This window comes from Bartonella sp. CL435QHHD (assembly GCF_042195095.1).
In the GTDB taxonomy this organism is placed as follows: domain Bacteria; phylum Pseudomonadota; class Alphaproteobacteria; order Rhizobiales; family Rhizobiaceae; genus Bartonella.
On sequence record NZ_JBHINS010000081.1, the window covers coordinates 115,343 to 173,013 of the forward strand.

Genomic DNA, 57,671 nt, shown 5'->3' on the forward strand with positions numbered 1-57,671 from the left:
ACTCCAGTCTGTAAAGCGGGAGGATTTATCAAGATGATGCCCCGTGCAGCGTTGTACAATTTGATCATAGGAGATAGAATCACCAAATCCACAAATTGATCCTGCTATTTGCGTATCAAAGAGAGGGGAAGGAATAACACCTCCAAGATGATAAATTGTTTCAATATCTTGGCGCGCAGCATGAAAAACTTTTACAACTTTTTTATCGATCATAAGGTCAAAAAAAGGTTGTAAATCAATATCTGGTGCTATGGGATCAATCAAAACTGTGACATCTGGTGATGCGAGCTGGATTAAACACAGTTGAGGCCAAAAAGTTGTTTCGCGGATAAACTCAGTATCGACTGTTACAAAATCAGAGGTACGTAGAGCGTTAAGTGCAATTTCAAGATCTGTTGTTTGTGTAATAAGATTCATCATTTTATTATAATTCGATAAATTAAATTTGTGCTTTATTGACTTTATTTTTGAGTTTTTATTCTCATATCTTGACAAATGGTTATTAAAAAGCGTTTGTAGCGCATGTGAATATTATAATCAAAGGTAAAAAACATGCACCGTTATCGCAGTCATCATTGTGCGGCTCTTCGTAGATGTGATGTAGGAACACAAGTTCGTCTTTCGGGGTGGGTTCATCGTGTTCGTGATCATGGAGGGATTCTTTTTGTGGATTTACGTGATCATTTTGGAATCACACAAATTGTTGCTGATCCTGCTTCACCAGCTTTTAAAGTTATTGAAAAAGTGCGTTCTGAATGGGTTATTCGTGTGGATGGGGAGGTGTGTGCACGTTCTGATGAGGTTATTAATGCAACGCTTCCAACAGGTGAGATTGAAATTTTTGCACAAGAGGTAGAAATTCTTTCGAAATCTGATGAGCTTCCTTTACCGGTTTTTGGTGAGCCTGATTATCCAGAAGATATTCGATTAAAATATCGTTTTCTTGATTTGCGTCGGGAGACTATGCACAAAAATATCATGCGTCGGACTGAAATTATTGCGGCTATGAGACGGGCTATGCAAAATAATGGTTTTACGGAATTTACGACGCCACTTTTGACAGCTTCATCGCCGGAAGGAGCGCGTGATTTTTTGGTTCCAAGTCGTGTTCATCAGGGAAAATTTTATGCGTTACCGCAAGCGCCACAGCAATATAAACAATTGTTGATGATGTCAGGTTTTGATCGTTATTTTCAGATTGCTCCATGTTTTAGAGATGAAGATCCAAGGGCCGACCGTCTTCCTGGTGAATTTTATCAATTAGATGTTGAAATGAGTTTTGTTGAGCAAGAAGATGTTTTAGCAACTATGGAACCTATTATGCGTTCTATTTTTGAAGAATTTGCAGATGGAAAGACTGTGACACAAAGCTTTCCTCGCATTTCCTATGATGAAGCAATGCAAAAATATGGTTCTGATCAGCCTGATCTCCGGAATCCGATCATTATGGAAGATGTTTCTCAGCATTTTTATAACTCTGGTTTCAAAGTCTTTGCTCAAATTTTAGCGAATGATGAGAATGCTCAAGTGTGGGCTATTCCAGCTAAAACGGGTGGAAGTCGTGCTTTTTGTGATCGTATGAATGTATGGGCACAAGGTGAGGGGCAACCAGGGCTCGGTTATATTTTTTGGCGTGAAGAAGAAGGAAAATTTGAAGGAGCAGGGCCTATTGCCAAAAATATTGGTGAACAGAGGACTGAAGCAATCCGTATACAGCTTGGGCTTGAAAGTGGGGATGCCTGTTTTTTTGTAGCTGGCGATCCAAAAAAGTTTTCATCTTTTGCCGGAGCAGCACGCACAAGGGTAGGGGAAGAATTAGATCTTCTTGATAGAGATAGTTTCTCTTTGGCGTGGATTGTTGATTTTCCATTTTTTGAATGGAATGAAGATGAAAAAAAGATTGATTTTGCACATAATCCTTTTTCCATGCCTCAAGGGGGAGAAAATGCCCTTGCCTGTCAAGATCCTCTTACTATTAAAGCTTTTCAATATGATCTTGTTTGCAATGGTTATGAAATTGCATCAGGTGGAATTCGTAATCACTTACCAGAAATGATGCTTAAAGTTTTTGAACTTGTAGGACTTTCTAAGGAAGTTGTGAAAGATCGTTTCGGTGGTCTTTATCGTGCATTCCATTATGGGGCTCCACCACATGGTGGTATGGCTGCAGGAATTGACCGCATCATTATGCTGTTGCAAGGTGTTAAAAATTTGCGTGAAGTTGCTTTATTTCCTATGAATCAACAGGCGCTTGATCTTTTGATGAGTGCTCCGTCTGATGTTTCTCCTACACAATTACGTGATTTAGGAATCCGCATGGCTCCTACTCACAAAAATAGCTCATAAAGTTGATAATGGATTGTTTTCATCTTTTCTACGTAGAGTGAAGTTTTGATGCCTTTCAAGAGCTATCGGTGTGTGTGGTTGTTTGTGAAATTTAGATAGGTAAAAACGCTAGTGTGTTGATTCTTTACGAGGCATTTTTATTCCTTGTTTCTATAGTGGCTCTTCCACTTGTGATAGGTGAGGAAATGATTATGATTGCTTGATCATGAATAAATTAGAAATGAAAGAACTCTATAATATTCGGGAGTCTCATTTTAGTTGAAAAAAATGAATTATCTTTATGTGTCAATATATTATTTATTTTTTATTGAAGTTTTTACAACGTTGTAGCAGAGAATTGTGTCTCTTCGTTTTTATGAAAATAATGTGATTTTCCATTCTATGGACTTACTCTAAAAAGTTTAAATTTCATAAGTTTTGAATATTTTTTAGTTTTTCATAGAAAAACTGAAGGGGATTGTTATACAATTTATCTTTATAATAAAAGACGATGTTTGAAAGGTGCTTTTGTCATTCCAGAAAGGATGAAATAACTCTTTGTGGGCAGTTAAATTATCGTCGGATTTGACAAAGCTTTCAATAAATTACTTAGGACAAGGGGGACGGACATGTATAAATTTTTCAAATTGATATAATTTTCTGTTCATGTTCTAATTGCAGCGTTTGTTTTTATGTAATTGACTTTTAATAAAAAAGCCGACTCATAGAAGATTTCACTAAATAAATCCTATAAAATAATTTCTTATTATTGTGGGAATTGTTGTTTTAATACTATGTCTGATAAAATGAATTTACCTTTTGATAAAGAACATATTGAACCAATAGAATTACGCTCTGCTTTACAGGAACGTTATTTGGCTTATGCACTTTCTACGATTACACACCGTGCATTGCCTGATGTACGTGATGGATTGAAGCCGGTCCACCGGCGGATTGTTCATGCGATGCGTCTTCTCAAACTAAATCCTGGACAGTCTTATGCGAAATGTGCGCGGATTGTTGGTGATGTCATGGGAAAATTTCATCCTCATGGGGATGCGTCTATTTATGATGCCTTGGTGCGCTTGGCTCAAAGTTTTGCTGTTCGTTATCCGTTGGTTGATGGGCAAGGCAATTTTGGTAATATTGATGGTGATAATGCTGCTGCCATGCGTTATACGGAAGCACGTATGACTGAAGTGGCTGCATTGTTACTTGAAGGAATTAATGAGAATGCTATTGATTTTCGTTTAACCTATAATGAGGAAGATGAAGAGCCGGTTGTTTTACCAGGAGCTTTCCCTAATCTTTTAGCAAATGGTTCTTCTGGTATTGCTGTTGGTATGGCAACATCTATTCCACCCCATAATGTTGCTGAGCTTTGTGATGCAGCACTCCATTTGATTGCGCATCCCGATGTAAATGATGAGGCATTAAATCAATTCGTTCTTGGTCCTGATTTTCCGACGGGGGGAATTTTAGTTGAACCTAAAAAAAGTATTGAGGAATCCTATCGTGTTGGGCGTGGATTCTTTCGCTTGCGTTCACGTTGGCATCAGGAACCTGGTAGCCGTGGTTCTTATGTGATTGTTGTGACTGAAATTCCCTATCAGATTCAAAAGTCACGTCTTATTGAAAAAACAGCAGAGTTATTGCTTGCACGCCGATTGCCAATGCTTGAGGATATCCAAGATGAATCAGCAGAAGATATCAGAATCGTGCTGGTTCCTAAAAATCGGTCGGTTGATCCGGAGCTCCTTATGGAGTCTCTTTTTAAATTGACTGACTTTGAAGTAAGATTTCCCCTCAATCTGAATGTTTTGTCTTTGGGAAAAATACCCAATGTTCTTTCTTTACGAGAAAGTTTGCAGCAATGGCTTGAACATCGTCAAGAAGTGCTTATTCGTCGCTCTCATTATCGGCTTGATCAAATTGATAGCCGATTGGAAATTCTTCATGGATATCTTATTGCCTATTTAAATCTCGATGAGGTCATTCAGATTATTCGTGAAGAGGATGAACCGAAAAAGAAGCTGATTAATCGGTTTGAATTAACAGAAAATCAAGCTGAAGCTATTCTTAATATGCGCTTGCGTTCTTTGCGTAAACTTGAGGAATTTGAAATTCGTAAAGAATTTGAAAGTTTGAAAGCTGAAAAAGAAAAACTACAGAATTTGTTAGCTTCTCCTATAAAACAGTGGAAAATAATTTCAGAAGAAATCAAAAAAGTTCGAAACACTTTTGGTCCTGAAACACTCTTGGGGAAAAGACGTACGACGTTTGAAGAGGCACCAAGACATGATCTTGATGATATTCAACAAGCAATGATCGAAAAAGAACCGATTACTATTGTTATTTCTGAAAAGGGGTGGATGCGCGCTTTGAAGGGACATTTGACCGATTATAAAGCGCTTTCTTTTAAAGAAGGAGACAGTTTAAAGTTAGCATTTCCGGCATTTACAACCGACAAGATTGTGCTGATCAGTACGGGTGGAAAGTTTTTTGCTATTGGTGCAAATAGTTTACCTGGAGGGCGGGGACATGGTGAACCTATTCGTCTTTTAGTTGATATGGATGATGAGCACGATGTTCTCACAGCTTTTGTGCATCGCGCCGAGGAAAAATTGCTCTTGGTTTCATCTCACGGTAATGGTTTTATTGTTTCTTCTGCAGAAGTGATCGCCAATACACGAAAAGGAAAGCAAGTGATGAATGTGAAAGCTCCTGATAAGGTAAAGCTTTGTGTTCCGGTAAATGGTGATCATGTGGCTGTAGTTGGTGAAAACCGTAAAATGCTTATTTTTTCTATTGAACAAATACCAGAAATGAATCGCGGTAAAGGTGTTCGTTTACAGCGTTATAAAGAAGGTGGTGTTGTTGATGCCAAGACTTTTAATTTATCAGAAGGCTTAAGTTGGCAAGATACAGCTGAACGAATCTTTAACCGTCAGGCGGACGATCTCTTTGAATGGATGGGAACGCGTGCGGGAGTTGGGCGTTTGGTTCCAAAAGGATTTCCAAAATCAGGAAAATTTATTAATTAAATGTATTTTATAAATGGGGAAAATTCCCTATAGTTTTATGATTGTTTAAGATATTAATTTATAAGGATAATTTATTATTTTTTATATTGAAAGAAAGACCTAAAGCGTAAGTTTTTCTCTTATTTCGATCTTGTTCAGGTTAAATCAATCAAAACTGTTTGTTTGCCTATCATGAGATGAGAGACCAGCCCGTTTTCATAAAAACTATTGAAGAAAAGAATAAAAATATTTTTTAATAAACCGTTTCACATACAAGAGTTGTTGCAACAATAGGTATGTTTGTTTTTTCACATTATACCATTTATGGGTGCTGTCGTGAAATGATTTGATATTTCGAGAGCTGTACCTTTAAACAAACAATGTGAATGTTAACACAAGAGTGTTCTATTTGGAGATGTTTTATTTTGTCTGATAGGTTTATCTTCTTATTGTTTCTTATTGTTCAAGAGAGATGTTATTAATCTTTCATAGTAATATTTATTCGTTAGGATTACTATGATATTGTCTAAAAAGATGACCACGTTCAGCCCATAAGACGAGAAGTATGGCAGTGAGACTCAGAAAGAAAAATCCTGCTGAGTTTGGGATGGTTGTTTCATCAAATTGTTGGGCAATAAAAAAGCTAAGTCCTGCACCGATAGATGTTTGAAGAAAGCCGGATACAGAAGAAGCTGTTCCAGCTATTTCTCCTACAGGTTCAAGAGCGAGTGTATTGAAATTGGCCATAATACCACCGCAGGTAAACATTAATATACAATATAACGTCATATAAAAAGGAAAAGGGATAACACCACCTGCTAAGATGGACCCAATAAACCAAATGCATGAAGCGGCACAAAAGAGCAAAAGCATAGTATGAGCAATACGCCGCATTCCAAGGCGTCCAACGAGTTGAGAGTTAAAGAATGATGATAGAGCTTGAAATGCAGCACCAACTGCAAAAGCAATAGGGAACCAAAGTCCTAGATTATAGATCCCTTCATATGTTTGTTGTGATGTATTAACGGCGGTAAAGATACAGCCTAAAATAATGGAAGTTGCAAGTGTATAGCAAAGTGTTGTGCGATTGGTTATTACAATCCATAAGTTGTGTTTAACTGAAAAAAAGGAAAGAGAGCGTTGCGTATAAAGAGTTTCAGGCAAGCGCAGTTGAATCCAAATCATCAGTCCTAAACCAATCATTGCCATGAAAATAAAAATATATTGCCAATGTCCGAGCAGTAAAATGATCTGTCCTGTTGCGGGACCAACCATTGGTGCAACAAGAAAAACCATCATAACAATAGACATAACTTCTGCCATTTTTCGACCACTGTAAAGATCACGTACGACGGAAACTGTAAGAACCCGCATAGCAGCCCCTCCAATACCTTGCAAGATACGTAAAATAAGCAAGAGAGAAAAATCAGTTACAAAGGCACAGCCAATCGCCGTAAATGAATAAAAAGCAAGCCCGAGAAGAATAAGTTTACGTCGTCCATACCTATCGCTTATTGGACCGAAAAATATTTGAGCAATGCCATAGCTAATAAGATAACTCGAAATGATATAATGTTGATCATTTTCATTGAGAACATTTAAGCCGTCTAAAATATTGGGCATAGCTGGCAGCATAATATCAACAGCTATAGCGTTAATAGCCATAAGCGAAGCAATAAGAATAACAAATTCTTTATAGCCAATTTTGTTTCTAATCGCATCTCTATGCGTTTGTTCATCGACTGAATATGACATATGGCATCCTTGAAATAAAAATTTCGTCTGAAAACAGCTCTTTTTAAGAGTCTGAATAAAATGAAAGATACCTATGATTGATTACAGGGAATATTTTTTTCTTTCAAAAGTTCCTGTAACTCATTGTTTTGAAACATTTCTTTAACAATATCACAGCCTCCGATAAATTCACCTTTGATATAAAGCTGTGGAATTGTTGGCCAATTTGAGTAATCTTTAATCCCTTGACGCAATTCGTTAGAAGTTAAGATATTAATCCCTTTATAATTCAATCCTAAATAATCAAGGATTTGAACCACTTGTCCTGAAAACCCGCATTGCGGAGCGTCAGGTGTTCCTTTCATGAATAAAATGACGTCGTTTGTTTTAATTTCGTTGTCAATAAAATCATGAACAGTGGTCATTTTTATCCCTCGATATTTCAGATTTTTATCAGTGTGTAATTTATATCCATACTGCTTTTAATCGTATTAAATGTGTGAATGCAAGAAAAAATTTTAGATTATTTTGGGACATTTGTTTGCAACATTAAGGCGTGAAGGTCATTTCCCATATTGCCTTTAAGGGCATCATAGACCATTTTATGTTGTTGAACACGGGTTTTACCACGAAAACTTTCAGAAATAACTTCTGCAGCATAATGTTCCCCATCTCCAGCAAGATCACGAATTGTTACAGTAGCATCAGGAATGCCTTCACGAATAAGCGTTTCAATTGCATGGGCACTCATTGCCATCATTATTCTCCTATGTTGTTCATTTTTTTATAAAGGCTGTTTAAGAGAAAAAACAATTTTTATTCCTCACCCATAAATTGTGGAAACCAGTTTTCATAGGCTTTTGTGAGTTTGTCTACTGAAAGTGTTAATATCCCATCTATATTAAGAGAAGTACCCTCGACTTGACCTAGCTCTGTTAAAGAAACTGTATTGATTTGTGCACGCTCTTTAAGACTATTAAGAGAGTGAGGTTTGACGGCTAAAAGATAACGTCCTTGGTCTTCTCCAAAAAGTTCTGCATGATGGGGTGATTTATTGCTTAATTTTACTTTGATTCCTTTACCTGCTTTAATCACCATTTCAGCAAGTGCTATCGCTAATCCTCCGTCAGAAAGGTCATGGGCGGCGTGAATAAAACCACGATGTATGACATCTCGAACAAATTGACCATGCTTTTTTTCAAGTTGTAAATCTACAGGGGGGGGGGGCGCCTGCATCAATATTTAAAATGTTACGTGCATAGATTGATTGTCCTAAATGGGAGCCGCAATTTCCTACTAAAACAAGAATATCTCCATTTTGCATACCACTTATTGTGACCATTTTAGACCAATCATTAAGAAGGCCTACACCTGCAATTGTGGGGGTTGGAAGAATGGCTTTCCCATTTGTTTCGTTGTAAAGAGAAACATTGCCTGAAACGATAGGAAAATCGAGGATTCTACAAGCTTCTCCTATACCTTTAATAGCAAAAACCAGCTGTCCCATAACTTCAGGTTTTTCAGGGTTACCAAAATTGAGATTATCTGTAGCAGCCAGTGGTGTTGCACCTGTCGTACTAATGTTTCGCCAGCATTCTGCGACAGCTTGTTTCCCCCCTTCATAAGGGTCTGCTTCACAATAGCGAGGTGTTACATCAGAAGAAAAAGCAAGAGCACGTTTGCTGTTGTTTCCTACACGGATAACGCCTGCATCACCTCCTGGACAAACAAGGCTATTTCCTTGGATAAGGGTATCATATTGTTCATAAACCCATCGCCGTGAACTTTGATTAGCAGAATTCAATAAGGTCAGAAGCGCATCACCAAGATTTTCAACTTTTTTGACGTCTTCTGCTTTCAAAGGTGTTTTTTTTGCCGGCTCACTCCAAGGACGATCATAAACAGGCGCTTCATCACCAAGCTCTTTGATGGGAAGATTGACAACTTCTTCCCCTTGATGAAATACACGAAAACGTAAATCATCGGTTGTTTTCCCAATGATAGAAAAATGTAGCCCCCACTTATGAAAAATTGCTTCTGCTTGCTTTTCTAGTTCTGGTTTAAGGACCATGAGCATACGCTCTTGACTTTCAGAAAGCATCATTTCATAGGCTGTCATGTTTTCTTCTCGAACAGGAACTGTATCGAGATTAAGCTGTATCCCTAAATTTCCTTTTGCTCCCATTTCAACGGCAGAAGAGGTGAGTCCTGCGGCTCCCATATCTTGAATAGCAACCACGGCTCTAAGTTCCATGAGCTCTAAACATGCTTCAAGGAGACATTTTTCTGTAAAAGGATCACCTACTTGAACAGTTGGGCGTTTTTCACTGATTGAATCATCAAATTCAGCAGAGGCCATTGTTGCTCCACCGACACCATCACGTCCTGTTTTTGCACCAAGATAAACAACAGGGAGTCCAATACCTTGCGCTTTAGAATAAAAAAGGGCGTTTGTCTTTGCAATACCGGCGACAAAAGCGTTAACAAGGATATTGCCATTATAACGCTCATCAAAATTTACTTCTCCACCAACCGTTGGAACGCCAAAAGAATTGCTGTAACCACCTATTCCAGAAACAACACCAGAAACAAGATGGCGTGTTCGTGGATGATCAGGAGCACCAAATCGCAATGCATTCATAGCAGCAACAGGACGGGCTCCCATTGTAAATACATCACGTAAAATACCACCAACACCTGTCGCTGCACCTTGATAAGGTTCAATATAAGAAGGGTGGTTATGGCTTTCCATTTTGAAAACAACACATTGTCCTTCGCCAATATCGACAACACCAGCATTTTCACCAGGTCCTTGGATGACACATTTTCCTTCTGTTGGAAGAGTTTTTAGCCATTTTTTAGATGATTTATAGGAACAATGTTCGTTCCACATTGCAGAAAAAATTCCTAGTTCAGTAAATGTTGGTTCTCTACCAATTAACGTTAGGATACGTTGATATTCATCTTCTTTTAGCCCGTGTTGTGCAATGAGTTCTGGTGTAATAGTGATGTTATTGCAAGGCTTCATGAGTATTTATCCGTTAAATTAATCGAAATTTAGCATTTTTATTTTTTTAACCTAGCAGCTTATATTATAAACAATAATGTTGTTTAATAATAAAAATATTTATAGACAGTAAGCTGAAGATTTTGTCCGTTTATTTGGTGGGATTTAAGACTAAAAATGGTCTTAAATAATTATGTGTTTAGAAAATAATATCCATTGTTGTTTGTGAAGAGCTTTGTTTATAGATTTACGATGCGAGAAATGGTATAAATCCTTGTTTTTTTAAATTATGGAGCGCGAGTATTTTTGCAGCATTATCCATTTACTAACTCTAAAGCACTTTGAAAAAGTAAACGACCGTCAGTACCTCCATGGGCGGGTTCAATAAAGTTTTCAGGATGGGGCATCATACCAAGAATATTACCAGCTTTATTAACAATACCAGCAATATCTTTCATTGAGCCGTTCGGGTTTGTATTTTCTGCATAGCGAAAAACAATTTGTTCATTGTCTTCCATTTGTTTCAATGTTTCACTATCAATAAAATAATTTCCGTCATGATGGGCAACAGGACAACGAATAATTTGTCCTTTAGAATAATATCGAGAAAATTTTGTCTTGGCGTTGACGACTTCAAGTTTGATTTCACGACAAACAAACTTTAAAGAAGCGTTACGCATTAAAGTACCGGGTAATAATCCTGCTTCCAACAAAATTTGAAATCCATTACAGATACCTATAATTGTCGTACCTTCTTGTGCTTTTTCACGAATGGCTTTTAAGACGGGAGTTCGCGCTCCAATCGCACCACACCTTAAGTAGTCGCCATAGGAAAAGCCACCAGGAATAATAATAACATCTACATCTGGAATTGTTGTTTCTGTTTGCCAAATTTTTAGTGGCTCAACTCCCGTTATATGATGTAATGCTGCAACCATATCTCGATCACGATTTAATCCAGGAAGTTGAATGATGGCAGTTTTCATGAGCGTTTCACTTAAAAAAGTTCGATTGTATAATTTTCAATGACAGTATTTGCGAGTAACTCTTCACACATTTGTTCAAGTTTTTTCTTTGCGGTTTCAGAAGGTAGTTCATCAAGAACAATATCAAAAACCTTTCCTTGACGAATGGATTGAATGCCTTCGAAAGCTAAACTTTTTAAAGCACCGACAATTGCTTCTCCTTGTGGATCAAGAACGCTTTCTCTTAAAGTAACTGTAATGCGTGCTTTCATTTTTTGCTTCCTGTTTTTAAAAGAACCTCTCCTTTGAAGAGGGGTATTTATATAAGGTAATGTTTTTTTACCTTGTTTTTACTTTACGAGAACGGGACCACTTGGTCGTGTTGGTTCATTTTCATTCATAATACCAAGACGTTTGGCAACTTCTTGATAGGCATTAATAAGCCCACCCATATCACGACGAAAACGGTCTTTATCCATTTTTTCTTGTGTGTGCATATCCCATAGTCGTGCAGAATCAGGAGAGATTTCATCAGCAAGAACAATGCGCATCGTTTCATCTTCCCACAGGCGACCAAATTCCATTTTAAAATCAATTAATTGGATGTTAACACCGGCAAAAAGCCCAGAAAGAAAATCATTAATACGAATTGAAAGTTGCATGATATCTTCTATCTCTTGTGGGACAGCCCACCCAAAAGCTGTGATATGTTCTTCCGTTACCATAGGATCATCGAGAGAATCATTTTTATAGTAGAATTCAATGATGGATTGCGGAAGCGGGGTTCCTTCTTCCAGTCCTAAACGCTTAGCAAGAGAGCCAGCAGCAACATTGCGAACAACAACTTCCAACGGAATGATTTCCACCGCTTTAATAAGCTGTTCGCGCATGTTTATACGTTTGATAAAATGTGTTGGGATGCCCAAACGTCCAAGATGGCTAAAAATATGTTCCGAAATTCGGTTGTTTAAAACCCCCTTTCCGTCGATAATTTCATGTTTTTTTGCATTAAAGGCAGTTGCATCATCTTTAAAAAATTGAATATAAGTCCCTGGTTCAGGTCCTTCATATAAAATTTTAGCCTTGCCTTCATAAATACGGTGGCGACGATTCATCATGATTCTCTATTTATCTTGAGAGGTTTTTAATAACATTGATAAATGATACTATCCTAATTGATAGAATTTCTCAATGATATTGCTATGATACTTTTATAATTTTTATCATTACACGTTTACCCAAAGGTGAAGATACATAAGCGATGAGAAAGAAGATCACCTCTTTTGGATCAAATTTTTGCAAGAAAGTGAGAGAGGACCATAAGCCCTTCAGGCCAAGGTCCGTGTCCGGATTCTGCGTTAATATGGCCAGAATACCCAGCATCAACAAAGAGTGATCCCCAATCATTGGCAATTTTTTCTGCTACTGAAAATTGACAAAACTCATCGTTGCGACTGGCTATGACAATAGAAGGAAAAGGAAGCTTTTGGCGATGATAGGGGCCAAATGTCATTAAATGTTTGGGACGTATTTTTTCATTGGCGACATCTGGAGGTGCAACAAAGAATGCGCCACAAATTTTTTCTGTATTTTGTACAGTTGCATGAATAACACTGGGAACTCCTAATGAATGAGCAATAAGCATAACAGGCCTTTGAGCTTTTGCGATGGCGGTTTTAACTTTGTTAACCCACTCTTCACAAACAGGCTTTGACCAATGGAGTTGTTCAATGCGGCGGGCTGTCGACAATTTTTTTTCCCAGCGTGTTTGCCAATGATCTGGACCAGATCCTTTGTAGCCAGGAACAATAAGAATATCGAGTTGATTTGCTCTCATGAATTGTTTTCTTTGTTACAACAGATTTTTGATCATAGGTGGAATGGATTTTGGTTTTCTATGTCGCTTTATTGTTCTTCAAAAACACGTTTAAAAATCGTATTGATATGTTTGGTGTGGTAAGAAAGATCAAATTTTTCGCGAAGTTCTTCTTCACTTAAAGCTTTGGTAACATCTTTGTCATTGAGGAGTTCTTCTAAAAAATCTTTTCCTTGTTCCCAAACTTTCATCGCATTTCGTTGTACAATTCGATAAGAATCTTCACGACTAATCCCTGCTTGTGTGAGGGCTAAAAGAACCCGTTGTGAGTGAACAAGACCGCGGAATTTATTGAGATTTTTTTGCATATTTTCTGGATAGACAATAAGATTTTCAATGACAGATGTGAGGCGAGAAAGAGCAAAATCAAGTGTAATAGTCGCATCTGGAGCAATATAACGCTCAACAGATGAATGGGAAATATCACGTTCATGCCAAAGAGCTACATTTTCCATGGCTGGGAGTGCAAATGCACGTACCATACGGGCTAATCCAGTTAAATTTTCTGTTAAAACTGGATTACGTTTATGAGGCATTGCCGATGAACCTTTTTGCCCAGGTGAGAAATGTTCCTCTGCTTCAAGAACTTCTGTTCGTTGTAAATGGCGTATTTCTATCGCTAGCCTTTCAATAGAGGAAGCAATAACACCAAGTGTTGCAAAAAACATAGCATGACGATCTCTTGGTATTACTTGGGTGGAAACTGGTTCAGCACGCATCCTCAAGGCTTTTGCTACATGTTCTTCAACGCGTGGATCGATATTTGCAAAAGTTCCTACGGCTCCTGAAATCGCGCAAGTAGAAATTTCTTCTCGTGCTGCAAGAAGACGTTTGCGACAACGGGAAAATTCAGCGTATGCAAGAGCAAACTTGATTCCAAATGTTGTCGGTTCAGCATGAATGCCATGACTCCGCCCAATGGTGATTGTCTCTTTATGCTCAAAAGCACGTCTTTTTAATGCTTCAAGAAGTTGATCTATATCCTTTAGCAAAATATCACTCGCACGCATCAATTGAATGTTCAGCGTTGTATCGAGAACATCAGATGATGTCATGCCTTGGTGGATAAAACGTGCTTCTGGTCCAATGAATTCAGCTAGGTGGGTTAGAAATGCGATAACATCATGTTTGGTAATTGCTTCAATTTCATCAATGCGATTGACATCAAATTTAGCTGCTGCCCCTTTTTCCCAAATGACTTTGGCGGCTTCTTTCGGAATAATCCCTAAGTGAGCAAGGGCATCACAGGCATGGGCTTCAATTTCAAACCAAATACGATATTTTGTTTCGGGAGACCAAATTGTTACCATTGCAGGGCGGGAATAACGTGCGATCATCATTTTTTTCCTTGTTGTGAGAGGATTGCGGCTTGGCGCAATGCATTAATACGTGTTCTGTAAAGCTCTTTATTTCCATCTTTATAAATTGCAGAGCCTGCGACAAATACATTTGCACCAGCTTTTGCTGCTATCCCAATTGTATCAACGGTGATACCACCATCAACTTCAAGATCAATAGGGCGGTTTGCAATCATGCTTTTAACGCGCTTAATTTTATCTTTTATTTCTGGAATAAAACTTTGTCCACCAAAACCGGGATTGACTGTCATGATGAGAATGAGATCTAATTGATCAAGCAAATATTCAAGTACATGTTCAGGGGTGCTTGGATTGAGTGCGATTCCTGCTTTTTTTCCCATTTTTTTGATTGTTTGTAATGAACGATGAAGATGTGGACTTGCTTCAGCATGAATGGTTATAATATCTGAACCCGCTTTTGCAAAAGCTTCCAAATAAGGGTCTACTGGTGCGATCATCAGGTGGACATCAAATATTGCTTTTGTTAATGGGCGTAGAGCCTTGACTATTTCAGGACCAAAGGTGATGTTAGGAACAAAGTGCCCATCCATAATATCAAGATGAAGCCAATCTGCACCAGCATCAACAACATCTAACATTTCTTGTCCAAGTTTAGAAAAATCAGAAGCCAAGAGAGAAGGCGAAATGAGATGAGAATGGGGCATTAAAATCTCCTTGATTGGCAGTTTTTATCATATCGCTGTGTATACACAAATATCTTTTGTGTTATGACGGAAAAGAAAAAATATGTATTATAGATCTTTTTATGGAAAGATCGCTTGAAATTTTAAAGCTTTATAAGTGAAAGATATGTCGAATCATAAAACATATTTGATGCCTGAACTTCAACATAAACATACTATTGCGGTTTCTTCCCAAGAATATCGAGATGCCATGAGTCTTTTTGCAGGAGCTGTGCATATTGTGACAACAAATGGTATTAAGGGAAGACGCGGGGTGACTGTTTCGGCGTGTTGTTCTTTATCTGATGATCCTCCAACCCTTCTTGTTTGTCTCATGCGCCATAATTTAAAGAATCAGGTGTTTATGGAGAATGGAAATTTTTGTGTTAATAGCTTGGCAGGAAAGCATCGTTCATTAGCGGATGTTTTTTCGAGGCGTTGCAATTCTACACAAAATGAGCGTTTTGATGTTGCTCAATGGGGAGCTTTGCAAACGGGGGCGCCTAGTCTTTCAGACGCTCTAGCATCGTTTGATTGTCGTTTGATTTGTTGGCATGAGCACGCAACCCATTGTGTTTTGATTGGTGAGGTTGTTGCAATTAACTGTAATCAAGAAAAAGATGCTTTGATGTATTTGAAACGTGAATATCACACTTTGCCTTTATAAAGATTTTATTTTTTTGCATTGATGAAATGATTTATTGTTGCTTCATTTAGACTTTAAACAATGAATGAGAGAGTAGGGGAGGGATGGCTCTGATATCTGATATTAGATTTCCTTCTTTTTAAAGTTTTTCAATAAGCGAGAAAAATGATTCTGGATGAGATTTGATCAAGAATCCAATCTACATAAAAAGCGATTAAACCTAAACAGTGCATTTAGACATATTCGTCAATTGTTATGAAAAGACATTTTACTCTTGTGTTGATGGGTATTGCACAATATATAGACCGCACATAGCATATGTGGAGGTTTTTTATTGCATGAGCGAAGAGATTGATGGTCAATATCGCCCTAGTGAAGATGAGCCTTTTATGAATGAGCGGCAAAAGGCGTATTTTCGTGCTAAACTGGTTTCTTGGAAGAATGATATATTAAAAGAAGCTCGTGAGACTTTGGAAAATTTGCAGGAAGAGAATGTTGGTCAACCCGATTTGACTGATCGGGCTTCTTGTGAAACTGATCGTACAATCGAATTACGTGCTCGTGATCGTCAGAGGAAACTTATTTCAAAAATAGATGCTGCTTTAGAGCGCATTGATAATGGGACATACGGTTTTTGTGAAGAAACCGGCGAGCCCATTAGTATAAAGCGTCTTGAGGCTCGGCCGATAGCCGTTTTGTCATTGGAAGCGCAAGAACGTCACGAACGACGTGAAAGAGTTTATCGCGATGATTAAAGTCATTGAAATGATAAAAAACGAAATTCGTGGTGATAAAATTGTGTATTTTTATTTTTGAGGAGTAGGAATGAATAAAGATGGTTCTTGCCGCCCCTCAATTTCGGCGGTGATTGCTGAATCTTTTACCGCTTGATTCGTAAAAGGAGAGGGATTTTTATCCGATATGTTGTTTCTTTCTGTAGGGGCGGAATTTAGATGTGTGTGTGTTTCTCTCTTTTGTATTTTAGATGTACCTGTAATATCGGATTCTACAACCACATCTGTTAATCCGCCAATAAGGAGCAAATGTTCTTTATTATCGCAACGGACTAAAACAAGGCGGCGTACTCGATCTATAGAAATTACTTCACATAATGCTAATCGTGATAGACTTTTTTTTCTATTAATGCTGAATCTTCTCGTACTTAAACGACGTAAAAACAAGATAATTATGGTAATAGCTGTGATTGTTATTATAAAAAACAAAGAGCTTATCGTTATTTTCGCAGCAGATACACCTATTTGCTCTGATAACCAGATATACATAGATTTTCTCCCATTTTTGTGTGAAAATATCGTTTTTTATCGAGATAAATTTATAAATACACCCTTAAAAGGCTCACTTAAATACAAGAAATAAAATTTTTAACATTAAGTGAGCTTTCTTAGAAAGATAATATCATAGTATATACTTTATAACAATGAATATAAAGGAAGTTTTGTGATATAAGAAACAGCTAAATCTAAGGCAATGAGAGATGGATAAAGGTTTTGATAATAATAAAAGATCAGTGTCTTCTGTTCATCGAAGAGTTGTGATTTTTGGTGTTGTTTTTATATTAGTTTTTCTTTTCATTGTGGGTATTTTAGGTTTTTTTTATCCACAAAGCTATTTGCAAAAGGCGATATCAATATCTTTTTTGATTCTAGCAATTATCGGTGTTGCAACACTCGTTTTGTGTGGAATGGGCATTTTAAGATATCATGTGTGGTCGCATGAAGATTTTGATTTTAGCATCTTTAATAGGAGCGATGATGCAATTGTAATCTCTGATCTTTCTGGTTTTGTTTATTATTCTAATCAAAACTATCAAAAAATTCTGACCTATAAGCCTGAAGTGTCTTGTTATATGGTTATTGCTGATCTTCCAGGAGCAGGTGCACTCTCGTATCGCTTAAAGGTTGCTGCCTGTAATAATCTTGCAGCGCAAGAGGAATTGAGAGTAGAACAACCAATTTTTACCGATTCTACACCAAAAAAATCTGTTTGGTATAATATTTCCGTGCAGCCTATCACAAAACAGAAAAAAAAGCTTTTATTTTGGCGTATTACTGATATTTCGCATTTACAACAAACGCGAGAAGTTTTTTTCTCGAACCTTCAAGAGGCTATCAATCACTTGGATCAAGCCCCTATTGGTTTTGTATCCGTTAATAGACATGGAACTATTCTTTATGCCAATGCGATTTTTGCCGAATGGTTTTCAATTGATTTAGCGAATTTCTCAATTGGTCAATATAATTTTGATTCGTTATTTGATAGCGTTGGCGCTAAGAGCTCATGGAGTGATATCTGTTTGCAAACCAACAGATATCAAAGTTCAGGTTACTCTTTACCTTATAGGTTTTCGTTATGTTTAAATTCACACACGACTTGTGAGAAAATATTCCATTGTCTTATATCTGTTTCTTCTCTCTTAGAAGAGGAGGCCATTTATCGTATTGTGATCATTCCACAACAAATACAAAAAGAAGAGGACGATCAATTAAAATTACCCAGTATATTAGGAGAATATTTTGATGCGAGTCCTTTTGCAATAGCCGTGGTGGATCATGCAGGGCAATTGATTCATATGAATAAAGCTTTTTCATCACTCACGGGATGTATGGACAAAGCTGTCAATTTTTATGATGTTATTTCTCGTCGTGATTGTGTGCAGTTAGAGCGTTCTTTTCAGAGAATTGCGACAAATAAAAATTATTTTGTTTCTCTAGAAACTGTTTTAGAAAAAAATGAAGAATGCCATTTACGACTCCATATTATGTCTGTACCGCCTTATCATGGTGATGCATTGCAAGATTTGCTTATTATCTCTGTCATTGAAACAACCGAACAAAAAACACTTGAAGACAAAATGATGCAAAGTCAGAAGATGCAAGCTGTAGGACAATTGGCTGGCGGCATTGCTCATGATTTTAATAATGTTTTAACAGCAATTTTAATGTCGTGTGATCTTCTTTTAAATACGCATCGTAGTTCTGATCCTGCTCATGCTGATCTGATCAATATTAAAAATAATGCTAATCGAGCAGCTGCTCTTGTACAGCAATTATTAGCTTTTTCTAGAAAGCAAACACTTCGACCTGAAGAAGTTGATTTTACTGAATTTTTATCAGATATCCGCAATCTTATTTTACCACTTTTGGGGAATAATATTCAGTTAAAAATTATCCATGGAAGAGATTTGTGGAGCGTTGAAGTTGATCAAGCATCTTTCCAGCGTGTTATTATGAATTTGGTTATTAATGCGCGTGATGCCATGTTAGATGGAGGTATTGTTACGATTGCGACAAACAATATTACAAAGCAACAAAGTGCTGAATTTAATCATCTTGGTTTAGCAATTGGCGAGTATGTGCAATTGACTATTTCAGATACAGGGGCTGGTATATCTGCTGCTATACAAGAAAAAATGTTTGAGCCATTTTTTACAACAAAAGAAGTTGGAAAAGGAACAGGACTTGGTTTATCAATGGTTTATGGAATTATCAAGCAGAGCGGTGGGTACATTTATTGTGAAAGTAAAGAAGGTGAAGGAGCAACATTTCATATTTTTCTTCCCCGTTATATCCCCAATATAAAAGGAGAAATTTCTCAAAAGATTGAAAAAGATGAAGAGAAAGATAAAAATATAGACTTAACAGGATCTGCGACTGTTTTATTGGTTGAAGATGAAGATGCGGTCAGAATGGGGGGGGTAAGAGCTCTTCAAATGAGAGGATATACGGTTTTAGAGGCAGCAAGTGGGGTGGAAGCACTCTCTATTCTTGAGGAACAAAAAGGAGAAGTTGATATTATTGTTTCCGATGTGGTGATGCCAGAAATGGATGGGCCCACTTTATTGAAGGAAGTCCGTAAAAACTATCCTGATATCAAATTTCTTTTCGTTTCTGGATATGCAAAAGATGCCTTTGCTAAAAATCTTCCACAAGATGCTGTTTTTGGTTTTTTATCTAAGCCTTTTACACTCAAACAGTTAGCTGTAACAGTTAAAGAAACACTTTCGTCATAAACAAAAATTTATGCAATAGAAAATTGCGTATTTTAAGACTTTTTAGGCGAAATACGAGAGTATTTTGATAAATAGAGCTTATGATAATGTCATAGAATTGAATAAAGAAGAAAAATTTTAAAAATGAACTAAAATTCAAAAAATTACATATTTTGTGCAAAAATTTATGAAGAGATGGACTCTATTATGTCAATATTTCATAGAGATTTTCAATTGTAGATACTGAGCAAAAACTATGTGTAAAGCATTGAAATATGCTGATTAATAGATTGTTGATACACTCAAAAAGATAAAAGCTGTTGTTGCGTATCGACCATTTTGCTCTTCCCTTCAATAAATGCTTTTAAGGCTTCGGGATAGAGTTTATGCTCTGCTTTAAGAACTCTTTGTGCTAAGCACTTAGCAGTATCATGGGGATAGACTGGAACGGCTGCTTGGGCAAGGATTTTTCCTGCATCCATGTCTTCTGTAACAAGGTGAACAGTGCAACCCGTGATTTTTACACCTGCTTGTAAAGCTTTTTCATGTGTGTTTAAGCCTTTAAATGAAGGCAAAAGAGAAGGATGAATGTTTAAAATTCGTCCTTCATAAAGTTTTACAAAACGTGGTGAGATAAGGCGCATATACCCTGCAAAGCAGAGAAAATCCGGTTTATATTGATTTAAAATTGTAAAAATATTTTCTTCATGCTCTTCTTTTGTTTTGTAAATTTTACGATCAACAATATGAATAGGTAAGTTATGGTTTTGCGCTTTTTCAATACCGTTGGCACGCGGATTATCGCAAATAACCGCAACGATTTCAGCAGGATATGCCGTTTGTTGACTAGCTTGAGCAAGGGCGACCATATTGGATCCATTACCAGAAATGAAAACGACGATTTGTTTTTTCATAAATGCAGTACCCCTTTATAAAGTATTCCTTTATTTTGATCTTGGCATTTTGTTAAAATGCCAAGGGGAGTTACAGTCTCTCCTTTTCTTTCAAGAGCTTGTGTAATTGTTTCAGCTGCATGCTGTGCTACGATAATGATCATGCCAATACCACAATTAAATGTTCTTAACATTTCTGTTTCTTCTATTTTACCTTGTTTGGCAATCCATGAAAATACTGCTGGAACATTGATGTTAGAAAGATTAACTTCAGCGCAGAGAGAGGATGGAAGGACACGTGGAATATTTTCAGGAAAACCTCCACCCGTAATATGAGCAAGAGCTTTAATCCCTTCATATTTTCTCATGATGGGAAGAAGCGATTTTACATAAATGCGTGTTGGTGTAAGAAGTGCTATACCAAGGCTGCTTTCGGGGGAAAAAGGGGCAGGGTCATTCCATTTGAGATAATTTTGCTGGATGATTCGTCGAACAAGCGAAAAGCCATTGGAATGAATTCCAGAGGCGCTTAGACCTAATATAATATCACCTTCTGTCAAATCTTTTGAAGGGAGTAACTTGCTACGTTCGCATGCTCCAACAGCAAAACCAGCTAGATCATAATCTCCCTCTGCATACATTCCTGGCATTTCTGCAGTTTCTCCTCCAATAAGAGCAGCACCGGCTTGTTTACATCCTTCTGCAATACCGGAAACAATCGCAGCTCCTTGTTCAGGGTCAAGCTTTCCAGTTGCAAAATAATCCAGAAAAAAGAGAGGTTCAGCCCCTTGTACGAGTAAATCATTGACACACATAGCTACAAGATCAATACCTACAGTGTTATGGTGACCTACTTCAATGGCAATTTTTAATTTTGTTCCCACACCATCATTGGCTGCTACTAGGATAGGATCCGTAAAGCCTGCTGCTTTTAAATCAAAAAGTCCACCAAAACCGCCAATTTCTGCATCTGTTCCGGCTCGTTTTGTTGCGCGTATAAAGGGTTTAATTTTTTCTACCATGGCATTACCCATATCGATGTTTACACCGGCTTTTGCGTAGGTAAGACCAGCTTTGGATTTATCCCCAGCCTTGGATTTATTATTTGTAAGATCTTGATTGCTCATTGGAGCCTTCCTTTAATGGAAAATCAGGTTTTGATATTATGCAATGCCATGATAGAGTTCTCTCTGCAAGAGATATTGATAAGAAAATAAGCAACTTTTCTTGTACCTTATTTTGAAGTTGTTTATAATTTTTTGTGAAGAATTTTTTAGGATATTTTATGAGCAAGATATCAGATAATCACGGACAGTCCTCTTGGCAGCTTATGAGAAAGAAAGTGAGTGAGAATACATCTCGTGATCGTTATAAGACTTATGTGCCAGCGTATACTCAATTACCTTTGCCGAATAATATGAAAAGGCAAATCTTTTTTTGGCTTGGTACGCTGATTTTTTTCATTTTTTTTATGTTTGTTTTTGGATCAATTTTGCTTCCTTTTGTGGCAGGGATTGTGTTGGCTTATTTTCTCAATCCCATTGTTCAATTACTTGAAAAATTTGGTATTCGTCGTGTGTTTGGGACTGTCCTTATCACCCTATTTATTGTTATTACCTTTGTTGCTGCTTTAATTATTTTGATTCCTGTTATTAGTTGGCAAATACAGCAATTTATGAGTGATGGTTTACCTGTTTACATTAATCGTATTCAAACCTTTTTTGTTGAGCATGATTTTGATTGGTTAAGGCGCTATTTTGGAAGTGATCCAAATGAATTACGGAATAATATTAAAGGATTTTTGGGAGAAGGTTCGGATTTTATTACGTCTCTTTTGAATTCACTTTTAAAGTCAGGAAAATCAATCGTTAATATCGTTAGCCTATTTGTTGTGGCACCTGTGGTGGCATTTTATATGTTATTAGATTGGCCACGTATGGTAACAGCAATCGATTCGTTAATACCGCGTGATCATCTTGAAACTGTTCGTAGTATTTTTCATGAAATGGATAGAGCTATTGCAGGCTTTGTTCGTGGACAAGGAACAGTTTGTCTCATATTGGGAGGCTATTATGCTATTGGTTTAACGATTGCAGGACTCAATTTTAGTCTTTTGATTGGTATGTTTATTGGTCTTATTAGCTTTGTTCCTTATATCGGCACAATGAGTGGCTTGGTCCTTTCTGTTGGTATTGCATGGGTCCAGTTTTATCCCAATAATTGGGGGGGAATCATCGTTGTGATGGCACTTTTTTTAATTGGTCAGTTTATTGAAGGTTATATCCTTCAACCCAAGCTTGTAGGTTCATCAGTGGGATTACATCCCGTATGGTTGATGTTTTCACTTTTTGCTTTTTCTTCACTCTTTGGTTTTACTGGTATGCTTGTTGCTATTCCTGCGGCCGCGGCTGTTGGCGTTTTAGTTCGTTTTGCTCTTCATACTTATCTGAGTTCTCAGATGTATTCGCGAAGCGGAAATTCGGAGCCGCTAAAATGAATGGGCGTGAAACGCAATTATCTTTAAATTTTCCCTATGATCCGATTTTTCAATTTGAGGATTTAGTGGTAACGGAAAGCAATCGTATGGCTTTTCAGCTTATTGATCACTGGCCCAATTGGAGCTTACCTATTGCAGTTTTGGTTGGTAAAGAAGGCTCTGGAAAAACGCACTTTTCTAATATATGGCTCCAAAAAGCAGATGCTTTCAGGATTCAGCACAATGAAATTGATCAGGCTATTACTATGGCTTCTTTAGGCAGATCATTTTTAATAGAGGATATTGATACAGGTGAAATCAATGAGACAGAACTTTTTCATTTAATTAACAGTATTAAGCAAGCAAATCTTGATGCACGACAGGCTACTTTATTGATGACGGCACAAACACTTCCTTCCGCTTGGAATTTAATGTTAAATGATCTAAAAAGTCGTCTTAATTCGGTGATGTTCGTTGAAATTAATCAGCCTGATGATGCATTGTTAACAGCTGTTGCATTTAAGCTTTTTTCAGATAGGCAACTTATTGTACATCCAGATACGGTTTATTATCTTGTAAGTCGTTGTGAACGTTCTTTATTTTCATTGAAGCGTGTTATTGATTCTGTTGATCAGTTGGCATTACAAAGAAAAAGAAAAATAACACGTTCTGTTATTGCTGAAGTTTTGAATAGAAGAAATCCGTAAATACTCCTTATCATGGCTTACTTATTCTGTCCTTCTACTATCGTTTCAATACGTGGAAAGACAAGTCATTTAAATTTTCTCCTTTTTGGATATCTATATAAAAGTAAAAAATAATATTTTTTACTTTTATCATGTGTTTATTTTAAATAGCTTTGAGATTTTATTGTATGATGTTGAATTCTTTCCATCTTCGCATTTGAAAATTTTTCTAAAAAGAGCGCTTTATTTTATTTATAATAAAATCTTTGTGCTTTGAAAAAATGTTTGTTGTTTATGGATTTGGATTGTAGAAGATTCTAGAATTTTTAATAAAAGCGTCTTTGGGAAGATAGAAAAAGAGAGGAAAAAGCTTAATACAGCTGAATTTTTTGGCTTATGTGCTCTTTGGGAAAGTTTTTCTATGATATTTAAGTCGTTTTTTTCTAAAATTGTATCTGTGGAATGCGTTTTGATACAGTGAGAGCTTGCTTAAAACAGGACAAAAATTATGAAGTCCTTATAGAGAAATTCATTCTTTTTTAATATAGATTGGATTTTCTACGGAGGTTATTTTCTACTACTTGTTAATAAATCTGTTATTGAATAGGGAAAAAGATTTAAAAATGTGCTTTTTTGTAAAGAAATGCAACAAAATTAAAAAAAAGTGTGTTTTTCTCTTGCACTTCTGTTGTGAAAATTTTAGGAAATGTGCATCAAGTAAATGTAAATGGCGGAGCGTAGCGCAGCCTGGTAGCGCACCTGATTTGGGATCAGGGGGTCGTAGGTTCGAATCCTATCGCTCCGACCATATTTGATTGAGTGTGTGAGAATGACCCAATTGGGTACGTGTGGTGAGAAACTATCATTCAAGCGTTGTGTAATCTGAAGGAAAAAGGCATGATCGCACGTATTTATAGTCCTGCTAAGACAGCTATGCAGTCAGGTAAGGGGAATACAGGTTTTTGGATTCTAGAGTATGAGCCGGTGAAAGCGAAAATGCTTGAACCTCTTATGGGGTACACGGCAACGTCTGATATGAATAATCAGGTAAGAATCCGATTTAATAGGAAGGAAGAAGCGATTGCTTTTGCGCGTAAGAATGCTATCTCTTACCGTGTAGAAAAGAAACATACGTCGATTCGACGTGCTATTTCTTATTCTGATAATTTTCGCAGTGATCGGCAGCATTCTTGGACACATTGAATTAAAGATGCTATTTTGAATTGAGAAAATAATCAGTTGGGTCCCGTAGCTCAGCTGGATAGAGCAACGGCCTTCTAAGCCGTGGGTCACAGGTTCGAATCCTGTCGGGATCACCATGTTTAAATGATATTAATAGGCTATAAAAAGTTAGAGAGTTTTCCTTTTATTCTATTAGCTTATTTTTCTGTAAACTCCCGAACCTTTTTGATGTTTTTTGGTTGATTTTGTTGCTAAACGTTTTCTGTTGACTGTTTTAGTATAAAATGATGCTGTTTTCTCTTTTTTCAGTAAAAATTGCTTTTGATTGCTGAAACTTTAGCATTGCATATTCTTGCCGCGTGTTGCTACTATATCACATGCTTTAGGAAACAGATTGCAAAAACTCTTTTTTACGAGCTTCTTTTCATCTTTCTGAAAATGAATATTTTATTTCTTAGATTAGATTTAAGCATTGCGGCTAATGCTGGTGAAATTGCCAAAAAACATCTATTGTGATTTTTTTTATTTTTTATGAATAATATTATTACGTTTTTCAGCATGATCTTTGGTAAGATCGATTTTGATTAGATACAAGGCATGATGGATTCGATTTAGAACTGTTTATGATGAGAATTTACAGACGGCACAAGAGGTAGGGAATATCTTCTTGTCTTGGAAGCTGTGATTCATAACGAATTACTTCTTTATGGTTTTTTCGTATAAAAAGTTGTTATATGTGCCGTCCAGATAAGATATTGTTTTTTTCAATGAGAGACACTTGCGGACAATTTGATTTAACATGATTGTCACTGTTTCTCAGGTAGGGTTATAGGTTGCATCAATGTTTAGGTTTTCTTAGTCTTATAGGTTTAAGAATGTATACTGTGTATTTATATGAATGAAGATAGATTGTATCTTAGAGTTAAATTTTTAGATTTCATATTTACATTTTCAAATGTTTTTTCTTATTTCTTTATAGTTTGTACATCATGTTAGAAGTATTTTAATATTGGATAACAATCACATTAAAATGTTATACAGATGAGATCTGAAGATCTAAACTCACACGGTTCAAGGTGATCATTATTTCAATAAGAATATAGTGTGAGGAGAATGCCATTTTACAGGCTTTGTTTTAAGAGATATCTCTTAAAGCTCACTTTACGCTGGCGCTCGTGAATGGTACAATGATAAATCCATTGAGCTCCATCATCTTTACACTTATGAAGAAATAAGCTGACGCTATCATATACTTTGCCTATTTGTCAGCTTCCGATGTTGCAATAGATTTTAGCACTTGAGGCATTTATCGGCATTTTTGTGCTTTTTTATACAATTTTTACTTAATACTAATTCCTCTTATGACGTGTAAGAGAGACGGTTTTGTTTGATTCAATATAAATAGGTTTGAAATGAGAAAACATTACGATATTCGGATTTCTCATTGAACATGGCAAACAATAAAACATGATTATAAATCAATGTATTTTTAGAATGAAAAAATTTGCTTTTATCGTGTTTTTTTACTCTTTTTGATATTTTATTATAATTTGTAATTGGTAAACTCAAAATACAGCTCTAAGGTTAAGTGTTTTATATCTATCGAAGTGACTGTGGTTATATCTAACTGTTTGGACAACAAGTGTATACCAATAGACATGAAAGAATTAAGAAAAACAGGGGATAGATCAGGAAATAAACAATATTTTTTAGAACAGAAGCCTATGCTTGTCGAAAGAATTTTAAAATCCAACTTCTAATCTGTTGCAAAATGATGTTGTTATTACGTTTGTGATACTTTTAGATGGCTTCCCCCAAGAGGCGCTATCAGAACGTAAAAAATATTAGAAACACTCCCTAAGGCATGCCCTTTGTAGAGGCATGTTGCAAAATCTTATTTCCGAACCTTTATTTACGCATCCCGCACCTTGGAAGAATACGATAATTCAATAATTTATTTATACTATAAAGTTGAATGGTGGGCGTGACAGGGATTGAACCTGTGACCCCTACGATGTCAACGTAGTGCTCTCCCGCTGAGCTACACGCCCATTCATTGATGTTGCATACACCATATAGAATGCCAAACGTCAATGCCTAATTTCATTTTCTCTTTCAACAGATGCAAATAACTTTAAAAATACTTTTTAAGCAGCGATAAGGATCTTTTCAACTTCATTGACGAGTTCACGTAAGTGAAATGGCTTAGAGAGAACCTTTGCATCAGGAGGGGCATCACTATTTGAATTGAGTGCTACTGCTGCAAAACCTGTAATGAACATTACTCGTAAATCAGGGTCAATCTCAGTAGCACGTCGTGCAAGTTCGATTCCGTCCATCTCTGGCATCACAATATCAGTCAGGAGAAGGGAAAATGGCTCTTCTTGTAAACGTTCATATGCGCTAATACCATTATCGAAATCGGCGACTTCGTAGCCTGCACGTTCTAAGGCCTTTACGAGAAAGCGACGCATATCGTTATCATCTTCTGCGAGCAGGATTCGTTTCATGATTATGTTCCAATGGCTCCATTTGTCAGAGTTTTGCCGCATCAATTATACAATATAGAGTATTTAGAAAAAAGATGGTAAAATGCTCATAATTGAAATGAATGGCAAAATGGTTAATTCTTACATTCTTATTCAGAATACAGCATATTCGTTGTGAGTTGGTTAAATTCGAAATATATGTGATTTTGAAAAAAGAAGGGGGGCTCTAAAACTTCTAAGATGATTCATTGCTATCTTTTCTTTTAAATTTGCTGATTATTATCAGAATTCCATTAAAAAACTTATGAAAACCATTATTGTAGGGACTTCCTATATCGAGAAATTAAAAGAATATTATGTTAATTTATTGTTTTTAAAAAGTTCTCCTAAGAAATAGAAATTTTATAGTTATTTGTTTTTATAGAGATTTGTAATAAATATTATAAATGCGCTTTATTTCCAGTTTTTTTCCTTAAATAGATGAAAAATATTATTTTTCTAGATATAATATTAAATGAACATTTTATAACAAATCAAAAATAGTATTTTGATGCTTTATTTATAAATATGTATCATGTTATATTAAGATAGATTTATTATTTTTATTTATATAAGTAGTTTTTTATTAAGTTATTTTTTATGATATAAAATAATATTGTTTAATGTAATGATATACTTTGTATATTAGTTTTTTTATTAGAATGCGTGGTGAATATTTAGGTCATGGCTTGTCTGTAGAGGCTAGAAAACGAATCATATGAGTGATTGGAAAGTAAAATCCATTATATTAAAAAGTGTTTGTAGATCCAATGCTCGTAGAAAATTTCTTTTTTGATAGGGCGGAGCAGAATTAAGGTTTAGTGTTATTTTACAGATACATTATAGGGAATAAATGCATCAAATGCAGCCCAAAATTGCTTTTTATAATCTTCGTTAACCATAATTGTATCCAGTTCAGCGCCTGTAATAGTAATACTTTCTGTCAGACGTGTGTGTTGGCATAATTGCTGCACTTCAATGTTGTTTGCAATATTATTTTGATTGGCAAGAATAAAGAGTGTTGGGATTCGTAAATCTCCATGAAGTACATTTCTCTTCACAGAATCAATCGCATTAAATACTGATGCTATCCATTGGGATGTTGGGGGCTTAATGGAAGAGAGCGGCACTTTATGTATGTGTCCCAATTGTATATTTTTTTGTTTTGTTTTGTTTAATTTTTTACCATCTTTCGCTGGTATAAAGCCAAGACCTATATCAGAAAGAAATTGTGTTAATTTATGTTGAAAACCATTTGTTTTATTGCCGAATGGAGCAAAAAGGGGAGAAACACAGAGCAATCTATTAAACTGATGATTAATGAGATCTAATCCGCTAAGTGCTATCAATCCACCTATGCCGTAGGCAAGCATAGAGTAAGGTGGCGGACAATTAGGATAAACAATATTTTTAAGAAATTTATATAAGTCATTAATATCGTTATTTATATCAAAATAATGATGTCTGTTTTGTTTTCTTATCTTGAGGGATGTTTTTTCTTGATCAAACCAGTCAAATATTGCTGTATGAAAACCGCGTTTAGAAATTTCATTTATTAATAAAAAATATTTTTCTAAAGTATTTGCGTAACTTTTGAGAATAACAATTGTTCCCTTAGATTTTTCCACCTCAGGATATGTTATAGCAAAACGAATTTCATGATCTATTGCTATTTTAAGAGTACCATGATGGACATTAAGAGGAGTGGCCCCCCAGTCTATGGGATAAAGAGGTGTTTCCAATTGAAATCCTTTACAATGTATTTGCTGCTTAGTGCTTTGACATTTATGTAATGAAGAAAAAGGATTTAAAAAGGGGTATATTGCTTTTTAGATAGTTTTTATCAATTTAGGTCCCAAAGAGTTGAAATAAAGAAAAACGATTACTAGATAATATAGTGTGGTTGCCATGATGGGGCCGCAGGTTCACAAGTAAGTTTGCCATGTGGGAACTTTGTGAATTAGTTATAAATTATAGTCGCTCTAGAGGAGGGCAATATTATGCGTCAAGTAGATTTTTCACCATTTTATCGTTCCACAGTAGGTTTTGATCATCTTTTTAACTGGTTTGATTCTAGAACACAACCAGACGAAGTTTCTTCTTATCCCCCTTATAATATCGAGCGTTTAACTGAAGATTCTTATAGAATTTCTATGGCTGTTGCTGGTTTTTCTCAAGATGAAATTGATATTGAAACGCATTGTAACCAGCTGATCGTTAAGGGAGACAGAAAGTCTAAAAATGATGATGAAGAGCGAGAATTCCTTTATCGAGGTATTGCTTCGCGTGCTTTTGAACGGCGTTTTCATTTAGCTGATCATGTTAAGGTTATTGGGGCAGAACTTGGAGATGGACTTCTTCATATTCAGCTTAAAAGGGAAATGCCAGCTGAATTAAAACCTAAAAAGATAACCGTACAGATGTCACCATCCATTACAAAAAATGATAACAGCGACATTATCGTGTAAAGAAAATTTAGAAAATATGAGATCGAATAATTATAAATTTTTCTGAAGAATAAAAAACGCGAGACAAAAGGTCTCGCGTTTCGTATGTGTTTTCCTAAGAAGAAGCGCATTTAAATAAAACAGCTTATCTCGAATTTATGATAAAATATCATTGCACATTATTCTATGTTGAAGAAAAATTTCATGTGTGTGCAATTGAAATGCATAATCATTCACTTTTTAAGTAAGCTTATTTTATAGCATTTTAAAAATGGTCGGAGCGGCGGGATTTGAACCCACGACCCCTTGACCCCCAGTCAAGTGCGCTACCAAGCTGCGCTACGCTCCGAGTTTGTGTAAAACGATTAAATGACTGTTTCTTTAAAGGCAAGAGAAAAAATAAACAGAATAATCTAAAATGCTCTTGCACTTAGAGCTTTTGAAAGTAAAAATTTTGGACATCAATATTTTGTTGTTAATTCAAGATAAATAACGAATTTGTAAAATTCTTTGTGATCATTAAATTTTTAGCACTATAGTTAATAGATGTATGCATTTAATTACTTTTGAGATTGTGAGGGGGTAAGATTGGTGACTTTAGGGGTATGAATTGGAGCAAATGAGTGCGGAAGGTATATTTTTTTTCTTACCTAATCGTTACTTTTCTAAAAAGATAAAGATTTTCAAAAGAAGAGGAGTGAATGTATGGTTTTGAAAAGTTTTCGTTTTTTTAGAGTTTTTATAGATGAGGTATTTTGCATTTTATGTGGACAAAAAATTGTAAGTTCTGGATTATATAATCACAAATCTCATTTTACGGGTATGTATTTTTATCCAAATAAACAAGGTCAGAATGCTTTAATTTATGTTTTGTTTTTTTTCTGAAATATCAGATAAAATATTATAGAGGAAAAACTTTCAAAGTGTCTATTGAACTAAGAAAAGAGTAAACTATGAGCCGTTTTTCGGTAATAAATTTGACGCAAGCAGCAGTGGATCGTGTTAAAGCGATTATGGATGCAAAAGATGCACAGGGTATTCTTGTTGGTATCAAAAAAGGTGGTTGTGCAGGGATGGAGTATACAATTACTCTTGTCAAAGAAAAGGGGATAGATGCGGATGTTGTTGAAGTGAATGGTGCCCGTGTTTTTGTAGCACATGATGCGGTATTATTTTTATTAGGGACGCAGATGGATTATGAAGTGACAACGCTGCGGTCTGGTTTTATCTTTAAAAATCCTAATCAAGTTTCAGCATGCGGGTGTGGAGAATCGGTGGAACTTCGTCCTGCTACGCAGGATCAATATAAAACAAATTGAGCTGAGCTAAATTATAATTTAGTAATTTTAGAGGGGCTTGTTCTTTTAGGTAGAAGAAATCTACTATTTTTTATTGTTCATTTTTAGCTTGCTTCCAAAGTGCTTCCATTTCATTCAAGGATGCGTCAGTGAGTGTTTTAGATTGAGTGGATAGCTTTTCTTCAATATAGGCGAAACGATTTCGAAATTTTATATTCGTTTTTTTTAATGCTTTTTGTGAATCAATCGCTAAGTGGCGCGCGAGGTTAAGGAGTATAAAGTAGAGATCTCCAAACTCTGCTTCTATCTCTGAGTTTTGTTTATTTTTGATGGCTTCTTTGAGCTCTTCGAGTTCTTCTTCTATTTTTTCAAAAACTTTATCACTTTTTTGCCAATCAAAACCTACTTTAGCTGCTGCTTCTTGTAAAGCAAGTGCCTCTTGGTTTGCTGGCTGGATTTGTTTTACTTTTGCGAGTATGCTTGTGGAGGAATTGTTGTTTTTTTCTTCGCACATTCTTTTTTGTTCAACCTGTTCTCTTTTTTTTATATATTCCCACTCCTCTTTTATAAATCCTCGTTTTTTTTGCTCGGCATTTCCAAAAACATGAGGATGGCGTCGAATCATTTTTTCCGTGATTGCATAAACAACATCTTCAAAAGTAAAGCTGCCTTCTTCTTGTGCTATGGTAGCATGATAGACAACTTGTAAAAGAAGATCCCCAAGTTCTTCACAGAGATCCTTTCGATTCTTTCGTTCAATGGCATCGATGACTTCGTAAACTTCTTCGAGCATATAGGGTATGAGGGATTCAAAAGTTTGTTTTTTATGCCAGATACAACCATTATCAGAGTTTCGTAATGCAGTGATAATTGCAGTGAGATCTTTGATATCTTTTGAGGCTAACATTTTGCACTTCCTTTGTAAGTAATAGAGCTTATGTTAGATGTCCCAACGCCTATGTAACCACATCCATTGTCCAGGATATTCACGGACCCAAGATTCAACAATATCATTTAATTTTTGCGTAGAAGCAGCTATATCGATATCATTTTTTTCATCACGTGGAAGTTCTACATGTTCATATAACTCTAAACGATGACGTCCACTAGGCAAACGAATACAACGTGCTGGATAAATATCACAGTCATATTGTCGAGCAAGTTTTATAATTAAGGGGTTTGTTTTAAGAGGTCTGTTAAAAAATGTTCCCATGATACCGCGGCGAAATTTTTGATCAACGAGCATACCAACATTTTCACCTTCTTCTAATTTGGCTGCTAATGCCCATGCTGCTCCGGCCTTGGAGGGAACAAGGTGTCCCATAGAAGTTTGTCGTGCTTTAAGGATTCGTTTGGCAACATAGGGATTATTGGGTGGTCTAAATAATACCGTAACATTAAGATCAAAACTTTGTGCACAAATAGGCAGAAGTTCAAAATTTCCAGTATGTGCGGTGAAAAAAATATGTGGTTTTTTTTCATTTTTTAATCGCTCAAATATTTCAATACCTTTAACCTCAATGAAACCTGGCTCATCTGCATGAGGATCAAAATCAAAAATTTTATCAAGAAAAATATATTCGGCTAGGAAACGTCCTATATTTTCCCACATTTCTATTGCAATCGCACGGAGTTCTTGCTCTGTTTTTTCTGGATATGCACTCCTAAGGTTTGCAAGTGTGATTTGATGACGATGTACAAGGGGACCAATTTTTTTTGCTAACCAAGCAAAAAAAGAAATTCCCATTTTGGCTGGAAAACATTTTAGAATAAATAAAGAACCAAAGAGCAGATATGCCCATAACAAGTAGGATATTTTTTTAGCTATAATTTTAATACGATATATGAGATTTTTAAGAGAAAGCTTCATCATGATTTAATCGATTTTAAGGATAATTTTACCAAAAACATCACGGCTCTCCATTCGTTTTAAAGCTGTATCAATTTCATCCAGCCCAACAATTGTATCAATGACAGGGTGTACGGCTTTTTGTGCCATTTTTTGCATGGCATTTTTCATATTTTCCATACGGCAGCCAAATGAACCGAATATCTTAAGCTGTTGCTGGAATAATTGCATGAGATTTATTGGTGCTGAAACACCAGAGGTAGAACCGCAAGTCACTAAACGTGCTCCTTTTTTCATACATAACAGAGAACCGTTCCATGTATCTACACCAACATGCTCAAAAACAACGTCAACACCTTTTTTTTGGGTTAATTTACGCACTACACCTTCAAAACGATCTTTACGATAATTAATCACATGATCTGCCCCAAGAGAGTGTGCTTTTGCAATTTTTTCATCTGAACCTACAGTTGTGATAACTGTACAGCCCATGTGTTTTGCAAGTTGAATGGCTGCAGAACCAATACCTGAACCACCAGCCTGTATCAGGATTGTTTCTCCTGCTTGTAGTTTTGCGTTATCGAAAAGCATATGTTCTACGGTACCAAAAGTAATTGGAGCAACTGCTGCTTGCAATTCATCACATTGGAGAGGGGCTGGAACTAATAAACGTGCTGGCAAATTGACAAGCTCACACGCAAATCCATCAAGGTGAAAACCGTAGACTCCCTTTACCTGACTGCAAAGATTATCCCGTCCTTCATGACAAGCTTGGCATACTCCGCAGGTTTGTGCACCATAAATTGAGACAATCTGTCCAAGTTGGAGATGTTCAACGCCATCTCCTATTTGTATAACCTCACCAGAGGCTTCTGCACCAATGATGAGTGGCATTTTTCTTTTCGCAAAAGCCATGCCACGCCATCCCCATACATCAATATGATTAAGAGCAACGGCTTTTATCCGCACAGTTACTTCACCTATACTAGGTGAAGATGGCGGGGAAATATTGGTGATTTCAAGCCGACGATCATCGAAGAGTTGCAGTGCACGCATTATCATCCCCCTTAAATATATTATTAGGTTAGCGTTATAAAATTTTATTATTAAAGGATTATCCTTTATATGCAGTGATAACAAGACTCATATTTTGACCACCAAATCCAAATGAGTTTGACAAAACCGCATTGACACAGGCCTTACGGCTATGATGAGGAACAACATCTAAAGGGATCGCAGGGTCAGGATTATCATAATTTATTGTCGGTGGAAGTATCCCCGATTGAATGGTTAAAAGCGAAAAAACCGCTTCTATTGCACCAGCAGCAGTTAATGTATGCCCAATCATTGATTTATTAGAAGAGACTGGAATATGCTTTAAAAGATCACCGAATACTGTTGATAATGCAAGATATTCCATTTTCTCATTTTCAGGTGTTGAAGTTCCGTGGGCATTAATATAATCAATTTCATTGATAGTTATTTTTGCATCGTCTAAAGCTTTGCGAACGGATTCAATTGCTGGTGATGCATCGGGTTTTGAACGTGTACGGTGAAAGTCATCAGCGGTTTCTCCACAGCCAGCTAAAATTCCTAAAACTATAGCATTACGGTTTAATGCGCTTTGAAGAGATTCAAGAACAAGAGCGCCTGAGCCTTCTGCCATAACAAAACCATCTCGATCACGGCTAAAGGGTTTTGCTGCTTTTTCTGGAGGCTCATTCTGAGTTGAAAGAGCAGATAGTAACGAAAAACGGATGAGAGATTCTGCTGAAACTGATCCATCTGTCGCAATTATAAGAGCTCGATTTGTTTCTCCCCGTCTAATAGACTCAACACCTAATTGAATTGCTGTTGCACCAGATGCACAGGCAGTGGAAAGTGTAACAGGAAGTCCTTTTGTGCCAAATGTTTTTTGAAGTTTTTCTGCAATTGCACCAAATTGTGTGGCTTCAAAAAGCGTCTCATGGAGTTTATCCTTACAGACTTTAAGAAGATGTGCATAAGAAGGCTCATTATTGAATTCTTCCTCTTGATCAAGACTAAAACGTGCTTTCCATTCAAGTTCAACAGGAGGAGCAGCTAGAAAGAGTGGTCCATTAAATTTTTTTTTATCAATAGCAGCTTGTTCTAAAGCTTCTTCAGCAGAAAGATGTGCAAGCTTCTCAGAGAGAGCTGAAGCACCAAGTGTACTTTCTTTAAGAAAATCAATTGTTCCAGCAATATATGTATTTAATCCCTCAACGGGAAAACGTGTTATTTTGTGGATACCACTTACACCACTTGTTAATTTTTGCCAATTTTCATGTTTCCCTTGTCCCAGTGATGTGACAATGCCTGCACCAGTTATTGCTACAAGTGGACGCCCAAAATGATCATGATATTTCACTATAGAAATTCCCCTTCAAACAGCTGTAAGACGCACAATACCTTCAGCTCTTTTTATACCAATAGTTGTAACAAATATTTCACGTACTTCTTTAGAAAAAGGTTTTTCATGAGGACTTAACGCTGGAAAACAATGTTTTTTTTCAATTGAAAGTGCTGCAAGAGCTAGAGCTAGAGGAAATTGTGCTTCCCTCATATAACCAAATAATGTTGTAATGCCACGATAAGATAGATCAGCATTATCAAGAGCATTTTGTTCTGCTTTTGTTGCTTCGTGAGCTCCTGAGGCTGCTGAAATGGCTAAGGCAGATTTAGCGCCAGCAGTTTTTAACATTGTTGCAATTGACTCTCTAAGTGGAATTTTGGTTCTATCTGTTTGGTCTGTAATAATTTGGTTAATTTCAGCATAAGCACGTGCGTTGCGTTTTTTGGCATGTTCTCCACTTTCAATAACTAGGAAGATACCACCAGAACCGGCTATGATACCGCCGCCGGGGTGGATTTCACGATCCCACACTGGGCTCCATCCATTATGGGTTAAAAGACCACCAAGCTCATGCGCCAACAACATATCATAACTTTGTGCATTATAGGAACTTCCTACAAGAGCATGGGTGCTTTGACCTGATTTAATACGAGCTACAGCAATTTGAAGTGCAGAAAGACCACTGCCTTCTTCTCCCATAAATGTACGAGATGATCCAGTGACTTTATGAACAATTGAAATGTTTCCTGCCAAAAGGTTTGAAAGTTGTGCCAAAAATAATGTTGGGCGAAGTTCAGTTGAAAGAGCAACATTTAACATAGAGGCATGATCGGCAACTGCGCGCGCTTTAGAAAGAATCTGTGTATCAACAGTAATATCACGTTCTCCCCCACTTGCAGCTACGATCATATCCATTGTTGAAGTGAGTTGTTCATTATTTTTCATGCCGGCATCATCAAGAGCAAGACCAGCCGCATAGGTACCAAGACGCTGCCATGTTCCCATTTGCCGTTGATCACTTTTTTTAGGAATTTGTAAACTCCAATCAATTTCGGGCAATTTATGAACCGTGTAGGGTGAAAAAGTTGTATAATCTAGGTTTGGTGTACGGATTGGATCATTTAAGAGATTCCAATGTTGATCAGTTCCTTCCCCCAGAGAGCTTATGAGACCTATACCAGTGATGAATACAGATTGATCATGCATGGCGAAAAAACTACTCCGCCTGTTTTAAGGCAACGAGATTATCAATTTTTGCACAAAGGTTTTTAAGAACAAAGTATTCTTCTGTTGCAACGGTACCTTCGTTGACTTCTTGTGTCCATTGTTCTAGAGGAACTTTTATTCCGAAAGCTTTATCAATAGCGAAAACAATATCAAGAAAATCAAGACTGTCGATTCCTAGATCGTCAATTGTATGACTTTCAGGTGTAATTGTATTGCGATCAATTTCACTGATTTCTGCAATGATATCAGCAACTTTATCAAACGTGGAAGGCAATGTACGGATTCCTTATTATAGAGTTAGTAAATTCAAAATACATTTAATATTGTTCTTCTAGCCTTTTTTCTCTTTTAAAAAAAGACTTAATCCAGAATATAGCTGTCTTTATCTATAGAGAAAAGAGGTTTACAGTACATGAAATACTATATCTCAATATTTAAAAAACTTTGAAATTTTATTACGCATTTATTTTACGAGACTATTTTTTCTATTGGCAGCAAGGACAGCAAGGGCTGTTATATTAACAACTCCCCGGGAAGTTACTGAAGGTGTTAAGATATGGGCGGGACGTGCTGCCCCGATTAGAATAGGACCAACATGGAGTGCATTTGTGAGGCTTTTAACAGTGTTGAGCGTGATATTGGCTGAATCAAGTGTTGGAAAGACAAGCAAATTAGCTTCACTTTTAAGACGAGAATTAGGAAAAACACGATCACGAAAAACTTTGGAAAGGGCAGCATCAGCATGCATTTCACCATCTGCTTCTAAATCAGGGTGTAATTTGGCAAGAATTTCTGTTGCACGTCGCATTTTACGCGCACTTTCTGTGTTTTTAGAACCAAAGTTTGAGTGTGATAATAAGGCTGCTTTTGGTGTTATTCCAAATGCTTCAACTTCTTGAGCTGCCAACACAGTCATTTCAGCGATTTCTTCTGCAGAAGGATTTTCATTGACGTAAGTATCTGTAAGGAAAAGAGTACGTTGTTGAGAGATAAGCAAACTCATAGCAGAAAAACGGTGAACATTAGGATCAAGACCGATAATTTGTTCAATCAATTCAAGTTGGCGTTCAAAGCGTCCTTCTAAGCCGCAAATCATTGCATCTGCTTCTTCACGCATAACGGCAAGGGCAGCAATAGCCGTTGTTGATGTTCTCACTACTGTTTTTGCCATTTCAGGCGTAACACCACGCCTTCCTGTATAATGAAAAAATAAATTAACATAATCACGAAAACGTGGATCATCTTCAGGGTTTGTTAATTCAAAATCTATACCGGGACGAATTCTTAAACCAAAGCGTTTTAATCTTGCTTCTACGACATGTGGACGGCCGATAAGGAGGGGCGTTGCTGTTTGTTCTTCAATGACAACTTGTGCTGCACGAAGGACGCGTTCATCTTCACCATTGGCATAGATGACGCGTTTACGTTTTGCTGTTTTTGCTGCAGCAAAAACAGGTTTCATTGTTAAACCAGAAAGAAAGACAAACCGATTGAGGATATCATAGTAGGCTTCCATATCTTCAATGGGACGAATGGCGACACCTGTTGCCATTGCTGCTTTAGCAACAGCGGGAGCAATACGCAGTATTAAACGCGGATCAAAAGGAGAGGGGATCAGATAGTCTGGTCCAAAATTGGGTGGTTCTTTTGAGTATGCACGTGCTACAACATCTGAAGTTTCTTCACGTGCAAGGGCAGCAATCGCATGAACAGCGGCCATTTTCATTTCTTCATTAATTGCACTAGCACCTACGTCTAATGCACCACGGAAGATATAGGGAAAACAAAGGACATTATTAACTTGATTGGGATAATCAGAGCGTCCTGTGCAGATCATTGCATCTGGTCGTATAGAGCGTGCTTCTTCAGGCATAATTTCTGGTACTGGATTAGCTAGCGCTAAAATGAGTGGATTTTGAGCCATTCTTTTAAGATATTCAGGCTTTAAAACACCACCCGCAGATAGGCCTAGAAAAATATCCGCATCATCAATAATATCAGATAAAGTTCGTGCGTCCGTTTTTTGTGCGTAATTGATTTTCCAACGATCCATAAGGGTCTTGCGACCTTCATAAACAACTCCCTCTAAGTCACTAAGCCAAATATTTTCAACTTTTGCCCCAAGACGAACCAAAAGATTAAGGCAAGCGAGGGCAGCAGCACCTGCACCTGAGGTAACTATTTTTGCATTTTCAATTTTTTTTCCTGAAAGATTTAAGGCATTTAATACAGCAGCAGAAACAATAATGGCAGTTCCATGTTGGTCATCATGAAAAACTGGAATTTTCATTTTAGCACGAAGCTTTTCTTCGATTTCAAAACATTCAGGAGCCTTAATGTCTTCAAGATTAATACCACCAAATGTAGGTTCTAAGGTCGATATTGTTTGTACCATTTGTTCTATATCGGATGCATCAATTTCAATATCAAAAACATCAATATTCGCAAATTTTTTAAATAAAACGGCCTTGCCTTCCATAACTGGCTTGGAAGCGAGTGGACCAATGTTTCCTAAACCAAGAACAGCAGTTCCATTGGATATAACAGCGACTAAATTAGCACGGGAGGTATATTGAGCAGCAAGATTGGGATCTTCATGAATCGCAAGACATGGTGCTGCAACGCCTGGAGAATAAGCAAGAGCTAAATCACGTTGATTATCAAGAGGTTTTGTTGCTTGTATTTCCAATTTTCCAGGTTTTGGGTGTTGGTGATAAAAAAGTGCGGCACTGTCAAGTTCAGCTTTTGGTGAACTGAAATCACTATTTCGTTCTCTAGACATTTTTATGATATCCAAGTTAGCGTATGTGTATATGAGATGTTCCATCTACGATAAGGTTTTGTCCACTAATAGATCCTCATTTCTCTGAATATCAAAATGCATGAGTATGAGAAAACTCTTCTGGATCGTAAAACCAGTTTGATGATTCTTTTTGTTTGTGCACAATGAATAATTTCATTGATAGCAGCACGATTAGCTTTTTCTTTCCTTAATAAAACGCGTAAAAATTGATTAGTCTACAAACAAATAAAATATTACTAATGATTACATTACCAAGCCATTATTTTTTTTGCAATGCTTACAAATTAAGGAAAAAAAAGAAGAGTGTTTTCTATTAACTTCATCTTCTTTATTTAAATTTCTATAGGGAGATAGAAGAAATTTTAAATAACAATTTGCAATTTATAAATTGTTTTTGCAGCTATTTAAAAGGAAACTGGAACTTTAAAAATGAAAGTCATTTTGTTTATTATTCAATTGAACTCTTAATAATGCGAGCTGTATATTTTTAATATACTTACAAATCTGTGTTTTAATAAACGAAAAGTATATCCGAAACAGCTGTAATTGCATGTTTTATACCTAAAGTTCATATATTCCGTATAATGCGTTACTTTATAATTTATAATGAATCATCTCGTATGTTGAATAGAAAATTTGAATACAATAAGCTTCTTTTATTTCAAATTCACCTAATATAATAAAAAAACATTTACTTACATAATTCAAACGAGAGTAATATGTGGATAAAAACATTAAAAAAATAAATAGAAGTGTTTCTATAAGCTATTTTAATACAAAAGCATGAATTTTTTTCACAATTAATAAAAATAATTATTACCGATTTTGTACCTTTATGAAACTATGAAAAATAAAGAAGTTAAGAAAAAGATAAGGAAATAGAAAACATGCTTTATCATTCTTAGAATGATATGTTGTTTGATAAGCCATTACGCTTCTTTAGGGTTATTGCTTAGGATATCAAAGAAAACTCGCATGCCAATTATCCCAACCCTTGAAGTACAAAGCTACGGTTGAAAGAAAAGTACTCTATGATAAGCCATTAAAACAACTGGAGAGAGAGAGAAAGTGGAAAAAATATTTTTTCCACTTTTCTTATTTGTTATTGGATTCGACCACTTGCATGAGCAAGCATAGTGTAAACTTTTCCGGTATCTGATATCAAGTACTTGCGAACTGAGTTGGAAGAGCCAGAACTGCGCGATATATCACGTAAGAGCTTTTCGAAATCTGTAACATATTGATTCACTGAACGTTTAAACCCAAAATCGCTCATATATTTTTTCTTAATCATTTCAAATATTTTTTGTCCATTTAAGGTATAAAGGCGTTCTGTTACGATGTTTTTTTGTCCACGTTGATAATGATCCCATAGCTCAACAATGGCATTGTGATTAATAGCTTGCACTATACCAGAAGCTAATGAATTAAGAGAGCAGTTTGCAGGAGATGGTTTTGTTTGCACTGATGTTAAAACATCATCACTAGGGGGAGCATCATAAAATGTTTCTTCACGTGAAGCTCTTTCTAAGAGATTTGATACCCATTTATTTGGTCTTTTTTTGCTTTGATCTTGTTGCAAGATAGGCTTAGGTGGCACAATCTTTTTAACAGACTCAGTGGAACTGTCACTTTTTTGATTAAATATTGATGATGTAGGAAATGCTGATATTAGCTGTTTTTGTACGCTCTTTTGATCATTTTGTATAACACTGACTAAATCTTGTAACGCTGTAATCTGTTCATTCAAAGCTGTGCGAATTGTTTGCGTTGTTTCTTTTGTTTTTTCTGGAAGTTTTTTTACATTTTCATTGATATCATTATTAATCTTTGAAAGCTCTAAACGAACTTCATCAGCGGAGCGACGTATATCTTCTGCTGCTTCTGAAAAACGCGTTGATGCTTCACTAACAAGCTTATTAAGTGATTGTTGGAATGAATTTGTAGAATTACGCGCATTCTTATCAGAGCGTTCAAGTGCTAAGTTGAAGATTTTTTCATAATGCCCAATCATTTGATTAATTTCATGAGACTTTGAAACAAGAGCATCGCTTAATACAGAAAGCGTATTATGTTTTTCTTCAAGTGTTGCGCTAAGTGAATTTTCAGACTGTTCAAGAACATGAATAGTTTGGGAAAGTGTCTTTGCATGTTCACCAAAACTGCTCGTTATATGATTAATTTGTTCAAAGGTACTCTTTGAAAGTCCTTGCAGAATTTCAACATTAGTATTGAGCGCTTGATTTGAGGCTGACAAACGCTCTGCTACTTGGTCCGTGTTGCGGAAAAAATTATTCGTACTCTCATTAAACTGCCCATCAATATTTTGAACAGCCGATAATAAAACATTACTATTTTCGTGAAAATTGTGAATTGATTGATTCAACTGTGTTAAGATGGATGAGACATTATTAACAAGTTCTTCTTTCATAATCGTTATTGTTTGAAGTGTTTCAGAGTTGGCTTTGGTTAAGCTATTCACTAAAGATTCATTATGTGCATAAATTCTTTGTTCAGCATCTTGTGTGGAAAGAGAGAGTTGTTCACCGATATGCTGTGTTAAAGAATCAATTGATTCTGTCGTATTTTGCGCTGCTTGATTTAAGTGATTTGTAAGCTCTGTTATTTTTCCAACATGTTGTGAAATTTGTGTTGTTGTTTGATTTCCAGCATCTTCCAGACGGCTCGTGACATCAGAGAGCTGATATCCTAAATTATTTTTAAGATTTTGCATAGAGTGATGAAGAACATCACAGCGTTCATTAAGGACTTGCTCTATTGCTGTTGTTGATGTGTGAATAGTTTCATTCAATAATGCTTGTGCATTATGACTGGCTGTTGCGAAAGCTTCAACAGTATGCGCTGTTTGTTCAGACAGAACGGACAGAACTTTTTCACTGGTATCATAAACAGTTTTTTTGACATTTGATACAATGCGATTGCCTGATTCTGAGAGAATATTTTCTGCTTGTGCAGTAACATTTGTAACAGATGAAAGAATTTGTTCACTCGTAGAAGAAAGAATATCAGAAGCTTTTATAATCTTATTATGCAGGTTATCTGTAACTGTATTAACAGAGTCTTCTAAGGTTACACGCATATTGTCAACACTACTTTCCAGCGCTTGTTGAATTATCTGACTTTGCTCATTATTAAGAATGAGAGACGTTTTTAACGTGTCAGAACGTTCCTCAATAACAGATGTTTGCATATCAATGGCTTCACAGATTTGGCTGAATTTTTCAGATAATGTTTCCTCTAGCGTTGTTGTTCGTTCAAAAATTTTGTGTGCACGATCTTCTAGATCTGTATCAAATGATTCCATACGTGTTTCAAGGGTTTCAAAGAAAACACCACTCGATTGAGAAAGAGTATTCTTTAAAATTTCGGCATGGTTTTCAAGGTTTCTGATATGATCTTGAACCGTTTCAGTAATGTTTTTATTATTGGCGACAATTGCACTCTCAACTAAATCTATTTGTTGTTTCAATGCAACATCGACACGTATATCACTTTTTGCAATGAGGTTATGGATTGTTTCCATGCGTTGCTCAAGTGTGCGTGCTTGATCGGCAAGAACTTCATTGAGAGAAAAACTATTAATCGCTAAAGAGTCGCGCAGAGCATCGGCACGGATATCAATATTTCTCGCCTGTGCTTCTAAAGCATCTTGGGTTGTATTGCAGCTTTGTACAATGACATCTTGTAGCTTTTCAGTGCATTGAATGATGTTTGTAATATGATTTTCAGCTTGTTTATCAACGACTTGAACATTATCAGCCAAAACTTTTTCAATATGAGAAGTATTTTGGGACAAAACATCAATTTGATTTCTTAATGTATCCGCAATTTTATTTTTCTCGTTATCGAGCATGTCTGCCATAAGAGCTCGTTGATCAGAAAGTTGTACTTTAAAATCTTGTGAACGTTCTTGTATGATATCAACAATGGCATTGTCGACATATTGAATTTCTTCTCTCAGACTTTCTTTACTTTTATCAATTGCAGAAAGAATGGCTTCACGTCCATTTGTAAATGCATGGGTAATGTCTGCTGTTTTTTCTTGGAGGTTCTCATTTATTTTCAAGACATGAGCTTCCAAGAAATTACCAAGTTTTTCAGCATTATCCTCTAAAGCCTGACTGCGTTCTATAAAGGAATCAATGATGGAATCACTATGTTCTTTAAGAGAAAGATCAACAGTTGCTAAACGTTGTTCAAAGGCTCCAATTGCTTGCGAGGTTACGTTATCAAATTTAGAAGAGAGTTTATGTGCTTGGTCGTCGAGCTTTAAGATCTTCTCATCAAAATTCTGTAGAGATTGATTATTACGATCAATAAGAGCTTTATCCAAGGCTTTAAACTTTTCATCGACAGCGTGCAAAGTTTGATCTGTTACTGCTTGTATATGTGTTGCAATTTTAGCAACATGTACTTCCGCTTTTTCAGCTGTTTCATTAAAGGTTTTTTCTATTTGTTTTTCATTATGATCAAATCGTTTTGCAAAACCATCAAAGTTTTTTCCTAATTCATGAAAAAATTCCGTGTTTTTCTGCTGAATTTGTGTTGTTGTTTTGTTAAATTTTTCAACAAGTTGATTTGTTACGCCATCACCGGCATGGGAAAGTTTTTCAACAAGGTCTTCACCTTGTTTTTGTAAAGTTTGAGAAAGGGTTTGTGCAAGCTTTTCAACATTGGTCACAATGTTAGAGGTAACCAAACCAAATTCATCACTCAGTTGTTCTTGGGTTCCTTTAATTGTTGATTGTACGCGATCTGCGTGATTCAAAATGGCTATGCGTTCATTACTCAATTCTTTGATTAATGTGTGAATGCGTGATTCATTCTCAGCATAGGCTTGTTCTAGATTGTGAACTTCACCTTGTATGATTGCTTCAAGTTCAACAGCACGTCCGAGGGTACGTTCAATACCTTCGTTCATTGCCGCTACTTCTTCACGAATGGTTTGCCCTATAGCAATAGCTTGTTTTTCAGATAGATGTTGTGGTTCACTAAGGCGCTGTGCAGCATTGGTCATAAGAAGCGCAATATTATGCAAGTCGTTTGAACGTTTTGTTAATTGAGCAACGCCCCAAGATATAAGGATAGGAATTGCTGTTCCGGCTGCTACAGCAAGTCCTGTTGGGGATGTAACAAAAGTGCTGATATTGGATAAGGAGCTGAGTCCGGTAGGTGCGAGCTTATGCGCAATAAAAGCTCCTCCCGTTGCCCATAAAGCACTAAGCGCTGTTGTATACCAGTAGACTCGAGAGGAAGAACGCTGCTTGAATGGTCCAAAATTTACAGGGGTTGTTATATCATCATTTGCAGGAAGAAGTTTTGTAGGCAATAATGTATTATGAACAGTTCCACCTGAAATATCAGGTGAAGGTTTTGGAGCAAAAAGCTGTTCAACAACGGATTTATCAATAACAGCTTCATCATGAATATTAGAAATAAAAGTTGACGTACCGTTTTCAGCAAAAAATTCTTCTTCTGCCATTGCAATTTTTTGAATCAGATCATCGACATTAACAACATTTTCAGAATTATTGGATGATATCGTTTCAAATCCTGTGTCATCGAAATCAAAGTTCATAGCTTTTGTGAGGGCTTCTTCAACTTCAACTTCAAATGTTTGCAATTTGGTTCTGCGTGCCATACTCGCCTCGTACTCTTACAGCCGGAAAAGGGATACGTCCTCTTCCACATAATTTCTATATACTAGCTGTTAATTATTTAGAAAGGAATATGCTTAGGGAAAAATTTTAAAAACTTATCAAGATAAAGTTAACGCAGTTTCTTATACCCTGTTTAAAAATGTTATAAAATATAGTAAAAACAATTTATTATTTAAATCTAACAAAAACAAAAATACTGTTTACAACTTGTGTTTATAAAAAGCTTTATAAGCCGGCAGTCTTTGAAATAAGGACAATTTAATAGCAGTTATATATACAGTAAGGTGCGAACGCTTCTCTTTAATACCGATAATCGTTAATAAATGTTGTTGTCCGCTTACTTTTATTGATTCTAAACGAAGCAGTTTCATCATCACATATAGTCTGTAATAGCTTAGCACGTATAAAAGTATGCCTTTGAATTGTAAGCTCATAAAAAAGTAAACGTGGAAAAATTTTTAATTTAGTATAGCTTTTCGTAAGCTGTACTTTATTATTGCCTTAAAGAGCCGTTTTTTCTCTAATTTCAGTTGTTTGTTGCTGAATTTTGAAGCTTCTACGTTGACAATTGGATATTTTTCAGTCGATATGCATGCACGAATATTTTATGCAATCTAGATAAAGGTGTAAGAATAATGGCAGAGCGATCACAACACCTACAAGATGTGTTTTTAAATACGGTGCGTAAGCAAAAAATTTCCCTTACAATTTTTCTTGTCAATGGCGTTAAACTCACGGGTATTGTAACTTCATTTGATAATTTTTGTGTTCTTTTACGCCGAGATGGACACGCGCAATTGGTTTATAAGCATGCTATTTCTACGATTATGCCTGGGCAGCCTGTACAGATGTTTGAGGGTGAAAGTCCTGAGTAAACATATCATTTTAAGATAGACCTCTTATCCCATTTTAAAAGTACTTAGATTGCTATGATAAATGAAAATGAGAGATTAGGAGGGGTATTTGCGCAGAACACAGGACAGGTGCGCGCACTTGTTTTGATACCGTTTTTTCAAGAAAATAGAAGTGAAAGCTCTTTGAGAGAGTGTTCTGTATCTTCTCGTGTTAAAGAGTCATTAGGGTTAGCGCGTGCTATAGGGTTAGAAGTTGTTAATTATGAAACGATTAATATTGCAACGCCTCGCTCTGCGACTCTCTTTGGAAAAGGTAAAGTAGATGCGTTAACCTGTTATATAGATGAATATTCTATTGAGCTTGCGATTGTAGATCACTTTTTAACGCCAGTACAGCAGCGTAATTTAGAAAAATTATGGAATTGTAAAGTTATCGATAGAACGGCTTTGATTCTTGAAATTTTTGGGGATCGTGCACGAACAAAAGAAGGAGTTTTGCAAGTAGAGTTAGCGCGTTTGTCCTATCAAAAAGGGAGGCTTGTGCGTAGTTGGACACACTTGGAAAGGCAACGGGGAGGGCGTGGCTTCCTAGGTGGACCTGGTGAGACGCAAATTGAAGCAGATAGGCGTCTTTTACAAGAGAAAATTATTCGTATTCGCCGCGAATTAGAAACGGTTATTAAAACACGTGCACTTCATAGAGCAAAAAGGAAAAAAACATCTTATCCTGTTGTGGCACTGGTAGGATATACGAATACAGGAAAGTCAACTCTCTTTAACCGTTTAAGCGGTGCAGATGTTTTAGCAAAAAATATGTTATTTGCAACGCTTGATCCGACTTTGCGCAAAGTTGTCCTTCCCCATGGAAAAACTATTCTTTTGTCTGATACTGTAGGGTTTATTTCTAATTTGCCAACAAATTTGATTGCAGCTTTTAGAGCAACCCTTGAAGAAGTGGTTGAAGCGGATCTCATTCTTCATGTAAGAGATATGTCAGATCTTGATCATCGAGCACATGCCCAAGATGTTTTAGAAGTGCTTTCAAGTCTTGATATCGATATTGATGATATGGAGCATATCATAGAAGTTTGGAACAAGATTGATATGTTGGATGGGCAAGCATTGAGTGTTTTACAAACAAGCGCAAAAACACGACTAAATCCTGCTCTCATGGTATCAGCACTTAAAGGGGATGGACTTGATCAATTATTAAGAGCTATTGAAATGCGAATTTTTGGAGAGGTGCAAAGCATTGAATATCTTTTACAGCCTCATGAAATGTCGCTTATCGATTGGTTTTATGAAAACTCTGCGGAAATAGTGCAAGAAGGACATGATGATGGGTCTATTACCATTAGAGCCGTTATTACTTCTGAAGCAAAAAAGCAATTAGAGAATATCAAAAAAAATATGAATTAAGTTCTTTAAAGCTATTGTTGAACATTTATGCTTAAATTTTATGTTTTTCTTATCTCAAAATAATATGACAGCAAATTAAGAGGATAGTTACTACTTTCTCTTAATAAAACAATATGAAGAAGTATTTTGCTGGTTAAAATAAAGATGAGTCTTAAGTGTAATAAAAGACTATTCGTACGTACCGTATGGCGAAGCATTTTGATTGTTTTGCTATTACAAATGCTATGTGTATCTTTGATTTGGTTGTATTATTTTGTCCAGCCCCGTGGTTACCAAGCAACTTTAGTATTTTCATTATCTGATTCTGTAGGAAAACCATTACCAATTAAAAAGCAAGACGATGTTATCGCTTTTTTGTTTTCACAGCCTATGTTCTTCAATGATTCGAATTTTTCTTTAAGTGCTTCTTATAAGAAAAAAAATCATGAAAATATCCATTTATCGCGTCATGGTGATTTTATCGATCTTACTTTTGAAGCCGAGACACTTGAAGCAGCTCAACGTGGTTTGGAAATTTGGTTTTCCGCATTTTCACAAGCAATCATAAAACAGAAACAATTTTTGTTAAATGATAAATTAGAAGACAAACAATATGATAATACTGCAATCGTTAATATCGTGCAGGAATTTCGTAAATCTGTTGATTCTTTTATTCAGCATGGTGTAAAACAAACAGAGCTTCATGATCTTTCGATGCAATTAACGCAAGCAACTTTAAAGCGTATTCATTTAACAAGTTTGAATTCAACAATTAATATGATGCGTGAAAATGGGCAGTCTTTACTGTCTTTATCGTTTATTGCAGGCAATTCAGCAATTGTTTCTCTGGAATCTAAACGTGACCTCTTGGAAACACAAAGAGCACATATGGCTGCGCAATTGGGGTGGACACATCCTCAAATTAAAGCGATGACTGCAGAATTAGAGACAGTTTCTCATCAATTAAAAAATAAAATTTTACAAATCGTTTATCAAGTTCATTCAGATGAGGTTATTGCAACGGAATTAGAAAAACAGCTCAAAAAAAGAATGAACTTTTTTGTAAAAGATCAATCCCAATCTTTGAATGAAATATTTAACGAGTTTGAAAATAAAATAAAAGCAGCAGTCGATGCACAAAATGAAGCGATGAGCAAGTCTGCTCAACGAAGAGAAAAAAATATTGATTCATATCGGAGATTGAGTGATGATCCTCTTCTCTTACAAAATGCAAATATCCACGTGGTTATGCCAACAACGTTAGCACCAATTTCTTTTATGGCTCTTTATGGAAAAAATATTCTTGTGAGTGCATTGGCCAGCTTCCTTACTCTTTTGCTAGGAATATTGTTATTTTATCCGTGCTTTAAAAGCAAAAAAGACCAACTTTCAGAAGAGGATTTGATATCAAAAGAAAATGCTCTTAAGAAGAATGAGAGTATTTTAGTCTCTCAAGAAATGAAAAATTTTGAAGCTTTTATTACGATAGAGGGATTATCTGATGTTTTGAAATGGCGTGCTTCAACCATTGTTTCAATCATTGGACCAGAGGCAGCACGGACAGCGGCAAAGCTTTCACTTCATCTCACAAAAGAGAATAAAACAATTTTGTTGGTCGATATTTCTGGTCAACAAATAGAGAAAGTCATTGGCCCACATCGCGGACTGAGTGATATTTTAACTGGCAATGCCAAGTTGCATGATGTTATTTACCGTGATTATGATACGGGGGTTGATATTCTTCCTCAGGGGTTAACAAGTGCTATTTCTGCACAAGATTTTTCAAATGATATTTCTCATATATTACAAGAATTTAAAAAAGAATATGATTTTATCATCCAAGAGATGGCAAGTGAACCAAAATATGGATTTGAGCAATTTGCAGAGCTAACAGACTATTATATTTGTAACACTGTTCTTAATGAACAAGAATGGATGATGCGGATGGTAGACAGCTTTCCAAAGACTGTTTATCGCATTGTTGCATCATAAGCTTCGTAAAAAAAGAAATATGTATCGCATGTTATAGTGGTATGCTTGTTTTTTGCTAAAGTTGTAGTACATACTAAAATAGACAAAGAGTTAATGTTTAAATTTTAAAATGCATTTTAGTTGGAGAGAAGCGTGGGGCAATCAGAGATGGCAGTAAAGAGATTAAACAATAGCATTTTAACATCTGTGCAAAAGAAAAATAGAAAACAAATACAGGTGTGGCTTTACTCTATTTTATTGCTTTGTTTGGCAATTGTCTTAGTGGGTGGCGCTACTCGTTTGACGGGATCAGGATTATCTATAACGGAATGGAAGCCAATACATGGCGTTATTCCACCGATTGGTGCGGATCAATGGCAAGAGGAATTTTTAAAATATCAACAGATAGCACAGTATAAGCTGCTTAATCCTGATATGACTTTAAGTGCTTTTAAGGTCATTTTTTGGTGGGAATGGGCGCATCGTTTTCTTGGGCGTCTTGTTGGTCTTGTTGCTTTATTGGGGCTCATTTGGTTTTGGGCGACTAAGCGTGTTGAAAAAAATATCTTACTTCCGCTTATTGTCGTGCCTATTCTTATCGCCTTTCAAGGCTTTATTGGTTGGTGGATGGTTGCTTCAGGGATTGGGCAAAGTAATTTAACAAGTGTGAGCCAATATCGTTTGGCATTTCATCTTATAACGGCATGTTTTGTTATTGTTTTTGTTACTTATTTATCTCGAGGACTTGCAGAATACTCAGAAAAGCCAGCAAATCAAAAGGTGCAATATTTTGCGGCTTGGCTTGTTATTCTCGTCTTGATAGAGATTTATTTCGGAGCTTTGGTTGCAGGGCTTCATGCTGGAAAAGTCTATAATACATGGCCGCTTATGGATGGGCAGATTATTCCTGATGGATTGTTGCAACATCATCCTGTTTGGCTCAATTTATTCGAAAATTCCTTAATGGTTCAATTTATTCATCGGTTTTTTTCTTATTTTTTATTTATTGTCTCAGTTGTTCATGCTTTCTACGTACAAAAAAATGTTCCACATTCAACCCATTCTCGTCGTGCATTTCTTATCTGTGTTATGATTATTATCCAAGCACTCTTGGGTATCTTAACACTGTTACATGAGGTTCCGATAAGTTTAGGGCTCATTCATCAAAGTATGGCACTAGCAGTGTTATGTTTTGCGGTTGCGCACTGGCGAGCAACAAAAGGGGCATATCGCGTTGTTGAATAAAAGTTTGTGTTTAAGGAGGTTTAGTCGCTTGAAAGCATTAAATCGAGGTTTTGTATAGCCGCAGCTGATGCGCCTTTTCCTAAATTATCGAATATGGCGCTGAGATTAAAAATACCTTCACGATCATTTCCAAATACGAACAGTTTCATATCATCTTTATTGGCTAAACACTCTGGATTAAGTCTTTGAAGTGAAGCAGTTTCTTCTTGTGATGCAACTAAAATGGTATTTTGTCCATCGTAATGGTTTGCGAGAATTTCGCGCAAATCAGAACAGTTTGCTGATTTTGTGAATAAATGGCGGTGCAGAGGAAGATTCACAATCATTCCCTGAGAAAAACGACCCACACTTGGTATAAAAAGTGGGGTTTGATTGATTTGTCCATAGATTTTGATTTCTGGCACATGTTTGTGTTCAAGATTAAGACCATAGATAAAATAATTGTCCTGAATATTTTGTTGAGATTGATTTTCCATTTGTAAAATCAACTGTTTCCCACCACCAGTATAGCCGGAGATTGCATTAATCGAGATGGGATAATAGGCGTCTAGTAGTCCTGCTTCACGGAGGGGGCGAATCAAACTAATGGCCCCGGTAGGGTAGCATCCGGGATTGGTTACATAATGTGCAGCTTGGATGCGCTTTCTTTGTCCTGCTGTCATTTCAGGAAAACCGTAAACCCAGTCTGGTGCAACACGGTGGGCTGTCGAGCTATCAATAATCCTAATGTTTTTATTTTTTTTAAGCCAATGAACTGTTTCGCGTGCAGCATCATCTGGAAGACACAAAATAGCAATATCGGCTTGATTAAGATAGTCTTGTCGCAGATGAACATTATGGCGATCTTTATGAGCTAGAGAGAGTAGTTTTAAATCTGTACGCCTTTCTAAGCGTTTTTGTATTTGTAGTCCGGTTGTGCCATGTTCACCATCAATAAAAACTTTGGTTAGCATTCTTATTTGCCTTCGTATTAACTTTGCCTATTATATTCAGCTTTTCACATTATAAATTATTTCTAATCATTAAATTATTGAATTTCTTTAGATTATAGATATTTTTTGTAAAAGGTGTAAACAAATTAAGAGTGTAAAAAAAAGAAATGTAATCTCATTTTTTACCATTCTTGAGAGGGAAGTTTTTCGCTGTTTTTATAACAAAGAATAAGATAAATATTTGCTTCATTATTTTTGAGTGTAAGTGGTTTAAAATGTTTGGTTTGCATGGTTTGCTGTGTTATCGTTTCTTGACTTTATTTTTTTATGTTAGGAATGTGTTTTATGACTCAGCAAGAAAATGACGCACAAAAGCGCTTTTTTAATGATAGTTTACAAACTGTTGATGGTGCAATTTTTGATGCAATTAGAGGGGAGTTTGAGCGTCAACAACATGAAATTGAACTGATTGCTTCAGAGAACATTGTTTCAAGAGCGGTTCTTGAAGCGCAGGGGTCTGTTTTAACTAATAAGTATGCAGAAGGTTATCCAAGAAACCGCTACTATGGTGGATGTCAATTTGTTGATGTCGTTGAAGATTTAGCCATTGAAAGGGCAAAACAGCTTTTCGGTGCTGCTTTTGCGAATGTACAGCCTAATTCTGGTAGCCAAATGAATCAAGCTGTCTTTTTAGCTTTACTGAAGCCTAATGACACATTTATGGGATTAGATTTAAATGCTGGTGGTCACCTTACGCATGGTTCATCTGTTAATATGTCAGGAAAATGGTTTGATGTTGTTTCCTATGGTGTACGTAGAGAAGATCAGATTATTGATATGGATGAAGTTGAGCAGCTGGCAAAAGAGCGTAAGCCCAAACTTATTATAGCGGGTGGTTCATCTTATCCACGGCTATGGGACTGGAAGCGATTCCGTGAAATTGCAGATGAGATTGGTGCTCATTTACTCGTTGATATGTCTCATATTGCTGGTCTTGTTGCTGGTGGCGTGCATCCTTCACCTGTTCCACATGCGCATATTGTAACAACAACAACACATAAGTCGCTTCGAGGTCCTCGTGGTGGTTTAATATTGACAAATGATGAGGCTTTATCCAAAAAAATTAATTCTGCAATTTTTCCTGGTCTTCAGGGTGGTCCTTTAATGCATGTGATTGCCGCAAAGGCTGTTGCGTTTGAGGAGGCTTTGCGTCCCTCTTTCAAGAGTTACAGTGCCAATGTTGTCGCTAATGCGAAAACTTTAGCAAAAACATTACAGAGTAATGGTTTTAATATTGTTTCTGGTGGTACAGATAATCATTTGTTGTTGGTTGATTTACGTTCCAAAAATCTAACAGGTAAACGTGCTGAATTGGCTTTGGGACGCGCTCATATTACCTGCAATAAAAATGGTATTCCTTTTGATTCTGAAACGCCATCTATAACATCGGGAATTCGTTTGGGATCACCTGCTACCACAACGCGTGGTTTTTTAGAAAAAGAGTTTATTCAAGTTGGTCATCTGATTTCAGAAGTTCTTGATGGTCTTCGGAGCGCAAAAAGTGATGAAGATAATCATGCCGTTGAAATGGCTGTTGAGAAAAAGGTAAAAGATATAACGAATCAATTTCCTCTTTACTCTTATCTTAGCACTTGTTAAGGATACAAAGGATGCGCTGTCCTTACTGCCAATATGAGGATACACAGGTTAAAGACTCACGTCCAGCAGAAGAGGGCGCAGTGATTCGTCGCCGTCGTGTGTGTTCCGTTTGTGGTGGTCGTTTTACAACTTTTGAACGTGTTCAGTTGCGCGAGCTCTTGGTTGCTAAAAAAAGTGGACGATGTGAACCCTTCGATCGTGATAAGTTAATGCGATCAGTTGATGTGGCTGTACGTAAACGCAATATCGATCCTGATCATATTGAAAGAGCAATTTCTGGCATTGTACGTCAGCTGGAAAGTTTGGGAGAACCAGAGATTTCTTCAGAAAAAATTGGACGTCTTGTGATGGAAGCATTGAAAAGAATTGATGATATTGCTTATATTCGTTTTGCTTCTGTGTATCGAGATTTTCGTAATGCAAGCGATTTTCACGATGTTATAGATGAATTGTCAAAGGGTATCGCGGATACAGAATCTCGTTTTGATGAATAAAAAAGTGCAAGATGAACGGTTTATGGCTGCAGCTATTCGTTTAGCAGAACGTCATGTCGGTCTTACAGGTGGGAATCCTTCTGTTGGTACGTTAATTGTGCAAAACGATAATGGTGCGGGAGCTTTTATTGTTGGCTATGGCGTAACAGCTATTCATGGGAGTCCTCATGCGGAAGTGCAAGCTTTACACATGGCAGGTTCTTTGGCTCAAGGAGCGACTGCTTACGTTACTTTAGAACCTTGTGCGCATTATGGAAAAACTTCGCCATGTGTGAATGCACTTATTGATTCAGGTGTTTCTCGAGTTGTTGTTGCGCTGACTGATTGTGACAAGCGTGTTGATGGTCATGGTATTGCTCTTTTACGAGCGGCGGGTATTGAAGTGGTTGAGGGCATTTTAGCTGAAGAGGCTTTTGAATCCTTATGGACGCATTGGTGCATAAGGAAGATACAACGCTGTGCGGTTACTTTTAAAATGGCAATTTCTGCCGATAATGGTGTTGGAAAAAGAGAGAAGGGCAGCGTAAAAATTAGTGGAACACTTTCTCATGCCCATACGCATATTCTACGTGCTCAAAATAATGCTATCCTCGTTGGTATTGGTACTATATTAGCAGATGATCCACAACTCAATTGCCGCTTGCCAGGGATGGAGATGCGCTCACCAATTCGTATTATTTTGGATGCAGATTTATCTATCCCCCTTGATGCAAAAGTTGTCCAAACAGCCATAAAAATTCCTACATGGGTTATTTGTGATGTGGATCTTTCAAAGAAAAGCAAAAAAAATGCATTGGAGCAATATGGTGTGTCTGTTTATTCGGTCGAGATGAACAATGGTTGTGTAGAACCCTTTGCTCTTTTACAGATGCTTTATAAACATGGGATTAATAGTGTTTTATTGGAAGGGGGCGTCAAGACAGGGGAAAAATTTTTGAATGCTGGTTGTGTTGATCATTTGATATGTTTTCATACCCCCATTGTTTTAGGCAAAAATCGTATTGAAGCCCCTCATTTTGGAAATTATCTCTCGCAGTTTCATGAGATTGAGACAAGAATGTTTGGAAATGACCGTTTTTATAAATGGAGACGTAAGACATTATGTTCACAGGAATTATAACGGATATTGGTTGTGTTGAAGATGTTCAACCTTTAAAGCAGGGGATGCGTTTAAAGATTTCTACCCGCTATGCTATAGAAAGCTTAGCAATTGGCGCGTCAATTGCTTGTTCAGGAATTTGTCTGACAATTGTAGAACGAGGATTAAAACAAGAAGATTCCAATTGGTTTGTTGTCGAGGCGTGGGAAGAAACATTACGTTTAACGAATCTTGCACAATGGATAAAAGGAACTTTTGTTAATTTGGAACGTTCGCTTCGATTGGGTGATGAAATGGGAGGACATTTGGTTTCTGGTCATATTGATGGTTTGGCTGAAATCATTGATCAAAAAAATGAAGGGGATGCAATTCGTTTTTATTTAAAAGTTTCAAGACAATTTATGCCGTTCATTGTTAATAAGGGATCTATTGCTCTTAATGGGACATCTTTAACTGTTAATTGTGTTGAGGACTGTGTTTTTGATGTTCTTATTATTCGCCATACACTCGAAATGACAACGTGGGGACAAGCTAAAATTGGAGATCGGGTCAATTTGGAAATTGATCAACTTGCTCGTTATGCTGCAAAAATTTTAGCTTTAAAAAGAGAAGATGAATAAGCCAAAACTTTCTTGATCGTTTTCAGAATTTTATGCTTTATAACCCTGATTTTTTTGATTCGTTTTTTGTGGAATTCCATTATGATGAAAGAGATACGTAAAAAGCCTCACGTATTGATTGTTGAAGCACGTTTTTATGAGGGGATTTCTGATGCGCTTTTGAGAGGTGCAGTGAATACTTTGCAAAAAGCTGAAGCAAGTTATGATGTTGTAACGGTTCCTGGAGCATTAGAAATACCAAGTGCAATAGCTTTTGCTGAAAAAAATAAGATATCGTATGATGGTTATGTTGCTCTTGGTTGTGTTATTCGGGGTGAAACATATCACTTTGAAATTGTTGCTAATGATTCTTGTCGTGCATTGATGGATTTAACTGTTCATCAGCACTTGGCTATTGGAAATGGTATTTTGACTGTTGAAAATGAAGAACAAGCATGGGTGCGTGCAAAACTAGATGATAAAAATAAAGGTGGTTTTGCGGCTGAAGCTGCTTTATGTATGATCGCTCTAAAAAAGAGATTTGGAGATAATCGTTAAATATGGCTGATATAAAAAGCAGACATTTTCCGCGTTCAGCCAATAAACGTGGAGCAGCAAGACTCGCTGCAGTTCAAGCACTCTATCAAATGGATATCGTGGGTTCGGGGGTGTTGGAAACGGCAGCTGAGTATGAGGCTTATCGCTTGGGAAAAGATATTGATGGAGAGCAGTATCTTGAAGCTGATTTTCAATGGTTTTTGGCGATTATAACGGGTGTTGTAAAAGATCAAAAGCAGCTTGATCCTCTGCTTCATCAACAGCTTTCAGCAGAGTGGTCTCTTTCACGTCTTGATTCTATATTGCGAGCAATTTTACGAGCAGGTTTATGGGAGTTGATCAACCGTAAAGATGTCCCCGTTGCGGTTGTCATGAATGAATATGTTGACATAGCAAAGGCGTTTTTTGAAGGTGATGAACCGAAACTTGTTAATGCAGTTCTCGACAGTATGGCAAAAAAAGTTCGCCTCTAAGAGCTACAAATTCCCCTATTATTAGGTCTGATAGTATCAGACCTAATAATATTGAAACGGTATGTAGACTATATGATTTAGTTATGGCGTGGCAAATTCGCAGGGCCTTTTATAATTTGAATTAAGAAAGGATGTTCTTTTGTTACAGTTGGCGTTGTTTGTGTAATAAAATCAAACACTTGACCGTCTTGTAATCCGTAATTTGCAACTTTTGCAACCTGATTATTTTTATTGAAGTAAATGGCTAAAACTTTGCGATCAATAATCTTTGTTTTCATAAACTGCATCCCACGATAACGTGTCTGTGAGATGTAATAAAAAACTTCATTATCATATTTTGTTTTTAATGAAGGGGTCCCTAAAGTTAAAAGAACTTGCTCTTGACTTGAGCCAATAGAGATAGAACTTAAAGCATTTTTATCAAGAACATAGCCCTCTCTATAAATTTGGCTCGAACCTGAAGAATCAAGAAGACTACACCCAGCAAGCATTCCTATGCTTGCTATTGATAGACCAATTAATAATTTACGTTTGATTAAGGCTATTATGTGAGGCATTTGAAACAATGATATCTCCTTTTTATACTGAGATGTAGGACAAGAAGGCAACCTCAAGTTTTTTCTAATTTTAACTTAATCTACCGTAGCTTACACTGAGTTTCCTTGTTATAAAGCAAATTATGCCATATAGAATTTCTTTAGAAAAGAAAAAAATGCATAAATACTTGAGATAAATAAAAACACAGTGCTTTATGCGTTTTTATGTTTGGGAGTTGTCAATGAATGTTCAAAATGTTCCTCAAATGACATTTGCTTTGGCTTATCCAATATCCGTACGTTCTCTACCTGCTAAAGGTATAAGGGTTCATCTTTGTGCAAATAAAAAAGAATGTACACATTTAGCCCAGAACCATAATTTAATTGAAGTAAAATCTTGTGAGGGAAAATTCCATATTTTCCCGTGGAAAAAACGCGGAGTGCGTATAAAAGGTCTATTGCAAGCGCGTATACTGCAGTTATGTGTTGTTACATTAGAACCATTAGAAAATATCCTTTGTGAAAATATTGAGGTTGTTTTTGTTCCTGAAGATTCAAATTTGATGAAGCCTAAAATATCAGAGGATACAGGAGAATTGTTTTTAGATGTGGAGGGGCTTGATACTCCTGAAGTGTTTTATGATGATAAAATTGATATTGGTGCAATCATGGAAGAGTTTTTTGAGTTGTCTATTAATCATTATCCACGTAAAGAGGGGATACAGATGAATATGGTTGAAAATTTAGAAGAAGCAGAGCAAAAATTCTCTCCATTTTCTGTTT

The 57,671-nt window shown here is 36.4% G+C and carries 46 protein-coding genes, 4 tRNA genes and 1 pseudogene (2 of these 51 running past the window's edge); 23 read left to right on the forward strand and 28 right to left on the reverse strand.

The features are described from left to right. Nucleotides 1-420 carry the 5' end (the start) of a ribonuclease D gene (rnd, locus tag ACFILH_RS07825; RefSeq protein WP_273791188.1) on the reverse strand. The gene continues 735 nt to the left of window position 1, outside the view, so 420 of the gene's 1,155 nt are visible here — the first part of the coding sequence; it begins with the start codon at nt 418-420; the stop codon falls past the left edge of the window. A 132-nt stretch (nt 421-552) separates the two neighbouring features. Between rnd and aspS the strand changes: the two genes are divergently transcribed. Together aspS and parC are read left to right on the forward strand one after the other, a co-directional pair. After that, nucleotides 553-2,346, forward strand: a complete 1,794-nt coding sequence (aspS, locus tag ACFILH_RS07830) for an aspartate--tRNA ligase (RefSeq protein WP_375637467.1) — start codon at nt 553-555, stop codon at nt 2,344-2,346. Between the two features lie 773 nt (nt 2,347-3,119). Next, complete coding sequence (gene parC / locus ACFILH_RS07835) at nt 3,120-5,369, forward strand: DNA topoisomerase IV subunit A (RefSeq protein WP_273791186.1); 2,250 nt, start codon at nt 3,120-3,122, stop codon at nt 5,367-5,369. A gap of 477 nt (nt 5,370-5,846) precedes the next feature. On the opposite strand, the gene ACFILH_RS07840 is transcribed toward parC, so the two are convergent. The 10 genes and pseudogenes from ACFILH_RS07840 to rpe form a co-directional block, all read right to left on the reverse strand. Then, nucleotides 5,847-7,103 (reverse strand): multidrug effflux MFS transporter, encoded by a 1,257-nt coding sequence (locus ACFILH_RS07840; protein ID WP_273791185.1) that lies wholly within the window; start codon nt 7,101-7,103, stop codon nt 5,847-5,849. 71 nt (nt 7,104-7,174) lie between these two features. Then, entirely contained in the window at nt 7,175-7,507 is a 333-nt protein-coding gene (grxD, locus tag ACFILH_RS07845; protein WP_375606638.1) for a Grx4 family monothiol glutaredoxin, read from the reverse strand. Nucleotides 7,508-7,605: 98 nt separating this feature from the next. Beyond that, nucleotides 7,606-7,839 carry a BolA family transcriptional regulator gene (locus ACFILH_RS07850; protein ID WP_273791183.1) on the reverse strand — a complete coding sequence of 78 codons (234 nt, stop codon included), beginning with the start codon at nt 7,837-7,839 and terminating at the stop codon, nt 7,606-7,608. 59 nt (nt 7,840-7,898) lie between these two features. Beyond that, nucleotides 7,899-10,110: pseudogene (gene purL / locus ACFILH_RS07855) on the reverse strand (phosphoribosylformylglycinamidine synthase subunit PurL). Between the two features lie 293 nt (nt 10,111-10,403). Beyond that, nucleotides 10,404-11,075, reverse strand: a complete 672-nt coding sequence (gene purQ, locus ACFILH_RS07860; RefSeq protein WP_273791181.1) for a phosphoribosylformylglycinamidine synthase subunit PurQ — start codon at nt 11,073-11,075, stop codon at nt 10,404-10,406. 11 nt (nt 11,076-11,086) lie between these two features. Continuing rightward, complete coding sequence (gene purS, locus ACFILH_RS07865; RefSeq protein WP_273791180.1) at nt 11,087-11,326, reverse strand: phosphoribosylformylglycinamidine synthase subunit PurS; 240 nt, start codon at nt 11,324-11,326, stop codon at nt 11,087-11,089. Between the two features lie 78 nt (nt 11,327-11,404). Then, complete coding sequence (purC, locus tag ACFILH_RS07870; protein WP_273791179.1) at nt 11,405-12,169, reverse strand: phosphoribosylaminoimidazolesuccinocarboxamide synthase; 765 nt, start codon at nt 12,167-12,169, stop codon at nt 11,405-11,407. Between the two features lie 173 nt (nt 12,170-12,342). Further along, entirely contained in the window at nt 12,343-12,891 is a 549-nt protein-coding gene (locus ACFILH_RS07875; protein WP_375631257.1) for an RBBP9/YdeN family alpha/beta hydrolase, read from the reverse strand. A 68-nt stretch (nt 12,892-12,959) separates the two neighbouring features. Beyond that, nucleotides 12,960-14,267: an adenylosuccinate lyase gene (gene purB, locus ACFILH_RS07880; protein ID WP_375631281.1), complete on the reverse strand. Its 1,308-nt coding sequence runs from the start codon at nt 14,265-14,267 to the stop codon at nt 12,960-12,962. After that, nucleotides 14,267-14,953: a ribulose-phosphate 3-epimerase gene (gene rpe / locus ACFILH_RS07885; protein WP_273791176.1), complete on the reverse strand. Its 687-nt coding sequence runs from the start codon at nt 14,951-14,953 to the stop codon at nt 14,267-14,269. Before rpe ends, purB begins: the two co-directional genes overlap by 1 nt. A 145-nt stretch (nt 14,954-15,098) precedes the next feature. On the opposite strand from rpe, the gene ACFILH_RS07890 reads away from it, so the two are divergent. After that, nucleotides 15,099-15,638, forward strand: coding sequence for a flavin reductase (locus ACFILH_RS07890; protein ID WP_273791175.1), 540 nt, complete (start codon nt 15,099-15,101; stop codon nt 15,636-15,638). 317 nt (nt 15,639-15,955) lie between these two features. Then, complete coding sequence (gene dksA / locus ACFILH_RS07895) at nt 15,956-16,372, forward strand: RNA polymerase-binding protein DksA (protein ID WP_015856486.1); 417 nt, start codon at nt 15,956-15,958, stop codon at nt 16,370-16,372. A gap of 51 nt (nt 16,373-16,423) precedes the next feature. Here dksA and ACFILH_RS07900 read toward each other — a convergent pair whose 3' ends face one another. Beyond that, nucleotides 16,424-16,900, reverse strand: coding sequence for a hypothetical protein (locus ACFILH_RS07900; RefSeq protein WP_375637472.1), 477 nt, complete (start codon nt 16,898-16,900; stop codon nt 16,424-16,426). Nucleotides 16,901-17,112: 212 nt separating this feature from the next. On the opposite strand from ACFILH_RS07900, the gene ACFILH_RS07905 reads away from it, so the two are divergent. Continuing rightward, nucleotides 17,113-19,647, forward strand: a complete 2,535-nt coding sequence (locus ACFILH_RS07905; RefSeq protein WP_375631258.1) for a response regulator — start codon at nt 17,113-17,115, stop codon at nt 19,645-19,647. A gap of 281 nt (nt 19,648-19,928) precedes the next feature. Here the strand turns inward: ACFILH_RS07905 and purN are convergent, their stop codons facing one another. Together purN and purM are read right to left on the reverse strand one after the other, a co-directional pair. Then, a complete protein-coding gene (gene purN, locus ACFILH_RS07910) occupies nt 19,929-20,540 on the reverse strand; it encodes a phosphoribosylglycinamide formyltransferase (RefSeq protein ID WP_375660039.1) in 612 nt (203 codons plus the stop codon). After that, complete coding sequence (gene purM, locus ACFILH_RS07915; RefSeq protein ID WP_273791171.1) at nt 20,537-21,646, reverse strand: phosphoribosylformylglycinamidine cyclo-ligase; 1,110 nt, start codon at nt 21,644-21,646, stop codon at nt 20,537-20,539. The genes purN and purM overlap by 4 nt, the downstream gene beginning before the upstream one ends. Nucleotides 21,647-21,804: 158 nt before the next feature. Between purM and ACFILH_RS07920 the strand changes: the two genes are divergently transcribed. The 5 genes from ACFILH_RS07920 (at nt 21,805) to ACFILH_RS07940 (ending at nt 25,000) form a co-directional block, all read left to right on the forward strand. After that, entirely contained in the window at nt 21,805-23,016 is a 1,212-nt protein-coding gene (locus ACFILH_RS07920) for an AI-2E family transporter (protein WP_273791170.1), read from the forward strand. Further along, nucleotides 23,013-23,702, forward strand: a complete 690-nt coding sequence (hdaA, locus tag ACFILH_RS07925) for a DnaA regulatory inactivator HdaA (RefSeq protein WP_375643182.1) — start codon at nt 23,013-23,015, stop codon at nt 23,700-23,702. The genes ACFILH_RS07920 and hdaA overlap by 4 nt, the downstream gene beginning before the upstream one ends. Nucleotides 23,703-24,412: 710 nt before the next feature. Continuing rightward, nucleotides 24,413-24,489 (forward strand) — tRNA-Pro (locus ACFILH_RS07930). An 89-nt stretch (nt 24,490-24,578) separates the two neighbouring features. Further along, on the forward strand, nt 24,579-24,884 hold the full coding sequence (locus tag ACFILH_RS07935) for an ETC complex I subunit (RefSeq protein WP_273791168.1): 306 nt from the start codon (nt 24,579-24,581) through the stop codon (nt 24,882-24,884). 39 nt (nt 24,885-24,923) lie between these two features. Further along, nucleotides 24,924-25,000: transfer RNA gene (locus ACFILH_RS07940), tRNA-Arg, on the forward strand. Nucleotides 25,001-26,839: 1,839 nt separating this feature from the next. Here the strand turns inward: ACFILH_RS07940 and ACFILH_RS07945 are convergent. The 3 genes from ACFILH_RS07945 to ACFILH_RS07955 form a co-directional block, all read right to left on the reverse strand. After that, a tRNA-Val gene (locus ACFILH_RS07945) sits at nt 26,840-26,914 on the reverse strand. A gap of 96 nt (nt 26,915-27,010) precedes the next feature. After that, entirely contained in the window at nt 27,011-27,373 is a 363-nt protein-coding gene (gene cpdR / locus ACFILH_RS07950; RefSeq protein ID WP_005773448.1) for a cell cycle two-component system response regulator CpdR, read from the reverse strand. A gap of 842 nt (nt 27,374-28,215) precedes the next feature. After that, nucleotides 28,216-29,133 (reverse strand): alpha/beta hydrolase, encoded by a 918-nt coding sequence (locus tag ACFILH_RS07955; RefSeq protein WP_375667617.1) that lies wholly within the window; start codon nt 29,131-29,133, stop codon nt 28,216-28,218. Between the two features lie 258 nt (nt 29,134-29,391). Here ACFILH_RS07955 and ACFILH_RS07960 point away from each other — a divergent pair, with 258 nt between their 5' ends. Next, nucleotides 29,392-29,859 carry an Hsp20 family protein gene (locus ACFILH_RS07960; RefSeq protein WP_273791398.1) on the forward strand — a complete coding sequence of 156 codons (468 nt, stop codon included), beginning with the start codon at nt 29,392-29,394 and terminating at the stop codon, nt 29,857-29,859. Between the two features lie 251 nt (nt 29,860-30,110). Here the strand turns inward: ACFILH_RS07960 and ACFILH_RS07965 are convergent. After that, nucleotides 30,111-30,187 (reverse strand) — tRNA-Pro (locus tag ACFILH_RS07965). Nucleotides 30,188-30,791: 604 nt separating this feature from the next. Between ACFILH_RS07965 and ACFILH_RS07970 the strand changes: the two genes are divergently transcribed. Continuing rightward, on the forward strand, nt 30,792-31,157 hold the full coding sequence (locus ACFILH_RS07970; RefSeq protein WP_273791397.1) for an iron-sulfur cluster assembly accessory protein: 366 nt from the start codon (nt 30,792-30,794) through the stop codon (nt 31,155-31,157). A gap of 70 nt (nt 31,158-31,227) precedes the next feature. Here the strand turns inward: ACFILH_RS07970 and mazG are convergent, their stop codons facing one another. From mazG to ACFILH_RS08010, 8 genes are all read right to left on the reverse strand, one after another. After that, a complete protein-coding gene (gene mazG, locus ACFILH_RS07975) occupies nt 31,228-32,043 on the reverse strand; it encodes a nucleoside triphosphate pyrophosphohydrolase (protein ID WP_375637474.1) in 816 nt (271 codons plus the stop codon). Between the two features lie 33 nt (nt 32,044-32,076). Then, entirely contained in the window at nt 32,077-33,006 is a 930-nt protein-coding gene (locus tag ACFILH_RS07980; protein ID WP_273791402.1) for a lipid A biosynthesis lauroyl acyltransferase, read from the reverse strand. Between the two features lie 6 nt (nt 33,007-33,012). Beyond that, nucleotides 33,013-34,041, reverse strand: coding sequence for a zinc-binding dehydrogenase (locus tag ACFILH_RS07985; protein ID WP_375631262.1), 1,029 nt, complete (start codon nt 34,039-34,041; stop codon nt 33,013-33,015). Between the two features lie 58 nt (nt 34,042-34,099). Continuing rightward, on the reverse strand, nt 34,100-35,374 hold the full coding sequence (locus ACFILH_RS07990) for a beta-ketoacyl-ACP synthase (protein WP_375643180.1): 1,275 nt from the start codon (nt 35,372-35,374) through the stop codon (nt 34,100-34,102). Nucleotides 35,375-35,389: 15 nt separating this feature from the next. Further along, a complete protein-coding gene (locus ACFILH_RS07995) occupies nt 35,390-36,565 on the reverse strand; it encodes a beta-ketoacyl-ACP synthase (protein ID WP_375631264.1) in 1,176 nt (391 codons plus the stop codon). Between the two features lie 10 nt (nt 36,566-36,575). Next, a complete protein-coding gene (locus tag ACFILH_RS08000; protein ID WP_375620202.1) occupies nt 36,576-36,860 on the reverse strand; it encodes an acyl carrier protein in 285 nt (94 codons plus the stop codon). 189 nt (nt 36,861-37,049) lie between these two features. Next, nucleotides 37,050-39,368, reverse strand: coding sequence for an NADP-dependent malic enzyme (locus tag ACFILH_RS08005; RefSeq protein WP_375643179.1), 2,319 nt, complete (start codon nt 39,366-39,368; stop codon nt 37,050-37,052). 1,123 nt (nt 39,369-40,491) lie between these two features. After that, nucleotides 40,492-45,051, reverse strand: a complete 4,560-nt coding sequence (locus ACFILH_RS08010; protein ID WP_375667619.1) for a hypothetical protein — start codon at nt 45,049-45,051, stop codon at nt 40,492-40,494. 654 nt (nt 45,052-45,705) lie between these two features. On the opposite strand from ACFILH_RS08010, the gene hfq reads away from it, so the two are divergent. From hfq to ACFILH_RS08030, 4 genes are all read left to right on the forward strand, one after another. Further along, on the forward strand, nt 45,706-45,945 hold the full coding sequence (gene hfq / locus ACFILH_RS08015) for an RNA chaperone Hfq (protein WP_005773461.1): 240 nt from the start codon (nt 45,706-45,708) through the stop codon (nt 45,943-45,945). Between the two features lie 54 nt (nt 45,946-45,999). Then, nucleotides 46,000-47,343 (forward strand): GTPase HflX, encoded by a 1,344-nt coding sequence (hflX, locus tag ACFILH_RS08020; protein ID WP_273791390.1) that lies wholly within the window; start codon nt 46,000-46,002, stop codon nt 47,341-47,343. 144 nt (nt 47,344-47,487) lie between these two features. After that, nucleotides 47,488-49,314: a hypothetical protein gene (locus tag ACFILH_RS08025; RefSeq protein ID WP_375667621.1), complete on the forward strand. Its 1,827-nt coding sequence runs from the start codon at nt 47,488-47,490 to the stop codon at nt 49,312-49,314. 147 nt (nt 49,315-49,461) lie between these two features. Then, entirely contained in the window at nt 49,462-50,538 is a 1,077-nt protein-coding gene (locus tag ACFILH_RS08030) for a COX15/CtaA family protein (protein ID WP_375643173.1), read from the forward strand. A 20-nt stretch (nt 50,539-50,558) separates the two neighbouring features. Here the strand turns inward: ACFILH_RS08030 and argC are convergent, their stop codons facing one another. Then, the gene (argC, locus tag ACFILH_RS08035) at nt 50,559-51,491 is read right to left on the reverse strand and encodes an N-acetyl-gamma-glutamyl-phosphate reductase (protein ID WP_273791387.1); all 933 of its coding nucleotides are present in this window, start codon (nt 51,489-51,491) and stop codon (nt 50,559-50,561) included. A gap of 324 nt (nt 51,492-51,815) precedes the next feature. Here argC and glyA point away from each other — a divergent pair, with 324 nt between their 5' ends. The 6 genes from glyA to nusB all read left to right on the forward strand — a co-directional run bounded on the left by glyA (nt 51,816) and on the right by nusB (nt 56,352). After that, the gene (gene glyA / locus ACFILH_RS08040; protein ID WP_273791386.1) at nt 51,816-53,129 is read left to right on the forward strand and encodes a serine hydroxymethyltransferase; all 1,314 of its coding nucleotides are present in this window, start codon (nt 51,816-51,818) and stop codon (nt 53,127-53,129) included. Nucleotides 53,130-53,140: 11 nt separating this feature from the next. After that, a complete protein-coding gene (gene nrdR / locus ACFILH_RS08045; RefSeq protein ID WP_273791385.1) occupies nt 53,141-53,623 on the forward strand; it encodes a transcriptional regulator NrdR in 483 nt (160 codons plus the stop codon). Continuing rightward, the gene (ribD, locus tag ACFILH_RS08050; protein WP_273791384.1) at nt 53,616-54,743 is read left to right on the forward strand and encodes a bifunctional diaminohydroxyphosphoribosylaminopyrimidine deaminase/5-amino-6-(5-phosphoribosylamino)uracil reductase RibD; all 1,128 of its coding nucleotides are present in this window, start codon (nt 53,616-53,618) and stop codon (nt 54,741-54,743) included. The genes nrdR and ribD overlap by 8 nt, the downstream gene beginning before the upstream one ends. Further along, on the forward strand, nt 54,725-55,342 hold the full coding sequence (locus ACFILH_RS08055) for a riboflavin synthase (RefSeq protein WP_375643171.1): 618 nt from the start codon (nt 54,725-54,727) through the stop codon (nt 55,340-55,342). Before ribD ends, ACFILH_RS08055 begins: the two co-directional genes overlap by 19 nt. Nucleotides 55,343-55,423: 81 nt before the next feature. Then, nucleotides 55,424-55,879, forward strand: coding sequence for a 6,7-dimethyl-8-ribityllumazine synthase (locus ACFILH_RS08060; protein ID WP_273791382.1), 456 nt, complete (start codon nt 55,424-55,426; stop codon nt 55,877-55,879). A 2-nt stretch (nt 55,880-55,881) separates the two neighbouring features. After that, nucleotides 55,882-56,352 carry a transcription antitermination factor NusB gene (gene nusB, locus ACFILH_RS08065; RefSeq protein WP_273791381.1) on the forward strand — a complete coding sequence of 157 codons (471 nt, stop codon included), beginning with the start codon at nt 55,882-55,884 and terminating at the stop codon, nt 56,350-56,352. A gap of 77 nt (nt 56,353-56,429) precedes the next feature. Here nusB and ACFILH_RS08070 read toward each other — a convergent pair whose 3' ends face one another. Next, nucleotides 56,430-56,909 (reverse strand): outer membrane protein assembly factor BamE, encoded by a 480-nt coding sequence (locus tag ACFILH_RS08070; RefSeq protein ID WP_273791401.1) that lies wholly within the window; start codon nt 56,907-56,909, stop codon nt 56,430-56,432. A gap of 221 nt (nt 56,910-57,130) precedes the next feature. Here ACFILH_RS08070 and ACFILH_RS08075 point away from each other — a divergent pair, with 221 nt between their 5' ends. Further along, nucleotides 57,131-57,671, forward strand: the 5' portion of a protein-coding gene (locus ACFILH_RS08075; RefSeq protein ID WP_273791380.1) for a DUF177 domain-containing protein. 17 nt of this gene lie beyond the right edge of the window; 541 of the gene's 558 nt are visible here — the first part of the coding sequence; its start codon is at nt 57,131-57,133; its stop codon lies beyond the right edge, outside the window.

What these genes read in the sequence shown, in the direction of transcription:
- ACFILH_RS08060 (WP_273791382.1), top strand. Translation starts at nt 55,424, where the DNA reads ATGATGAAAGAGATACGTAAAAAGCCTCACGTATTGATTGTTGAAGCA.
- hflX (WP_273791390.1), top strand. Translation starts at nt 46,000, where the DNA reads ATGATAAATGAAAATGAGAGATTAGGAGGGGTATTTGCGCAGAACACA.
- hfq (WP_005773461.1), top strand. Translation starts at nt 45,706, where the DNA reads ATGGCAGAGCGATCACAACACCTACAAGATGTGTTTTTAAATACGGTG.
- argC (WP_273791387.1), bottom strand. Translation starts at nt 51,491, where the DNA reads ATGCTAACCAAAGTTTTTATTGATGGTGAACATGGCACAACCGGACTA.
- purB (WP_375631281.1), bottom strand. Translation starts at nt 14,267, where the DNA reads ATGATCGCACGTTATTCCCGCCCTGCAATGGTAACAATTTGGTCTCCC.
- nrdR (WP_273791385.1), top strand. Translation starts at nt 53,141, where the DNA reads ATGCGCTGTCCTTACTGCCAATATGAGGATACACAGGTTAAAGACTCA.
- ACFILH_RS07995 (WP_375631264.1), bottom strand. Translation starts at nt 36,565, where the DNA reads ATGCATGATCAATCTGTATTCATCACTGGTATAGGTCTCATAAGCTCT.
- ACFILH_RS07960 (WP_273791398.1), top strand. Translation starts at nt 29,392, where the DNA reads ATGCGTCAAGTAGATTTTTCACCATTTTATCGTTCCACAGTAGGTTTT.
- ACFILH_RS08030 (WP_375643173.1), top strand. Translation starts at nt 49,462, where the DNA reads ATGGCAGTAAAGAGATTAAACAATAGCATTTTAACATCTGTGCAAAAG.
- glyA (WP_273791386.1), top strand. Translation starts at nt 51,816, where the DNA reads ATGACTCAGCAAGAAAATGACGCACAAAAGCGCTTTTTTAATGATAGT.
- parC (WP_273791186.1), top strand. Translation starts at nt 3,120, where the DNA reads ATGTCTGATAAAATGAATTTACCTTTTGATAAAGAACATATTGAACCA.
- ACFILH_RS07970 (WP_273791397.1), top strand. Translation starts at nt 30,792, where the DNA reads ATGAGCCGTTTTTCGGTAATAAATTTGACGCAAGCAGCAGTGGATCGT.
- ACFILH_RS07875 (WP_375631257.1), bottom strand. Translation starts at nt 12,891, where the DNA reads ATGAGAGCAAATCAACTCGATATTCTTATTGTTCCTGGCTACAAAGGA.
- cpdR (WP_005773448.1), bottom strand. Translation starts at nt 27,373, where the DNA reads ATGAAACGAATCCTGCTCGCAGAAGATGATAACGATATGCGTCGCTTT.
- ACFILH_RS08025 (WP_375667621.1), top strand. Translation starts at nt 47,488, where the DNA reads ATGAGTCTTAAGTGTAATAAAAGACTATTCGTACGTACCGTATGGCGA.
- ACFILH_RS08055 (WP_375643171.1), top strand. Translation starts at nt 54,725, where the DNA reads ATGTTCACAGGAATTATAACGGATATTGGTTGTGTTGAAGATGTTCAA.
- purQ (WP_273791181.1), bottom strand. Translation starts at nt 11,075, where the DNA reads ATGAAAACTGCCATCATTCAACTTCCTGGATTAAATCGTGATCGAGAT.
- purM (WP_273791171.1), bottom strand. Translation starts at nt 21,646, where the DNA reads ATGAGCAATCAAGATCTTACAAATAATAAATCCAAGGCTGGGGATAAA.
- ACFILH_RS07920 (WP_273791170.1), top strand. Translation starts at nt 21,805, where the DNA reads ATGAGCAAGATATCAGATAATCACGGACAGTCCTCTTGGCAGCTTATG.
- ACFILH_RS07900 (WP_375637472.1), bottom strand. Translation starts at nt 16,900, where the DNA reads ATGTATATCTGGTTATCAGAGCAAATAGGTGTATCTGCTGCGAAAATA.
- ACFILH_RS07980 (WP_273791402.1), bottom strand. Translation starts at nt 33,006, where the DNA reads ATGAAGCTTTCTCTTAAAAATCTCATATATCGTATTAAAATTATAGCT.
- ACFILH_RS07890 (WP_273791175.1), top strand. Translation starts at nt 15,099, where the DNA reads ATGTCGAATCATAAAACATATTTGATGCCTGAACTTCAACATAAACAT.
- purS (WP_273791180.1), bottom strand. Translation starts at nt 11,326, where the DNA reads ATGAAAGCACGCATTACAGTTACTTTAAGAGAAAGCGTTCTTGATCCA.
- purC (WP_273791179.1), bottom strand. Translation starts at nt 12,169, where the DNA reads ATGAATCGTCGCCACCGTATTTATGAAGGCAAGGCTAAAATTTTATAT.
- ACFILH_RS07840 (WP_273791185.1), bottom strand. Translation starts at nt 7,103, where the DNA reads ATGTCATATTCAGTCGATGAACAAACGCATAGAGATGCGATTAGAAAC.
- ACFILH_RS07850 (WP_273791183.1), bottom strand. Translation starts at nt 7,839, where the DNA reads ATGGCAATGAGTGCCCATGCAATTGAAACGCTTATTCGTGAAGGCATT.
- hdaA (WP_375643182.1), top strand. Translation starts at nt 23,013, where the DNA reads ATGAATGGGCGTGAAACGCAATTATCTTTAAATTTTCCCTATGATCCG.
- ACFILH_RS07985 (WP_375631262.1), bottom strand. Translation starts at nt 34,041, where the DNA reads ATGCGTGCACTGCAACTCTTCGATGATCGTCGGCTTGAAATCACCAAT.
- ribD (WP_273791384.1), top strand. Translation starts at nt 53,616, where the DNA reads ATGAATAAAAAAGTGCAAGATGAACGGTTTATGGCTGCAGCTATTCGT.
- rpe (WP_273791176.1), bottom strand. Translation starts at nt 14,953, where the DNA reads ATGCCCCATTCTCATCTCATTTCGCCTTCTCTCTTGGCTTCTGATTTT.
- purN (WP_375660039.1), bottom strand. Translation starts at nt 20,540, where the DNA reads ATGAAAAAACAAATCGTCGTTTTCATTTCTGGTAATGGATCCAATATG.
- dksA (WP_015856486.1), top strand. Translation starts at nt 15,956, where the DNA reads ATGAGCGAAGAGATTGATGGTCAATATCGCCCTAGTGAAGATGAGCCT.
- nusB (WP_273791381.1), top strand. Translation starts at nt 55,882, where the DNA reads ATGGCTGATATAAAAAGCAGACATTTTCCGCGTTCAGCCAATAAACGT.
- grxD (WP_375606638.1), bottom strand. Translation starts at nt 7,507, where the DNA reads ATGACCACTGTTCATGATTTTATTGACAACGAAATTAAAACAAACGAC.
- ACFILH_RS07905 (WP_375631258.1), top strand. Translation starts at nt 17,113, where the DNA reads ATGGATAAAGGTTTTGATAATAATAAAAGATCAGTGTCTTCTGTTCAT.
- ACFILH_RS08070 (WP_273791401.1), bottom strand. Translation starts at nt 56,909, where the DNA reads ATGCCTCACATAATAGCCTTAATCAAACGTAAATTATTAATTGGTCTA.
- aspS (WP_375637467.1), top strand. Translation starts at nt 553, where the DNA reads ATGCACCGTTATCGCAGTCATCATTGTGCGGCTCTTCGTAGATGTGAT.
- ACFILH_RS08010 (WP_375667619.1), bottom strand. Translation starts at nt 45,051, where the DNA reads ATGGCACGCAGAACCAAATTGCAAACATTTGAAGTTGAAGTTGAAGAA.
- mazG (WP_375637474.1), bottom strand. Translation starts at nt 32,043, where the DNA reads ATGTTAGCCTCAAAAGATATCAAAGATCTCACTGCAATTATCACTGCA.
- ACFILH_RS07935 (WP_273791168.1), top strand. Translation starts at nt 24,579, where the DNA reads ATGATCGCACGTATTTATAGTCCTGCTAAGACAGCTATGCAGTCAGGT.
- ACFILH_RS08005 (WP_375643179.1), bottom strand. Translation starts at nt 39,368, where the DNA reads ATGTCTAGAGAACGAAATAGTGATTTCAGTTCACCAAAAGCTGAACTT.